Origin of the sequence: Acetivibrio saccincola (assembly GCF_002844395.1) — a bacterium.
Lineage (GTDB): Bacteria > Bacillota > Clostridia > Acetivibrionales > Acetivibrionaceae > Herbivorax > Herbivorax saccincola.
Genome location: NZ_CP025197.1, coordinates 2,595,221 through 2,652,891, shown reverse-complemented (window position 1 = coordinate 2,652,891; position 57,671 = coordinate 2,595,221). Strand labels below are relative to the sequence as shown.

Here is a 57,671-nt window from a genome sequence, read left to right as displayed (position 1 = left end):
ATGGGGGCATCTGTGAAAGTTGAAGATGGGAGTATCACAATAAAAGGCAATGGACTTAAGGGAAGGGAAATAGATATGAATGCAATTCCTGATGCTCTTCCGGCAATGGCTGTTGCAGCCTGTTTTGCAGAAGGCGTGACAAAGCTTGTAAATGTGCCCCAGGCAAGATTAAAGGAAACTGACAGGATTAAAGTTATGTGTGAAGAATTGAGTAAAATGGGAGCTGACATCAAGGAGTTAGAAGACGGGCTTGTTATTAAGAGAAGCAATCTTAAAGGCTGCAGATTAAAAGGATATGATGACCATAGGATTGTTATGGCTTTGAGTTTGGCAGGGCTAAACGCAGAAGGAGAAACAACTATAGATACTGCTGAAGCTATAAAAGTTACTTTTCCTGAATATGTAGAGTTAATGAAAAATTCAGGTGCAGACATGGATTTTGTCGCAGAATAATGAAAAAATAGTATTATTTTATTGAATTGTATATTATAATAGAATATAAATATTAGTACAAAAAGAAAATGTAAATACTATACATTCAGAAGGCGGAAGGGAAATGAAAGGTAAAATTACAGTTTTAATTGCAGACGATAATACAGAATTTGCAGAACTTTTAAAAGATTATATGAGTCAGCATGATGATATTAGTGTTGTTGGCATTGCAAAAGATGGCTTAAAGGCTATTGATATGATAGTTTCTTTAAAGCCGGAGGTTGTTATACTGGATGTTATAATGCCAAATTTAGACGGTTTGGCAGTATTAGAGCGGTTGTCAAATATGGATTTAGAACGTAAGCCCATATATATAATGCTTTCTGCAATAGGACAGGATGTATTTATACAAAAGGCCATTTCCCTTGGGGCAGAATACTACATAATTAAACCTTTTGACATAGATGTTTTGGTAACCAGGGTACGTCAGCTTTATGAAGAAAAATACATGACGGCATATTCCTACAGACCTGTTTCGAAAAATTCTCATTTCATATGTGCCAATGAAAATGACCGTACCTTTGATATTGAAGTTGAAGTAACAAACTTGATGCATGAAGTAGGCATTCCTCCTCATATGGCAGGATACCAGTATTTGAGAGAGGCTATTATTAATGCCGTTGAAAACCCCAAGTGTTTTGGATCCATCACCAAGACATTGTATCCGGCTGTTGCAAAGAAGTTTAACATTTCCCCGCAAAAAGTAGAAAGGGGAATAAGAAATGCAATTGAAAGTGCATGGGCAAGAGGTAATCCGGATGCAATGGACTCTTTGTTTGGCTATACCATTAACTACAATAAAGGCAAACCTACCAATTCTGAGTGTATAGCCATGATGGCGGATAAAATAAGAATTGCAATGAAAAAACATTAAAGACTTGCTTTTTAGGCAAGTCTTTAATATTTTGATTTTAACATCTTACTTATTAACAATTTCCTTTAATGCCTTACCTGCTCTAAATACGGGAGCTTTTGATGCGGGGATTGTGATTTCTTCTTTTGTCTGAGGATTTCTTCCTTTTCTGGCTGCCCTGTCTCTTACTTCAAATGTACCAAAGCCAACAAGAGCAACTTTTTCACCGGCTTTTAAAGCGTCCTGTACAGAAGAAATAAATGCATTTAAAGCGGCTTCACTGTTCTTTTTGCTTAAACCTGATTTAGCAGCAATTGAGTTTATCAAATCTGTTTTGTTCATATACACAACCTCCTAATTTTGGAATTCGACATTATTTTATAATGAAAATGTCATAAAGTCAAGGGTTTTAACCACTTTTTTAAAAAATAATATGTTCTTTTAACATAGAAAAAGAGAGTTTTTACACATAAAACAAAAAACAACATTTTTATTAAAAAAATACAATATAAACTAAAAATTTATTAAAGATAAACTTAAGGGATAACCAAAATTTCAACGCCGGGAAGTGATTGGCTAAGTTCCGTATGAAGATTGCTTTTACTGTGGTGGTTTGGGGATTCCCCCATTACAACATGAGTTATTTCATTTTCCTTTGCAAAATTAACCAATGTTTCAACTATATTGTCAGATTTTAAAACAGACAGGTTAGCTCCCACGGATTTTGAAATTTTAAACAGGTATTCTAAAGCCTCACTTTCTTTAGCATTGTCTAAAAAGTTCCATTCATTTTTAGCAACATGTATTACAAAAAGTTGACCTTCTAACTGGTTTCCTAAGTCAGAGGCTTTTAAAATTAACCTTTCACAGGTAATTTGCTGTGTAATACAAACCATTATATTTTGACAAGAATTTGACAACACCAAAACCCCTTTCTACATAATTGTAGAGTCTATTTATATGCAGAACCTGTTTGTTATATTAACATGAAGACTCAAAGGTAATGTTAACACATTTCATATCAATAGTAAATCCATAAATTTAAAAAGAGAAATAAAGATGTATAAGGGAAAAGCTTTTAGCTGTATTTGCAAAACCGGATTTGATATAATAAGATTATGTATTGCCAAAAAAATTGATGCAATTATAAGTATTAAAAAGGCTGGGAGATAAAATGAGAACTATTCATGTTAATGAAATTATTGAGACTGTAGAAAAATTATGCATGCATTCAAATTATTATTTAAATGATGATATTTTAGAAGGTTTTAAAAATGCTTTAGTTAATGAAGAGTCTCAAAGGGGTATAGATATATTAGAGAAACTTATTGAAAATGCCAAACTGGCAAGGGAAAAGGAAATGGCCATTTGTCAGGACACAGGAATGGCTGTGGTTTTTTTGGATATAGGCCAGGATGTCCGTATAGTTGGAGGAAATTTGGAGGAAGCAATAAATGAAGGGGTCAGGAGAGGATATGAAAAAGGTTTTTTAAGAAAATCAGTGGTAGAAGACCCCATTAAAAGAAACAACACCAATGACAATACTCCTGCTGTAATTCACTATAATATTATTGAAGGGGACAAAATAAAAATTTCCATAGCTCCTAAGGGGTTTGGAAGTGAAAATATGAGCAGGTTAAAAATGCTAAAACCTTCTGACGGGGAAGAGGGAATAAAAAAGTTTATAATTGATACTGTTGACAAAGCAGGACCAAACCCTTGCCCCCCTGTTGTTGTTGGTGTGGGTATTGGAGGTACTATGGAAAAAGCGGCTGTCTTGGCTAAAAAGGCATTGATTAGGCCAATTAATAAAAGAAGCCATTTGGAACATATCAGAAAAATTGAAGAAGAGGTTTTGGATAGAATTAATTTATTAGGGATTGGTCCGGCAGGTCTTGGAGGAACCGTTACTGCCTTAGCCGTTAATATAGAGGTTTTTCCAACTCATATTGCAGGACTTCCTGTGGCGGTAAATATCAGCTGTCATGCTACAAGGCATGGGGAAGCTGTAATATAAAGAGTTTTATATCAACTGCAACTACACAAAAATTACAAAAAAGTGTGATTTATAGAATCAAAAAAGTAATTTGTATAAATAAAAAAGTAATTTATAGAAGGTGAGGCAATGAATTATTCTATAGAAACCCCATTAACCATAGAGAAGGCAAAAAAATTAAAAGCAGGGGATATAGTTAGTATTAGCGGTATTATTTATACTGCAAGGGATGCTGCTCACAAAAAAATGATAGCTCTTTTAGGTGAGGGAAAGGAACTTCCTTTTGATATAGAAAACCAGGTTATATATTATGTAGGGCCTTGCCCGGCAAGACCCGGGGAAGTTATCGGCTCTGCCGGTCCTACAACCAGCGGCAGGATGGATGCATATACACCTGAATTGATAAAGCTTGGTCTAAAAGGGATGATTGGAAAAGGTTTGAGAAGCAAAGAGGTTATAGATGCCATGAAAAAGTACGGGGCGGTGTATTTTGGAGCAATAGGCGGGGCAGCAGCTTTAATTGCCCTGAGGATAGTTAAAGAAGAAATAATTGCTTTTCCTGAATTAGGGGCTGAAGCGATAAGAAAACTAACTGTAAAGGATTTTCCGGCAGTTGTTGTAATTGATAGTGAAGGCAATGATTTATATGAAATTGGGAAAATGAAATATAGAAAATAAGGGGTATATTTTTTCTACATATTAGTGTATAATAAACACTGTTGAAAGGTAATTCTGATAAATTAGCAACTGAGACAGCAAAAGCTCAAACAGACATGAAATTAAAATAAATTTGGAGGGATAATATATGAGCAAAATTACTAAAGATATGATAATATCAGATGTTTTAGAGATGGACAGAGGTACAGCTACTGTATTTATGAATAACGGAATGTTTTGCATAGGATGCCCGTCTGCTTCAGGTGAAAGTATTTCACAGGCATGTGCAGTTCATGGGATAGATGCTGACAAACTGGTTAAAGAGCTAAATGATTATTTTGCTCAAAAAGAACAATAATACCAAAAGACGTTTTTCAAAATAAGACATCTTGCCATTGACAGCAATAAGAAATATTGGTGTCTTATTTTGTTGCCAAAATTTTTTTGCTGTCTTTTATAGAATAGGGGGATTGGTAAAATGGCTACCAGGGTAGTAATAGGTACCCAGTGGGGGGATGAAGGAAAAGGCAAATATATTGATATGCTGGCTAAAAGCTCTGACATAGTAGTACGGTTTTCCGGAGGGAATAATGCAGGGCATACAATAGTAGCAAACGGCGTAAAGTATTCACTACACCTTATACCATCAGGGATATTGCATAAAGATAAAACTTGTATTATCGGGAATGGTGTAGTGGTTGACCCTAAAGTACTGTTAAATGAGATGAAGGATTTAAACAGCAAAGGGGTAAGTACTGATAAGCTTTTAATAAGTGACAGGGCTCATGTTATAATGCCTTATCACAGGCTGTTAGATGAATTGCAGGAAAAATTCAGGGGAAGCAACTGTATAGGAACAACTAAAAGAGGTATTGGTCCATGCTACTCTGATAAAACCGATAGATCAGGAATCAGGATGTGTGACCTTATTGATGAAGATGTATTTGTAGAAAAAGTAAAAGAGAATTTGGAAATTAAAAATTTAATTATTGAAAAAGTTTATCAAGGAGAAAAGCTCAATGAAGATGAGGTAATATCAGAGTATTTAGAGTATGGAAGGATTTTAAAAAAACATGTATGTGATGTAAACAGCCTGCTTTTTGATGCCATTACTGAGAAAAAGGATATACTGTTTGAAGGAGCCCAGGCTACATTTTTAGACTTGGATTTTGGAACTTATCCTTATGTTACATCTTCAAATCCCATTGCAGGAGGAGTTTGTACAGGTGCAGGAATCGGACCTGTTTATATTGATGAAATATATGGTGTGCTAAAAGCTTATACATCAAGGGTAGGAGCCGGACCATTTCCTACCGAACAGGATAATGAAATTGGTGATACAATAAGGGAACTTGGCGGCGAGTATGGTACAACAACAAGAAGACCAAGGCGTTGCGGATGGTTAGATACCGTTATGATAAGATATGCTGCCAGGGTAAACGGACTTACAGGGCTGGCAATTAACCATGTGGATACCATTGGTAAATTAAACAATATAAAACTTTGTGTGGCTTACGAAAAAGACGGTCGTACAATAAATAGTTTTCCGGCAAGCTTAAAAGAACTTGAAAAATGTACTCCTGTATATGAAGAGTTTGAAGGATGGCCGGATAGCGATATTTCAAATGCAAAAACTTTTGAAGACCTTCCTGCAAACGCAAAAAAGTACCTTAAAAGGATTGAAGAGATTGTAGGAGTAAAAATCAAGCTTATTGGCGTAGGAAAGGAAAGAGAGCAAACTATAGCGGTGTAAGACGTGTTTATATTAAAAATAAATGAAAGGGATGCTGTTTTTTAAAACAGCATCTTTTTTTGCTACCTGGGTGGATGTGGATTTTGCAGAATATTGTAAGAAAGTAGATAACCGGGCAGTTAAAAAGAATTGCACAATTCCGTACTGGCTTAATGTTAAAGCGGAAAAAGCAGGGATAAACTTTTCTAAGGTACTGCAGGAAGCATTACTGGAAGTTTTGGGAGCTTCAGAATAATATAAGAACCATAAATTTATGCTTTTCATATTAATATAATAGACTAAAAAATAGAGCCTTACAGCTCTTTTTAGGGAGTGGTACAAAAAAATAAAAAAAATTTAAAAAAAACTGTTGACAAAATGATATGTTTTATTGTACAATACGTAATTGTGTGACACAAAAATTATGTGAGCCATTAGCTCAGTCGGTAGAGCACTTGACTTTTAATCAAGGTGTCGAAGGTTCGATTCCTTCATGGCTCACCACAAAACTTTAAAACTCTTAATATTTTTTAGTTTATTGCTTGACTTTTTCGACAGATGCAGTTACAATATAGTTTGTCAGCAAAAACATTAAAATTATCAATGGCCCATTGGTCAAGCGGTTAAGACACCGCCCTTTCACGGCGGTAACAGGGGTTCGAGTCCCCTATGGGTCACCATGATAACCTGTATTAAGCGGCTGATTCGTCAGAAGTTGTTTATCGCTGACGAATCAGTTGGGCAGGTGCAAATGAGATACGGCCCGGTAGTTCAGTCGGTTAGAATGCCAGCCTGTCACGCTGGAGGTCGAGGGTTCGAGTCCCTTCCGGGTCGCCATTGAAAATTTAATAAGCTGGTGTAGCTCAGTTGGTAGAGCAGCTGACTTGTAATCAGCAGGTCGGGGGTTCAAATCCGTCCACCAGCTCCACATGGAGGGGTTCCCGAGGGGTCAAAGGGGGCAGACTGTAAATCTGTTGGCTCAGCCTTCGATGGTTCGAATCCGTCCCCCTCCACCAGAAATGGTCTTGTCAATTGTTTTTTGGTTGACAAGACTTTTGCCTTTTTATGATTTAAAACTTTTTACAATTAAAGTACCACGGGCTGTGCCCGTGGTTTCAAAATGTCTGTTTACTACTACCTTCCGTTTCTTACTGTTATTTTATCCTTTTTATCTTCAGAAAAGTTTTTAGTTTCTTTTATAATATACAATGGTCTGCCTTTAGCTTCATCATATATCCTTCCTATATACTCCCCGATTATTCCAAGAATTATAAGGGTAATGCCGTTAAAAAACAGGCTTACAGCTAAGGTAGAAGCCCATCCGGCTTGTACAAAGCTCTTTGAAAAAAGTTTGGTATAAAGAACAACCAGAAGGTATATAAAGCTGAAAAATGACAGGAAAAAGCCCATATATGACGCCAGTTTCAAAGGTTTATATGAAAATGAGGTTATAGCGTCAAAAGCGAATTTAAGCATCTTTTTTAAAGGATACTTGGTTTCACCGGCAAAGCGCTTATCCCTGTTAAATTCAACCCCTATTTGTTTAAATCCAAGCCAGCTTATTATTCCTCTTATATATCTGTTGCGCTCATTAACCAGTTTAAGAGCTTCTGCAACTTTCCTGTCGATTAACCTAAAGTCCCCGGTATCAACGGGGATATCTACATCTGTCATTTTTCTTAAAAAGCGGTAGAAAACTTTTGCCGTAAACTTTTTAAAGAAGGTTTCCCCTTCCCTTGCAAGTCTTTTTCCATATACAACATCATAGCCCTCTTTCCACTTTTCCAGCATTTTTGGAATTAATTCAGGAGGGTCTTGTAAATCAGCATCTATGACAACAATAGCCTGTCCTTCGGCATAGTCCATACCTGCAGTTATGGCAATTTGATGACCAAAGTTTCTTGCAAAGTTAATTAGTTTGATTTTAGGATCATTATTGCATATTTCATGAGCCATTTCTTCAGTTTTGTCCCTGCTGCCGTCGTTAACAAATATAATTTCATAGGATTCATTTGTAGAGTCCATAACTTTTTTTAGTCTTTTATATGTTTCCAAAATAACTTCTTCCTCATTATAAAGAGGCACTACTACTGAACAAACTATCTTATCAGACATATTTTTTCCCTCCAAAGATTATTTTAAAAATTCCAAAACCATCCTATTAATTTTAAATAAGAAGTATTTACATGCATACCTGAAACAACTGGATAGAATAGTATAAAAACTACCAGTACCAATGCCAGGTAAATATAAGCAAAATATTTGAAATCCTGCCACTTATCAATGACTTTCTTAATTACATATAAAATGCACAGTATTAAGAAAGGTATAATGGTAAAATAGTGGTATATAAATGTACATCTTGGAACGCCTACCCAAGGAACATATTGAAAAATCATAGCCAACACTATAGGGAAGAATTTCCGGTCAAATCTGAATATTCCCACCAACAAAATTATTATAGATGTTAGTAAAAATATCCACATTAAAGATTGTACGCTTGGATTTTTATAGTAGCTGTTATCGAAATTTACATAGTAGCTGTTGGTTTTTATAACATTATGAAAGCTAAATGCAATTACAGAAAATATTGCAGCAGAACCTACTGAAAAAGCAATGATTTTTTTATCAAAGTTAGAAGATATAAGTATTGTTAGTGTTAATAATATGAAAGATAGTATCCAAACCTCTGAAGGTATAAAATCTTTAGGTATGGAAATATAAGCAAAAGATGATGCTGCAAGGACGAATAATAGTGAAAACTGTTTTTTTACCTTTGTGAGTGCCATAGCTGCAATTGCCAAAAATGCAACTATTCCGGTCCACCATACTGCAGGGTTTCCCAATGTGTAAATTTTAGATGTAACTCCTGCAGGAAGATCGCTTCCAAAGTAAAAGGCCATAGGTCTTGACATAAAAGGCCATTCCCACCAGGCTGATTGATAAGGGTGTGTATCAGTAAGTTTAGAGTGATAGCTTAGCATATATTTAAAGTTGTCTACAACAGTTTTAAAAAGGCTTGTACCAGGTCTTTCAGGCCAGGACAGATATGATAGTACATATATTATTCCAGGTATTATAACAAAAAATATTACGCAAAGTCCCATGGTGCCAAACAGGTATAAACTTTCATAATCATGGAACCATGCAGGTTTCTTTTTGCTTCTCATGGCAATCTTCCTGTAGTCAGTATACTCTAAGTATTTGTTAAGGAAAAACAGAACTGCAAGTCCTGCGGCACCGTAAAAGGCAATCCACTTACTTGCTGCCCCGAACCCAAAGAACAGGCCGCTTAAAAACAGCGGTTTTAAAGATTGTTTGAATCCTAATACGTAGGACTTATTTACAAAGTAGTCATACATATAATAATACATGAGTATAACAAAAAGTGTAACATAGCTGTCTATAGTTGCTATTCTTGTCTGGGCAAAGTGCATTGAATCAAACATCATAAGAAAAGCAGCTGAAAATGCAAAGAACCTGTCGTGAAAAACTTTTTTACCAAAAGCATACATGGCAGGAACCATAGCCACTCCAAAAAGTGTACCCATTATTCTCCAGCCGAAAGGCACCATTCCAAAAATAAGTACACCCAGTGCCATAAATACTTTTCCTAAAGGCGGGTGGGTTGTTTCATATGGCTGTATCCCGTGTATATGCTCAAAAGCAGTTCTGGCATGGTATATTTCATCTAAATACATGCTGTTCATAAATGAAGGTCTGTATGCAAATTTATCATGTTCATCAAAAAGATTTTCTATATTTCCTTTATTATTAGAGCCAACATTTTTGTCTACTACTTTTATGCCTGTTAAAGGTACGGTACTTCCTTGTTCAACTATTGCTATTTCATTTATAGTCATATTGGTACTTTCAAAAGTAAACCGTAATTTGCTGGTGGTAACAGGTGATACAGCTTGGTACTTCCATTTAAAAATGTCAAGGACTTTGTCCTTTTGAAAAGTCATGAGATTAGAGAAATTTTGGTTTTCGTCAAGGTATTCTACACTAATAACGCCTCCACCTAAGCCTGTAAAAAAGTATACCCTTGACAGGGTTGCTTCTTTTCCAAGATCTACGGTAAAACTTTCTCCCGGTAAAACAGACTCCCAGGAAGTGGTTGGAACTTTAAAACTTCCGAGATTATACAATGCGATTACCAAATAAATCGCAGTCATGGCAATCATTATTATTATGTCTTTTTTATCAAAGCTTACCTTAAAAATCTGTTGATCTTCCGGTGGAAGGGTATTATTAGTATTTTTTTTAGTATTCTTAGTATTATCAGAAGGGGTATTCTTATTCTTATCATTGCCGGATGATTTTTTTGACTTGTATAATATAAAGAGCACATATATAAGTATTGCGAAGGGTATGAGAATCATAGATAAAATCTTTCCACTACTTTTGCTTTCTGCATCACCTGACTGGGATGAATTATCGGGCTCTAAGCTTTGAGCGGTTTCACCTACAGGAATTTCACTTACTTCTACAACTTCCACAGTGTCAAACCAGGCCTTACCTGAGCTTAACTTCCCATGTCCCCCTAAGGCCAGGGAAAGGGCGACCGTCTCCTGATTGGGACTGGTTTTTCCATAAAACTCAACATACTCCCAATTTTCAGTTGTACCTGTAACCCCGCGGGAAGTAGTTAGGGTATACAGTACTGAAATATTTGCCCCTAGGGTATCTTCAGGTACATTTTCTGTTTTTACCCAGCATGAAAACTTATAAAAAGTATCCCCTTTTACCGGAACATGCTGGACATATCTTGCGTCACTCATTGAATTACTTACAATATAAGCGCTTTTTGAACCGGTATGGCTTACCGTTTCATCAATACCAAATTCGCTTGCTTCAGACTCTTCGCTCCAATGGTATGTCTCCCAAAGTCTGGCGTATTCGTCAGACATTTCAAAGCCTGGATTTTGTACTAAGCTTTCTTCTTGTGCAAATCCACATACATTACATATGGAAAATATTAATATTATAAAAAAAATCCCCAAGACTTTTTTCGACATTTTATGAACACCCCCACTGTAATTGATAATAAATTTTTTTGCTTGCACATATAAAAAAATAATGCTTAAAAATTTAAGTATTGCTAAAAGTTTATGTATTTTTTGTTTTTATTATGGATTTAACCGGTTTTAATATGAAATGGTGTATACATTGAAATTTTTCACATTCCTTTCAAATTTAGTTTATTTTTTTAAGAATAAAAAATAAGCATTAAAACAGAAAATTAGCATGGTTTTGTCGTTTTTTATTATAGCAGTTATAGAGTAGAAATGCAATTTATAATTTGTTAAATATATAAATGATTTTTCAAGAAAAATTTAAATATTTAACTTATCCACCTATTTGTATTAAAAAACATAAAAAACATATACTAAATAATGTTTAAAGCCTGTCTTATTTACCTTTGGACAGAGTAATTGAAATAAACTAAAGCAGGTGGAAATATGAGTTTAAGAAAGAAAATATTTTATATTTGCATGGTGTTTTCTCTTGTTTTATTTGTAGAGGGATTGTTTACAATTTTAAATTATAGTGAAAAAAACAATTTAAATTTTATAGATGAAAAAGAGAAAAATTATGAAAAAAAACAAATAGTGCGCAACATTTATAAGAGAAAGGATTATCCAGAGTACATAAATTTACTTCTAATGGGTCTGGATGAGTCTGAAAAAAGAGCAGACGGAATCATGTTGGTAAATTTCCATCCTGAAAGTGGAAAAGTAAATATATTGTCAATAACAAGGGATACCATGGTTAAATCAGATAGCGGTAGGATATATAAAATAAACGCCCTTATAGGTCTGGGCGGGGAGGCGGAAATAATTGAAAAGGTAGAAAAACTTACTACTATGCCTGTTCACTACTATTTAACAGTAAATTTTAAAGGATTCAGGGAAATAATTGATTTGTTAGGGGGAGTGGAAATAGATGTACCATTTGATATGAAATACGACGATCCATACCAAAACCTTCACATATCACTAAATAAGGGTAGACAAATTTTAGATGGGGAAAAAGCAGAACAATACTTAAGATACAGAAAAGGAAACAAGACGGGAGAAGGGTATGAGGACGGGGATTTAGGAAGAATAAAAGCCCAGCAGCAGTTTTTAAAAGAATTTATAAAGCAGAAATTAAAACTTAAATATTTGTTTAAGGCAGACGATATCTTTTTTGTAATTAAAGATAATGTAACTACAAATATAGAAATAGGAGACGTTAACTATTACATTGACTGTATAAAAAAAATTGATGTAAATAAAGTGGATTTTTATACATTGCCCGGACATCCCGAATACATTGATAATCAGTATTACTATATATATGATGAAGAAAAGACAAAAGAGATGATAAACAATAATTTCAATTAATCAGCTAAAAGAAGCAAAAGTCCTATTCTGATAAATGGGAATATATTTCTCATGACTTTAGAAAGATATAGTGCTATAATTTTTGTATGCAAGGATACAGGTAGCATAAAGAAATATAATAAGACCATTTAAATGATAACACCATTTAAATGGTAACGGGAGGGTGGTTGATGGATCCGCTTACCCACGGGGTTATTGGTATTGCCTTAGCAAAGGCTACAGGCAATGAGGTATCTATAGCTGATGCAGCTACAGCAGCAGTGGTTGTTGGCGCAGTTTTTCCGGACATTGATATAGTATTTCAAAAATGGGGGGATTATGTCTATTTAAAAAACCATAGAGGCATTACCCATTCTGTATTAGGATTAGTGACTTCTTCAGTGTTTATAGCTTTTTTACTAAACTTTTTTTATCCGGGTTATGGTTTATTAAATCTTGCCTTTTGGGCTTTATTAGGAGGAATTTCCCATACTTTTTTTGATATATTTAATTCTTACGGTGCAAAATTACTGTGGCCATTTATCAACAAAAAGTTTTCCTTAAGTCTTCTTACTATATTTGATCCTATATTTTTAATTTCTATATTGGGATATATATTTACCACAGGGAAGTTTCAAAATGCATTTATTATTGGTTTTATGGTTTATCTTTTGTTTAGGGTTGCTATGAGACTGTGTGTTTTTAAACATTTAAAGAAGAATTTTGGGAAAACCTCTGAAAAGATATCTTTGTTGCCTTCAATGACGGGACTGTTTAGATGGCATTTTATACTTGAAAAAAAAGAATCCAGCATAGTTGGTGAAAAAAATATTTTCAAGAAAAATGTAAAGCTTATAAAAAAATTATATAAAATTCAAGATGACATTTTAGAAAAAGTTTCAAAGTCTAATGTAGGTAAATTTTTTGCTGATTTTACACCTATATTCCATGTGGACAGGGAATTAGCAGGAGGTATAACCCGATATGTATTTATTGATATGAGGTATTATATGCGCGATAAATTTCTTCACCACGCCATATTGGAAATGGATGAGGACGGTAAAATAATAACTTCAAGCTTTAATCCCTACTCTATAAAAAGAGTCAGCAAAATTCCTGAGGGTTTTGGGAGTAGAGGAAGTATATTTTCAAGAATTATTGGAGCTTAAAAAAGGTAGAGGACTTAAAAACACAGGACTTGAAAAAATAAAAAAGTTTATTAAAAATGTTTATTAAAAAAGTTTATAATAATTTAGGGGCTGCTGCATACTAAGGGAAACTTAAGTTTGCAGCAGCTTATTTTTTAAAAAAACTTTAAAGCTTTTTATTTGTGTATTATAATATGAAAAGACAAAAAATTTAGAATAGGAGTGTTTTTTTGAAAAAAGTAGGTTTTACAACAAGTATACCTGTGGAAGTGGTGTTTGCTGCAGGATATCAGCCGGTAGATATAAACAATATTTTTGTAAATGACGGTAGCCCTGAGAAACTTGTTGAGTATGCTGAAAGAGTTGGTTTTCCCAGGAATTCATGTGCCTGGATAAAAGGAATGTACTCATGTATAATGGATAAAATTGAATTAGATGTGATAATAGGTGTTGTTGAGGGGGATTGCTCTAACACCAGGGCTTTTAGGGAAGTACTTCAATTAGACGGGGTGGAAAGTATTCCTTTTTCCTATCCTAATTCCAGGGATTATAATTTGTTAAAGTCTGAAATATTGAATTTGTGCAAATTTTTTAATATAGATTTAGATGAGTGTATACAAATTAAAAAAAAGTTGGATAATATAAGAAAAAAGCTTGTTTATTTGGATGAACTGACATGGAAGTACAATAAGGCAAAAGGTGTGGAAAACCATTTATGGCAGGTTTCAAGCAGCGATTTTAATGGTGATTACGGGGTATTTGAATCAGAGTTGGATGAAAAAATACAAGAGATTGAAAAAAGAAATGAATTTAATGAAAAAGTGAGACTTGCTTATATCGGGGTTCCTCCTATAATTTTTGATTTATATGACTTTGTGGAGACGCTGAATGGAAGAGTGGTATATAATGAAGTCCAAAGGCAGTTTACAATGGCAGATTCCATAGGCATAGATGACATCGTTGAAACTTACAGAAACTTTACTTATCCCTATGATGTGTATGTACGCCTTGAAGATATAAAGAAGCAGGTTGAAAAAAGAAAAATTGACGGGGTTATACATTATACGCAGGCATTTTGTTTCAGAGGAATAGAAGATATTGTTATAAGGAGGCATTTAGATGTACCGGTGCTGACCTTAGAAGGTGACAGACCCGGCAAATTAGATTCAAGGACAAAGCTTAGAATAGAATCTTTTATAGATATGCTTACTTAACATTATTTTAATTATTAAAATGATTTTAAATATAATAATTAATAAAATATAATTAATAGTTATTTTGAAATAAATAATAGTTAATAGTTGCAATTAATATAGTTTGCATTGACCGTCTTAATACAATTGACAGATTATTTAATATTTTTTTATAAGCACATTTGGTGCATTTGTTTGATTGTCTTTGATTGAAAAAAATATACTAAGTTAAAAAGCTGTGCTTAGTCAGAAAACTATGATTAGTTGAAAAAGGTGAGGAAATGAAAATTATAGGAATAGATTTAGGCAGCAGGTCTGTTAAAATTGTTGTTTTTGAAAAAGATAACCTGGTAGAAAAAAAGGTGTTTAATACATCTTTTTTTTACAGGAACTACTGCACCATAGAAAATGGTAAAATTTCTATAGATTTTGACAAACTTAATTTAGGCAAATTTGAAAAAATTATTAGTACCGGATATGGAAGAAACAATGTGAATGTAGAAAATGCCGAAATTATTTTAGAATTAAAAGCTCATGCCTACGGTGCCATGTGGCAGACAAAATTAAAAGATTTTACACTGCTGGATATAGGCGGACAGGACAGTAAGGTTATGGCTGTAAAGGGCGGTAGGATGGTTGACATGATGTTAAATGACAAATGTGCTGCCTCCTGCGGAAGATATCTTGAGAATATGGCAGCTGTTATGGAAATAAGCATAGAAGAGCTGGTTAAACATTATAAAAACCCTGTACAGCTGAATTCAACATGTGCTGTTTTTGGGGAATCAGAGCTGATAGGTAAAATTTCAGAAGGTTGTTCTATAGAAGAATTGGCAGCAGGTGTCAACTACTCCCTTTTTAAAAGGATAAGCCCTTTAATAGAAAGGTTTCCGGGGGAGTATCTGGTCTTAACAGGAGGAGTTGCAAAGAATCAGGCCTTTGTTGAATATGTAAAATCAGAGCTTGATTTTAAAGAGGTGATTGTTCCTTTATATCCCCAGCTAAACGGGGCTATTGGCTGCTGCTACCACTATTTTAAAGACAAAATTTAAGGGACTCCTTTAATTGCAGCTGCTGTTTTGTTATGATATACTAAAAATAATTTAAATAAAATGAATCAAATTGAGATAATTTAAAATGTTTAATTTACTAGCTTAAATGAATGACAATTTATCTGATGTTTATTTTGTTATTTATGTAAAATAAGTATGATTTATATGAAATAAATATCATTTTTAAAATTAAGTATAATTTATTGTGAAACAAGTATGATAAAACAAATATGGGTGGGAGAAAATTATATGAGTAAAGCGGTGGTTTTGCTTTCTGGTGGATTAGATAGTACCACATGTTTGTCTATAGCAATAAAAGAAGGATATGATGTATATACCCTGTCTTTTGATTATGGACAAAAAAACAATAAAGAAATTTTATGCACTCAAGAAATAGTAAAGTATTACTCTATAAAGGAGCACAAAATAATAAAGGTTGGAAATGTGGGAGGAAGTGCACTGACAAATGACGATATAGAAGTACCTGATTATCAGGGATTGCCTAATATTCCTGTAACCTATGTTCCGGCCAGAAATATTATATTTTTAAGTTATGCAGTAGGTTATGCTGAAGTTATAGGGGCAGAAGCCATTTATATAGGCGTTAATGCAGTGGATTACAGCGGATATCCTGACTGCACGCCGGAATTTATAGAAGCCTTTCAAGAAGTGGTAAAAGTCGGGACAAAAGCCGGTATAAACGGAAGGCCTGTAAAAATTCTTACTCCTTTAATGAATCTTTCAAAGGCGGAAATAATAAAACTAGCTTGTGAAAATAATGCCCCCCTCCATTTGACATCCAGTTGCTACAGGGGCGGGGATAAAGCCTGCGGGGTTTGTGACAGTTGTGTTTTGAGACTGAAGGGATTTAAAGAAGCTGGAATTGTAGATCCTGTGGAATATGTTTAAAAATTTATCAAAAAGTGTATTCATTAATAATCTAACAGGATATTAAAAGATAAACCAACAATATAAAATTAACAGTACTAACAGTAAATCAAAAGATTTAAAGAAATATTTGAAAGGAATATGTTTATGAAAATTGGTAAGGTTGGCATCAGTAAAGTATTTACTTTTGACAGTGCCCATCATTTAAATGATTATCAGGGAAAGTGTAAGAATATTCACGGTCATACTTACAAATTGGAAGTTACATTAAAAGGGATACCTGATAAAAAGGGATTTGTAATTGATTTTCACGATTTAGATGATATTATAGAAAACCAGGTTCTTTCAAAAATAGATCACAAATATTTAAATGAGTTGTTTGATTTTAATCCGACTTGTGAAATGCTTGGACTTTGGTTGTGGGATGAAATATTGAAAAAAATATCAGATTTAGATTTAAGTCTTGAAAAGCTTGTTTTATGGGAAACACCCACATCCTATATAACAATTGATAAAAAAGATATGGAATAGCGGGAGTGGGAGATGTGAAAGTAAATGAAATTTTTTTAAGTGTTCAAGGGGAGGGTTTATCCTCTGGCTTTCCCACAATTTTTGTAAGATTTACAGGGTGCAATTTAAGATGCAGCTACTGTGATACAACATATTCATATAATGACGGGGTGGAGATGCCGCCGGAGGATATATTAAAAGAAATAAAAAAGCTTCATTACAAGAGAGTGTGTTTGACAGGGGGAGAGCCTCTTTTACAAGAAGATATAGAGAAGCTTTTAAAAATGCTGTATGATTATACAGTTACAATTGAAACAAACGGTTCTGTTAGGCTTGACAGTTTAGACCTTTCAAATAGAAAATACTCCTTTGTAATGGATATGAAAACTCCCTCTTCAGGCTGCAGCGGGGAAATGGTGCTGGAGAATTTTAAGCTTTTAGAGAGCAGGGATGAAATAAAATTTGTAATAGGGGACAGGGAAGATTATGAATGGTCTAAAAATATTATTTTAAATCACTATAAAAAAGGAACAATAACCTTTTCGCCTGTTTATAATAGAATTGACTATGCCAAAATGGTGAAATGGATACTTGATGACAGGTTGGATGTCAGATTCCAACTGCAACTTCATAAATTTATTTGGGGACCGGATGTGACAGGGGTTTAATGACTATGTATGACTGGGAAGAATTAACAAATACATGCAAAAATTGCAAAAAGTGCCGTCTAAGTAACATGAGAAAAAATGTAGTTATAGAAAGAGGAAACAGGAATGCTCCCCTAATGCTTATTGGGGAAGGACCAGGAGAGCAGGAGGATATTCAGGGACGGCCGTTTGTGGGGCGTGCAGGCAAGCTTTTGGATTTGCTGCTGGATGCACTAATGATAAAAGAGCATCAATACTATATTACAAATATAGTAAAATGCAGACCCCCCGGAAACAGGGTTCCTAGTGAAGATGAAGCCCAGACATGTTTACCTTATTTGAGAAACCAGGTTTTTTTGGTAAAACCCAAAATAATAGTTTGTCTGGGTGCCACTGCTATGAAATATGTCATAGACAGAGATGCTCGGATATCCCAGATAAGAGGTTGCTGGATTGAAAGAAAGGGGTACTGGATGATGCCTGTTTTTCATCCGGCGGCGCTTCTTAGGGACGAGTCTAAGAAAGTTTTAATGTGGGAAGATTTTAAAAAAGTTAAACAAAGGTTGGATACCATATGTCAAAGCTAGAAAAGTTAAATAATTTATATAATGAATACACTAAAGCGTTTGGTGACAGGGAAATTGTTTTGGGAGATGGAAATGTTGACTCTGATATTTTATTAATAGGTGAAGCACCTGGAAAAGATGAGGTTATTAAAAAAAAGCCCTTTGTAGGTGCGGCGGGAAAGAACTTAAGTGAGTTTTTGCATATATTGAATATTGATAGAAGGAATATATATATAACAAATGTAATAAAATATAGATTGTCAAAGGTAAATCCTAAGACAGGCAGGGTGTCTAACAGACCGCCTGCAAATAAAGATATAGAAGAAAACAGGGAATATCTATTAAAAGAAATAAGTATTATTACCCCTAAAATAATTGTTTCACTAGGGAATGTTCCTTTAAGGGCGGTTTTAAGTGATATGAATGTAAAAATAGGGGATTTTCACGGCAATATTAAAGAAGTTATAATTGGGGAATCAAAATATAATTTGTTTCCTCTTTACCACCCGGCAAGTATTATTTACAATAGAAAACTAAAAGATATTTATTATAAAGATTTGGAGAAGCTAAAAAATATATTGCAGTAAATAATAATATTAAACTAAATTTTGCAGTAAAATACAGCAATAAAAGTACAGTGAAAGAAGAATAACAAAGGGGCCATGGTGAAAAGAGCAGTAAAAGGGCAGTTTGTTATGAAAAACACAATAAAAAAACAAAAAATTTATAGAACAGGTGAATATCCAACAAAAACCTTTAAAAACTTTTAAAAAAGCTATTGACTTTTATTCATTTATGATGTTATAATCTAATCGCTGTCAACACGGGACATGACTTTGAAATGTGACACAAATAAAAAAATTAAAAAAAGTGTTGACAAAGAAAAAAACCTGTGGTAACATATAAAAGTCGCTCTCAGAGAAGGGCGCTTTTTAAAGCAAGGTTGGACTTTGAAAAGTGAACAGTGTAACATGGAAATGAAATCCGTTAATTCATTTGAGTACTCTTGCCAAGAAGCATGGAGTAATTCATGGATAAGAAGCGTAAGAGCTAGATAAATTTTCTAATGAAAATAGTGGAGTTAGCGCGAGCTGACTTTACGGATAAATTTTTATTAGAGGGTTTGATCCTGGCTCAGGATGAACGCTGGCGGCGTGCCTAACACATGCAAGTCGAGCGGGGTATACGGAGCAGCTTGCTGCACTGTAGACCTAGCGGCGGACGGGTGAGTAACGCGTGGGTAACCTGCCTTACACAGGGGGATAACACTGGGAAACCAGTGCTAATACCGCATAACATCATTTTATGGCATCATGAAATGATCAAAGGAGAAATCCGGTGTAAGATGGGCCCGCGTCCGATTAGCTAGTTGGTGAGGTAATGGCTCACCAAGGCAGCGATCGGTAGCCGGACTGAGAGGTTGGCCGGCCACATTGGGACTGAGACACGGCCCAGACTCCTACGGGAGGCAGCAGTGGGGAATATTGCGCAATGGGGGGAACCCTGACGCAGCGACGCCGCGTGAAGGAAGAAGGCCTTCGGGTTGTAAACTTCTTTGATTGGGGAAGAAAAATGACGGTACCCAAAGAACAAGCCACGGCTAACTACGTGCCAGCAGCCGCGGTAATACGTAGGTGGCGAGCGTTATCCGGAATTACTGGGTGTAAAGGGCGTGTAGGCGGGGATGCAAGTCAGATGTGAAATTCCGGGGCTCAACCTCGGCACTGCATCTGAAACTGTGTCTCTTGAGTGCTGGAGAGGAAAGTGGAATTCCTAGTGTAGCGGTGAAATGCGTAGAGATTAGGAGGAACACCAGTGGCGAAGGCGACTTTCTGGACAGCAACTGACGCTGAGGCGCGAGAGCGTGGGGAGCAAACAGGATTAGATACCCTGGTAGTCCACGCCGTAAACGATGGATACTAGGTGTAGGAGGTATCGACCCCTTCTGTGCCGTAGTTAACACAATAAGTATCCCACCTGGGGAGTACGGCCGCAAGGCTGAAACTCAAAGGAATTGACGGGGGCCCGCACAAGCAGTGGAGTATGTGGTTTAATTCGAAGCAACGCGAAGAACCTTACCAGGGCTTGACATCCCTTGACCGCTGTAGAAATACAGTTTCCCTTCGGGGCAAGGAGACAGGTGGTGCATGGTTGTCGTCAGCTCGTGTCGTGAGATGTTGGGTTAAGTCCCGCAACGAGCGCAACCCCTGTCGTTAGTTGCCAGCACGTAGAGGTGGGCACTCTAGCGAGACTGCCGGTGACAAATCGGAGGAAGGTGGGGACGACGTCAAATCATCATGCCCCTTATGTCCTGGGCTACACACGTACTACAATGGTTGCTACAGAGGGCAGCGAAGCCGCGAGGTGGAGCAAATCCCTAAAAGCAGCCCCAGTTCGGATTGCAGGCTGAAACTCGCCTGCATGAAGTCGGAATTGCTAGTAATGGCAGGTCAGCATACTGCCGTGAATACGTTCCCGGGCCTTGTACACACCGCCCGTCACACCATGAGAGTCGGCAACACCCGAAGTCAGTAGTCTAACCGCAAGGGGGACGCTGCCGAAGGTGGGGCTGATGATTGGGGTGAAGTCGTAACAAGGTAGCCGTATCGGAAGGTGCGGCTGGATCACCTCCTTTCTAAGGAGAACTTAGTTCTTCGGAAGAATAGAATTCCGGAGACAGTATCCTAGGTCGGTCTAGAAGCCAAGTGCTTTTAGTATAACGGGTTCATTCCAGAAGTTACACTGTTTAGTTTTCAAAGGTTTCCAACCTTTGAAAACCGGAAGCAGGATTAAAGAGTTATGGATTTAACTTCCAATCTCCAACCTCTAACATCTAATAATACGGGCTCATAGCTCAGACGGTTAGAGCGCACGCCTGATAAGCGTGAGGTCGATGGTTCGATTCCATTTGAGCCCACCAGTTTTAGATGTTAAGGATGGAAAATAGGAAGTGAGAGGTTAGAGGTAAGAGATTTAGCCTTTAGCTTCTGCCATCTAACATCTAGCTTCTGGTATATGTACCTTGAAAATTATATAATGTAAGTGAAGCGAAATGAGAAGCAAAAGGGTAAAGAGCATACTTTAAAGTATAAAACTTTAAGGGGTGCAAAAGACTCTTAGGAAACTCATTAAGATGGTAAGAGGCAAGAACTTTACGAGAACCGAATAGGTCAAGCTATTAAGAGCATAGGGTGAATGCCTAGGCACCAGAAGGCGAAGAAGGACGTGGTAAGCTGCGATAAGCTGCGGTTAGGCGCAAACAGCCATTGACCCGCAGATTTCCGAATGGGGGAACCCACCTGAGGTAAATGCTCAGGTACTATTGCATGAATCCATAGTGCAATAGGGCGATACGTGGGGAACTGAAACATCTAAGTACCCACAGGAAAAGAAATCAACAGAGATTCCGTGAGTAGTGGCGAGCGAAAGCGGAGGAGCCCAAACCATACTAGCTTGCTAGTATGGGGTTGTGGACTGGCATAATGATTCTCGGAGCTTAGCAGAATCAGGCTGGAAAGCCTGGACCATAGAGGGTAAAAGTCCCGTATGCGAAAAGTGAAGAGACAGGCCAGAATCCAGAGTACCACGAGGCACGTGAAACCTTGTGGGAAGCAGGGAGGACCACCTTCCAAGGCTAAATACTAACTGGTGACCGATAGTGGAGCAGTACCGTGAGGGAAAGGTGAAAAGAACCCCGGGAGGGGAGTGAAAGAGAACCTGAAACCCTATGTTTACAAGCAGTTGGAGAGCGTTAAGGCTCGACAGCGTACTTTTTGTAGAACGGTCCGGCGAGTTACTGTATGTAGCGAGGTTAAGTACTAAAGGTACGGAGCCGCAGGGAAACCGAGTCTTAATAGGGCGATTAAGTTACATGCAGTAGACCCGAAACCGGGTGATCTATCCATGGGCAGGTTGAAACGAGAGTAAAATCTCGCGGAGGACCGAACCCGGAACCGTTGAAAAGGTTTGGGATGACCTGTGGATAGGGGTGAAATGCCAATCGAACTCGGAGATAGCTGGTTCTCCTCGAAATAGCTTTAGGGCTAGCCTCAAGGTAGTCTAACGGAGGTAAAGCACTGATTGGGCTAGGGGCCTTACCGGGTTACCGAACCCTATCAAACTCTGAATGCCGTATAGATGTTCCTTGGGAGTCAGACTATGTGAGATAAGTTTCATAGTCGAGAGGGAAACAACCCAGACCACCAGCTAAGGTCCCAAAATCGCAGTTAAGTGGAAAAGGATGTGGGTTTGCTAAGACAACTAGGATGTTGGCTTAGAAGCAGCCATTCATTTAAAGAGTGCGTAATAGCTCACTAGTCGAGTGAACCTGCGCCGAAAATGTCCGGGGCTTAAACTGTGTACCGAAGCTGTGGCTTTGTGTGAGAGCACAAGGGGTAGGGGAGCGTACTGTACTGGCAGAAGCATGATCGGAAGGACATGTGGACGGTACAGTAGTGAGAATGCCGGAATGAGTAGCGAGAGTAAAGTGAGAATCTTTACCGTCGAAAGCCTAAGGTTTCCTGGGGAAGGTTCGTCCGCCCAGGGTAAGTCGGGACCTAAGCTGAGGCCGGAAGGCGTAGGCGATGGGGAACAGGTTGAAATTCCTGTACTACCGCTGTTCGTTAAGAGAAGTGGGGACGCAGGGGGATAGGTTAAGCGAGCGGCTGGAAGAGCTCGTCCAAGGGAGGTAGATAGGCCGGTAGGCAAATCCGCCGGTTGTTTCGAAGTCCTGATGGGGAGGGAAATATAAGTACCGAAGTAACTGATTCCGCACTGACAAGAAAAGCCACTATCGAGAGCAGAGGTACCCGTACCGCAAACCGACACAGGTAGGTGAGGAGAGAATCCTAAGACGAGCGGGAGAAGCGTTGTTAAGGAACTCGGCAAATTGACCCCGTAAGTTTGCGAGAAGGGGTGCCTGGTAAGACAGGCCGCAGAGAGTAGGCCCAAACAACTGTTTATCAAAAACACAGGTCTCTGCTAAATCGAAAGATGAAGTATAGGGGCTGACGCCTGCCCGGTGCTGGAAGGTTACGGGGATCTGTTAGCTTAGAGCGAAGCAGTGAACCTAAGCCCCAGTAAACGGCGGCCGTAACTATAACGGTCCTAAGGTAGCGAAATTCCTTGTCAGGTAAGTTCTGACCCGCACGAAAGGCGTAATGATTTGGGCGCTGTCTCGACAACGCACCCGGTGAAATTGTAGTACTCGTGAAGATGCGAGTTACCCGCGACAAGACGGAAAGACCCCATGGAGCTTTACTGTAGCCTGATACTGGGTTTTGGTATTCTTTGTACAGGATAGGTGGGAGGCATAGAAGTATGTACGCCAGTATATATGGAGCCGTCGTTGGGATACCACTCTAAGGATGCTGAAGCTCTAACCAGAGGCCGTGAATCCGGTCTTGGGACAATGTCAGGTGGGCAGTTTGACTGGGGCGGTCGCCTCCTAAAAGGTAACGGAGGCGTCCAAAGGTTACCTCAGCACGGTTGGAAATCGTGCATTGAGTGCAAAGGCATAAGGTAGCCTGACTGCGAGACAGACAGGTCGAGCAGGTACGAAAGTAGGGCTTAGTGATCCGGCGGTATGAGAGTGGAATTGCCGTCGCTCAACGGATAAAAGCTACCCTGGGGATAACAGGCTTATCTCCCCCAAGAGTCCACATCGACGGGGAGGTTTGGCACCTCGATGTCGGCTCATCGCATCCTGGAGCTGGAGTAGGTTCCAAGGGTTTGGCTGTTCGCCAATTAAAGCGGTACGCGAGCTGGGTTCAGAACGTCGTGAGACAGTTCGGTCCCTATCTGTCGTGGGCGTAGGATATTTGAAGGGAGCTGTCCTTAGTACGAGAGGACCGGGATGGACAAACCTCTGGTGCACCAGTTGTCACGCCAGTGGCACAGCTGGGTAGCTAAGTTTGGAAGGGATAAACGCTGAAGGCATCTAAGCGTGAAGCCCCCCCTAAGATGAGATATCCCACCGTTTACGGTTAAGACCCCATGAAGACTACATGGTAGATAGGCCAGGTGTGCAAGTGCAGTAATGCATTTAGCTGACTGGTACTAATAGGTCGAGGGCTTGATCAAGAAAAAGGAGAGTCTTTTACTGTAGCTTAGTGAGTGAAGAGCTTCTTAAAAGCTTCATTACATTATATAATTTTGAGGGTATATCCTTAAAAAGTTTACAATTTTCTGGTGGCTATAACGAGGAGGACACACCCGTTCCCATACCGAACACGGAAGTTAAGCTCCTCAGTGCCGATGATACTTGGATGGAGACGTCCTGGGAAAGTAGGTCGCTGCCAGATTTATAATCCTCAATAGCTCAGTCGGTAGAGCATGCGGCTGTTAACCGCAGGGTCGTAGGTTCGAGTCCTACTTGAGGAGCCAAAATAAAAGGGAAAGATAATTATCTTTCCCTTTTATTTATTTTTAATGAATTTTTTAAGTGTTTAAATACAATTGTTATTTGAACATAATAAAGAATATAAAAATAAAGTGCAAAAGAAACTTTAAATTACCCTTAAAAGAATGCTAAATGTCAAAAGAAAAGGGGAGTAGAATGCAAAACAGGAGAATTTTAAGGATATTATTTGCTTCATTTATTATTACATCCGGGATAATTATTATTAATATAAGCAGCGGTATACCTGGTGCTGATAAAGAGAATGATTATATCAGTCCGTCACCTGATATTGAAAAATTAGATATTTCATTAAAAGATAGTGAAGATAATAATGTAAAAAACGAAGATGAAACAAAAGAAGATGGTGAAAGTGAAAATGATAATTTAAAAAAGGAAAGGGTAAAGGTAAAGGCTGTATATATTACAGGGGCTTCTGCAGGGAATGATGCCTTTTTAGATAAAATTATTAATTTTACAAAAAACACAGAGCTTAATGCTGTGGTTTTAGATGTTAAAGAAGATGGTAAAGTAAACTATAAGTCGGATTTAAAGAGTGTAAGGGACATTAATGCATACACCGAACTCTATGATGTAGACAAAGTTATAAAAAAATTAAAAGATAATGGTGTTTATGTTATAGGAAGAGTGGTATGTTTCAGAGACGACCACTTAGCTATGAAAAGGGCGGATTTAGCTGTTAAAAAAACTGATGGTTCCATATGGAAGGAAAACAATGCTATAGCCTGGACAAATCCTTATAATCAGGAGGTTTGGGATTATAATATAGAAATTGCAAAAGAGGCAGTAGATAAGGGATTTGACGAAATACAATTTGATTATGTCAGGTTTCCTGCAGTAAGCAGTAAACAGGTGTATTATGGGGAAAATCTCCCGGAAAAAGCAGATGCTATTTGTGGCTTTTTGAAAAAAGCTGCTGAAGAACTAAATAAAAAAGGTGTTTTAGTATCGGCAGATATTTTTGCAATAGTATGTGAAACTCCGGGGGATACAGAAGGTATAGGACAGGTTCTTGAAAGAGTTGGTATGGATATTGACTATATATCCCCTATGATTTATCCTTCACATTACGCCAATTCATCAAGAGGAATGATGGGAAACGGGGTTGGACAGAGTATAAATGGGGTAGTTTTTACTGCACCTGATTTAAAGCCATATGAAGTTGTTTATAATGTTCTGGAGAAAACCAAAGACAGAATATCCAAGGTTGAAAATTATAAAGCAGATGTAAGACCTTATATTCAAGGATTTACCGCTTCCTATCTTCCAAAGGGATATTATCAGGTATATGGACCCGAACAGATAAAACAGCAAATAAAAGCAGTGTATGATGCAGGTTTTGAAGAATGGATTGTTTGGGATGCGGGGAACAACTATGTAGAAGAAGCTTTTACCAGATGAATTAAAATGATTATAATTGAAAATGTGTACAAAATAGTGTCGTTAGCGTAAAGTTATTGTAGGGAATGAGACATAAAATACCATATATAATTGAAAAGAAGATGACATCCTGTTAAGATATTAATTAAGCAAAAATAATAAATAGAAAGGATGACATCTTCTATGTATAATAGTATACAACATTTTAATGAATTTGGGGTAAAAAGAATTGAAAAAAAGATAAAAAATTTTATTGAAGAAGGAAAAGACTTAGCTGATCTTGTTCTTGGTCTAAAAGAAGATTTATTTAAACTTGGACGCGATATACTTAAAGAAGTGCTTGAAGATATGGATGAATATTTCCGTAACTGTGAAATAAGGAAACAGTATTGGGAAATTATAAGAAAAGATAAAACAGCTATTTTAACGACATTTGGAACACTAAGTTATAACAGGACATATTTTAAGCATAAGGAAAATGGTAATAGACAACACCTAGTCGACAGGATTGTAGGTGTAGAACCACATGACAGAGTAAGTGCCGATGTTGTAATTAATGCAATAGATGAAGCAGCTGACAGCAGCTACAGAAAGGCAGGAGAAAAGGCGACATATATTGATGAAATCAGCAAACAAGCAGTGATGAATAAAATACATAATATTGAAATAGTTGAGCCTGAAATAAAAGTAGATAAAAAGAGAGAAGTAAAAATATTGTATGTTGAGGCCGATGAGGACCATGTAGCATTACAACAAAAAAGTATATTGAGACAGAATGAGAAGGGCAAGAGAAATACAATTATGCCAAAACTTGTATATGTGCATGAGGGAATTGACTTTGAAAAAAGTAATAAGAAGAGAAAAGTATTAAAGAATGTTCGATATTTTGGGGGAGTGTATAAGAATTCAGAAGATTTGTGGCTTGAAGTATCGGAATACATATATAAACAATATGACGTTGATTTTTTAGAGACGGTGTATATATCAGGAGATGGGGCGTCATGGATAAGGCAAGGAGTTAACTGTCTTTCAAAAAGTAAATTTGTACTTGATAGATACCATCTTCAAAAATACGTAAGAGTTGCGACCACACATTTAAATGATGAAGCAATAAGCCAAGATTTACAGGAGGCTTTGAATTTATCTGATAAAAAAATGCTAACAAAGGTTTTTAAAAAGATAATTGAAAAGACAGGCGATAATGAAAATAAAATAAAGGCTATAAAAAATGCAAAGCGATATATTTTAAATAATTGGGATGGTATAGAAATAAGGTCAAACAGAGGAATAGTGGGTTGTAGTGCTGAAGGTCATGTGAGTCATGTATTTTCATCCCGTTTAAGTTCAAGACCTAAAGGCTGGTCGAGAAAAGGTGTAGAAAAGATGTCAAAGCTAATAATATACAAGAAGAATGGCGGTAAGGTATATGACATAGTTATGGCACAAAAACAAAAAAAGTTAGCATCTAGTAGGCAAGAAATTCAGGAAAAATTAATTAAGGAATTAAAGAAGTCATCAAACAGGTATGAGAGTGTATGGAATAGTAATTTAACTGTTATTCATAAGGGGTGTAAAACTGGTTTATATAAAGAATTAAGGCGTATTATAGGTATATGCGGATAGGGATGAGGTAATAATAAAGCAAAAATTACGGGAAAGTTTACAAGTAAGCCTATCCAATAGGAATTATACATATCTGGAAAAAAGACAAAGAAAAAGAAAAAACATAAAAAAAGAAAAAGAAAAGAAAAAAGCAAAACTTTAGTACCATGACCCGCGGAGCCCTACTACTTGTCAAGGCCGGGCTTTGCCCGCTTGTTTTAGCCTTGACAAAATGGAAAATGGTACAATAGAAATACTTTTTTCTTTTAAAAGTAGCGTTAAAATGTGAAGGAACATAGATAACAAAACGTACTAATTTGTCACAAGTATTGAGTAAAATGAATTCTTTATAGAAAGAAAGAGTTATATGGTATAATAGACAATAAGTTAGAGGAATTATAAAAGAAAATAAGGCTCAAAATGATGTAAAACACTTTCGTTACTAAGAGACCGTTATTTGAAATAGTTGCACAAATAAAAAATGGGATGCCATCTACTTTTCTTTTTCCTACAATAAATTGACGCTATCAATAGTGTCAATTTCCAATGACAAAAATAAAAAAAATGATATAATTTAATTTGTATAAAAATTTAAGAAAATGGGGGTCATTATGTAAATGAAAAACAAAAGAAAAATAACAAAATTTACAAGGGAGAAAATTATATTAATTTTATTATCAGTGATGTTGGTATTTGTACTTACTTCATGTGGTAATGATTCTATTATACCAACGGATAATTCAATTTCTACAGATGAAACAGAAGTTGGTGATGAAAAACAGGGGAATGAGCAGAATTTAGACGGTGAAAGTGAAGGAGAAAATGGTAACGAAGATGGTAATGAAGAAGGTAGTGAAGAAGGTAGTGAAGAAGAAACAGAGCAGGAGGAAAAGATAAAAGTAAAAGCTCTATACCTGACAGGGTGGACTGTGGGAATTCCTGAAAATGTTGATAAATTTATTGATATTGCAAAAGATACAGAAATAAATTCATATGTAATAGATATCAAAGATGATGATGGTTTTGTGGGCTATGAATCACAAATTCCTAAGGTAAGGGAACTAGGTACATGGAAATATAAATATGATGCAAAAAGCGTTTTGAAAAAGTTTAAGGATAATGGTATTCACTTAATAGGCAGACTAGTATGTTTTAAAGATCCCCAGTTTTCTTCAAAGCACCCTGAGTGGGCGGTAAAAATGGCGGATGGAAGTTTGTACCGGGAGATAAACGGTGCCACATGGATTGATCCATATAGAAGAGAGGCATGGCCATATATTATAGAAATAGCAAAAGAAGCAGTAGAACTTGGATTTGATGAAATTCAGTTTGACTACGTCAGGTTTCCTAACGATGGTAATAAGAGTGCAATGCGCTTTAATAATGATGGTTCAGAGAAATATGAAATAATCAATGAGTTTTTAGCATATGCCAAAAAAGAGTTACCGGATGTTGTTTTGTCTGCGGATGTATTTGGAATAATTCTTGAAAGTCCTGAAGATGTTGAAGATATAGGACAGTATTTAGAGCTTATCGGAAAAGATATTGAATATATTTCTCCAATGGTATATCCTTCCCACTATGCAGTTGGACAAAAAGTAAACGGTGTTCAGTTTATGAAACCGGACCTTGAGCCGTATGAAGTGGTGTACCAAAGTCTTGTAAAAGGTAAGGAGAGAATAGGAAAAGTTGAGGGATATAAAGCTGATATGAGACCTTATTTGCAGGCGTTTACAGCCAGCTGGCTGGAAAGTGGGTATTATCAAGTCTACGGGGTAAAACAGATAAAGGAACAAATAAAGGCTGTGTATGATGCAGGATATGAAGAGTGGATATTTTGGGACCCTGCCAACAAATATCAAAAAGAAGCCTTTTATAATGAATGATTACAATAATTTTAAAATTTACAAATACTCAATTTAGTTATAAACTTAATTATAAATCCAATTATTACACTAATTAAAAAACAATTATAAACCTAATCATAAACCTGGTGTAAGAATAATGAAAACAATAAAAACAAAAAACAGCAGAAATTTACAGAAGGGATAAAGAACAGGTTATAGAGTAAGTTTAAAAAAATAACGGCAGCCTTTAAAAAGGCTGCTTATTTATTATTTTCTGAAGAATTATATATAGTCGATAAATATAGTTGAAAATTATTTATATTGACTTAAAGAACACTAAAAGATACAATATAGTGTACTGGTAAATAATCAGTATACAAAATATAGTATTTTTCTTTAAGGGGGATTACAATGAATATAACTGAAAATGCCATTAGGGTCTTAGAAAAAAGGTATCTAGCTAAAGACGAAAATGGCAGTTGTATAGAAGACCCTGCAGGAATGTTTAGAAGAGTCGCAAAAGCTGTTGCTGCTGCAGATAAGGAATATGTATCTGAAGAGGAGCTAAAGGAAATTGAACAAGAATTTTACAATATGATGTCCAACTTAGAGTTTTTACCTAATTCTCCTACCCTTATGAATGCAGGAAGACCTTTAGGACAGTTAAGTGCGTGTTTTGTGCTTCCAATAGAAGACAGTATGGAAGGAATATTTGAAAGCATTAAAAATGCTGCACTTATACATAAAAGTGGTGGTGGCACAGGCTTTAGTTTTTCCAGATTAAGACCTAAAGGAGCTTCTGTAAACTCTACAGGAGGCGTTGCCAGCGGACCTGTAAGTTTTATGAAGGTTTTTAACGCTGCTACAGAAGCAGTGAAACAAGGTGGGACAAGACGCGGGGCAAACATGGGAATTTTAAGGGTGGATCATCCTGACATAATGGAATTTATAACATGTAAAAGAGATAACTCGGAAATTACCAATTTTAATATAAGTGTTGGTATAACAGAAGAGTTCATGAATGCTGTAGAGAATGATGAAGAATATAATTTAATAGACCCCAGGACAGGAGAAGTTGCAGGGACTTTAAATGCAAAGAAAGTTTTTGATGTTATTGTGGATATGGCCTGGAATAACGGGGAGCCAGGTATTATATTTTTGGACAGGTTAAATAAGGACAATGTTACTCCTGAATTGGGAGAAATAGAAAGTACTAACCCATGCGGGGAACAGCCGCTGCTACCTTATGAGGCCTGTAACTTAGGTTCTATAAATTTAAGCTCAATGGTAAAAGACATTGATAATTCACCTGAGGTGGACTATGATAAATTGAAAACCGTTGTTTGGAAAGCAGTGCATTTTCTCGACAATGTTATTGATGTGAATAAATATCCCTTGCCTGAAATAGATGAGATGACAAGGGGTACAAGAAAGATAGGACTGGGGGTTATGGGATGGGCTGATATGCTTTGTAAGCTTAATATACCGTACAACTCCCAGGAAGCTGTGGATTTGGCGGAAAAAGTGATGAGTTTCATTCAAAGCGAATCTAGAAAGGCTTCAATTAAACTGGCTGAGAAAAAAGGGGTTTTCCCATACTATGATAAAAGTATTTACAAGGACAAGGATATAAAGCTGAGAAATGCCACTACAACTACAATAGCCCCAACAGGTACTTTAAGTATTATTGCAGGAGTATCCAGCGGTATTGAGCCCTTGTTTGCCATTTCATATATAAGAAATGTAATGGATAACGATGAATTAATAGAAGTAAACCCTATATTTAAAAAAATTGCTTTAGAAGAAGGTTTTTATTCAGATGACCTTATGAAGAGGATTGCAAAAAAGGGAACAATAAAGGGATTTTCTGAAATACCTGAATCAGTTCAGAAGATTTTTGTTACTGCCCATGACATTACTCCTGATTGGCATGTTAAAATGCAGGCGGCTTTTCAAAAATACACGGATAATGCAGTATCAAAAACCGTTAATTTAGCTAATCAGGCAACCAGAGAAGACGTTTATGATGTTTTTTGGCATGCATATAAGACAAACTGTAAAGGGGTTACAATTTACAGGGACGGAAGCAGGGATATGCAGGTACTCAATATTGGAAAAGTAAAAGGAAAGGAAGAAAATGCGAATAAGGAAGAGAGCGCTGAATACAAAGTAAAAATTTCTGCGGTAAAGGGCATTGCTCCAAGACCAAGGCCAGAAATTGCCACAGGATTTACAGAAAAAGTAAAAATCGGCTGCGGAAATCTTTATATTACAGTAAATTATGACGAAGAAGGGATTTGTGAAGTATTTACCAATACAGGACGTGCAGGAGGATGTCCTTCCCAGTCAGAAGCAACGGCAAGGCTTGTTTCAATTGCCTTAAGATCAGGAATAAACCATGAACATATAATTGAACAGTTAAAGGGAATAAGGTGTCCTTCCACCACAAGACAAAAGGGTTTAAAAGTTTTGTCTTGTCCTGATGCAATAGGAAGGCTTATTGAAAAGGTGGCAAAGATACAAAACGGGGGTTCGGTCAGCAGTGAAGTAAGCATTACAGATGAACAGAAGTTTCAGCGGCCCATGGCTAAAATAGGTCACGGCTTAGAAGAAAAAGGTAAAGAAGAGTCAATTTGCCCTGAGTGCGGTGTAAAACTTGAACACGAAGGCGGATGTGTAGTTTGCAGAAACTGCGGCTATTCAAAATGCGGATAAAAGTTTTAAAACAGTTTTTCTGTTTGTTTAATGCAAATAGAAAAACTGTTTTTTTAAAAAAAACTATTGTAAAATAGAGTTAAAATATATTAATTTTAATATATAAGATAATATAAGACAGGGGGATTGGCTTATGCTTATTAAAAGGTTAATGAATGAAAGAGGGAAAATATAGGCAAAGATGTTGATAATTTAATTTTAAAAATGCAGGGAAGCATTTTTATTGAGGGAAAAGAATATGGACCTTACATAGCCCCATCTAAGGAAGGAAAAAGTATAGAGGATTATTATCCCTATTTTATATATTTATAATTTTTGCTTTAGCACTAATAAAATATTAGTTTTTTTTTCTTATTGACTAACGGGAGATAAAGCCGTAATATATGAGTTAGCACGTAGCAATAAATTTTATGTATTCATTTTAATTGTATTTTATTATAATTCCAAAACTATAAGATTAAATTACAATGGGGAAAAAATTTTGTGGGGGATAGTGTTAAAATGTTTATACAAAAGAGGTTTTTGAGTTTATTTTTTGTTTTTTTAATTCTTACTACAGTACTTCCGTTAAATTTATTTTCACAGTCAAAGCCATGGGCTCCGTATGAAAAGTATATACCAAGTGAAACACCTCTTGCCAAAAGGCATTTTAGAGGGGTATGGATTAGTACGGTTATAAACCTTGACTGGCCCACTGTTGAAACAAGGGATATAAAAAATGATGAAGAGAGAATCAGAAAGAGTAAAGAAGAACTTATTGAAATATTAGACAGAGCAGTTGAGCTCAACATAAATGCCGTGTTTTTTCAGGTAAGCCCGGAGGGGGATGCACTTTATAAATCAGATGTTGTTCCCTGGTCTCGCTATCTTACCGGGACTTTTGGCAAAGATCCCGGGTTTGACCCTCTGGCATTTATAATTGAAGAAGCACATAAGAGAAATCTTGAACTGCATGCATGGCTGAACCCTTACAGGGTGTCCATGTATACTTCAGAGTCTACAAAAAACTCTTTAAATATTCCAAAGAGCATTTACAAGGAAAGACCGGATTTAATAAAAACCGCAAATAACCGCTTTGTTGTAGACCCCGGAATTCCTGACTCAAGAAAGTGGGTGGCGGACAGGGTAAAGGAAATACTGGACAACTACGATGTGGACGGTATACACTTTGATGATTACTTTTATTATGAAAAGTATGAGGGTGAATTAAATGACGATGAAACTTATAGAAAATACAATAACGGACGGTTTTCAAACAAAGGTGACTGGAGAAGAAACAACACATATCTTCTTGTAAAAGAGATTTCAGAATTGGTAAGACAGTCAAAACCTCATGTGAAATTTGGGGTAAGCCCCGGGGGTGTGTGGGGAAATAAAAAAGACGGTCTTGTTGACGGTTCAAATACAGATTCCAGCTACACAAACTACTTCAGATGCTTTGCAGATACTAAAAAGTGGGTAGAAGAAGAGATTATAGATTATATTGCGCCGCAGATTTACTTTAGCTTTGGAAATCCAAGGGCTCCTTACGGGGAAGTGGCGTCCTGGTGGGCAAATGTGGTTAAAGGCAGGAATGTCCACCTTTATATAGGACAGGCCCTTTATAAGATAAATGATGACTCAGACGGGTATTTCGTAGGTGAAAATGCCATACCGGAGTTTACAAGGCAGTTGAAATTCAATGTAGTAAAACCTGAAATACAAGGTACCATTATGTTTAGATATAAAAATTTTGAAGATGAGAAAAAACAGCCAATGGTAAATGTAATTGAAAAGGATTTATGGTCATCTAAAGCATTAATTCCCCTTATGCCCTGGAAGGGTGGAAAGGCACCTTCAGCTCCTGAAGCAGGGAAGGTTGAAATGACCCCGGAGGGAGTTAAAGTTTCCTGGGACAAAAATGATGAAAATGCAGCTTACTATGCAGTGTACCGTTTTAATGTAAATGAAGGTGCGGATATTACCTCTGATAAAAGCGCAGCAAAACTAATTGGAACAGTGAGGAAAAAAGACGGTGTGGTTCAGGAGTTTTTGGACAGAGAATTAAAAAATACAGATAGTGTATTTTATGTTGTAACTGCCCTTGACAGGCTTCATAATGAAAGTACAGGTCTTTCATTAAACACTGAAACTTCAAAGTACTTTCCGGATGTAGGCTATAAGTATTTGTGGGCAATGGATGCCATTGACGGCTTTTATGAAAAGGGAATTATAAAAGGTGACCACCGTGGTATGTTTAACCCCGGAGCCAACACCAAAAGAGGGGATTTTATCATCATGGTTGTAAATGCCCTAGGTTTGGATGCTGAGTATGAAGGAAACTTTTCAGATGTTAAGAAAGATTCCTACTACTATGATGCTATAGCCATTGCAAAAGAGCTGGGAATTATAAAAGGCATCAGGGAAGGAATATTCAATCCTGACGGAAATATAACCAGGGAAGACATGATGGTGATAGTAACCAAAGCCCTTGAAGTGTCAGGAATAGAGCTTGAAAAGCCGGATTTAGACAGTCTTTTGGAATATAATGATGCCCATGACATAAGCGGATATGCCAAAGAAGCAGTGGCAACCCTGACGAGTGCAGGACTGGTTAAAGGTTTTGGTGGGGGAGTTCATCCAAAACGCATGGCAACCCGAGCAGAAATTGTGGTAATACTGAATTTGATTCTGGAAACAATATGAAAACATATTAGAAATCATGAATAATTATAAAACTTTTAAGAACTCCACTGATTAATTTTCTGGAGTTCTTACTTTTTTAATGCCTCTAGGGGAGATTTTTATGAGAAGAGGAGGATATTTTATGAAGAAAAAAATTATTGTATTGATAATATTTTTGCTGTTATTGACTTTAATATCATTAAATAAATCTTATGACACAGGTGCATCAGGACAGCACCACATTAGGCTGTCTGAAGAATATCATATGAAAGATATATCTGACCATTGGTCAAGGGAACATATAAATGAACTTGTCTATATGGGAATATTAAAAGGCTATAATTTAAAGGCACAGCCTGACAGCAGAATAACCAGGGCTGAGTTTATCACCCTTCTGGTAAATGCCATGAATCTTGATAACTACAAAGTAGACGGAAAAGAGCATTTTAAGGATGTAAAAAAAGACAAATGGTACTATGTTCCCATTGAAACGGCGTACGAAAACGGAATAGTAAGAGGATACGGCGACAATACATTTCTTCCTGACAGGTTTATTTCCAGGGAAGAAATAGTGATTACTGTGGTAAATGCCCTTAAATTGCCGCAAAACCATTTGGAATATTCCATAAGATTTAATGATATAGGTGATAACTATCCTTATAAATTTCACTTAAATGCGGCAGCCGGGGCAGGAATAATAACCGGCTATAGCGACAATACTTTCAGACCTAAAAACAATGCTTTAAGATCTGAAGCGGCGGTTATTATAAAAAAGATGTTGGAGACGCATATTGAACCTGGTTCTGAAACTAATTCTGATGCAGAAAAATTAAATGAAGAAAAAGAAGATATTGTAAATTTAGTGGATAGTTATATTAACCAATATATTAATAAAAAAAATAATTTGAAGTCCGATATAGTATTTAATATAGAGAATTCAACAGGGAAGGCAAAGGAAGACAACATAACTAAATCAGCAATAATCCATTATTTTAACCAAAAAGGATATAGGGTTTTGGAAAATATAAAAAACCTGGATATACAGGTGGATAAAATATCCGGACGTATTGCAAAGGCAACAGCGGTTTATGATGTAAATTACAAAAGGTTTTTAAACGGTTCCGGAAATTTGGGGGATTATTCAAAGGATTATAAAGGGAAAAAGGAATTTAGTTTGATAAAAGTAAATGACAAATGGAAAGTGTATAATGTTAAAGAGCAATTGTTTAAAGATGGCAAAATCAATATGGTGTGGGAACAAATAAGTGTAAAGACTCCGGATATGTCAGGTGTAGAGCCTATGGAAGGTTTAAACATAGTATCCCCTACATGGTTTGAACTAAGAAATGATGATAATGTGCTGGGGGTTAAAGAGTCTGACCCTGTTGTTTTTAGTAACAGGCAGGGAAAAATTCATATGGTTGACATGGGGGATATGGAGTATATGAAATGGGCCCGTCAAAACGGGTATGATGTTTGGGGGCTTTTTAGAAATGAATTTGATATAGAAATTGCAAATAAGGTTTTAAACAGCAAAGAATCCCGTGAAAAAATGACAAAGCTTCTATTGGACTACACCTGGAAATATGGATTAGACGGGATTAATGTTGATTTTGAAAATATATACTTTGATGACAGGTATGTTTTATCCCAGTTTGTAAGGGAGCTGGCTTTTGTTTTGAGGGAGCAGGGAGTGATAACATCGGTGGATGTTACAAAAATTGAGCCGGGAAGCTGGACATGGTCAATGTGCTATGACAGAAGAGCATTTGGGGAAGCAGTTGATTATGTAGTTCTTATGGCATATGACCAAAATGGCAGCTGGAGCAAAAAAAGCGGTTCTGTTGCCCAGATTACCTGGGTGGAAGGGTCTTTAAAGGGTGTGTTAGAACAGGTGGCACCGGAGAAAATACTCTTAGGTTTGCCCTTTTATACAGTACTTTGGGAAGAACAAAACGGGAAGGTTGTAAAAAGCTCAGTTATTTCAATGAAGACAACACAAGACCTTATAAGGGAAAATAACCCACAGCTTATATGGGATGATATGAGCGGGCAGTATATTGCCACATATAAAAAGGGCAGCAGCACATTTAAAATATGGGTTGAAGATGCAGCCTCAATCAGGCTTAAGGCTTCTTTGATTGATAAATACGGCATTTCAGGTGTGGCCGGCTGGAGGCGGGGTCTTGAAACACCTGACATCTGGAATGAATTGAATGACATGTTAAATTAAGCATGCAAAATTAAACTTGTAATAATATCTTCCAAATAAAAGATACCCATATTGTCTTTTGGTATTTTCTTTGGTATATTTAACTTGACTCTTTTTATAGACACTAAAGGTATGTATAATTTCGAATTAGTTTTTGAAGAGAGGGGAATGATTTTTTTGACTCTTCCAAAGATAAACGGCATTAAAGGGAAAAACAATTATGAGAAGCTGTCCTATGATGAGTTTATTTCGGCTATAAAGGAAATTAAAAGGGGTAATGACAGTTTAAGAAATGATTTTATTGCTAAATATACTCCTTTTATTATAAGAGTAACATCAAATACTTTGGGAAGATATATTGACATACAAAATAGTGATGAGTTTAGCGTAGCATTATCGGCATTTGATGAGGCAATAGACTCCTTTGATGTGACAAAAAAATATAATTTCTTTTTGTTTTCTGAACAGGTGATAAAAAGGCGCTTAATTGACTATTTGAGAAGAAACAGGCATTTAAATGAATTTCCCTTTTCTTACTTTGGTGAGAGTCATGAATTTAAAGAAGAAACCCTTGGTTTTGCTTTTGATGTTGGTTATGAGGATGTGGAGAATAAAGAAGAAATTGAGAAGTTTAAAAAAGACCTTTTGGAATTCGGGATAAGTCTTATGGATTTGGCTTTAAGTGTCCCAAAGCACAGGGACTCAAGGAGGTTGTGTATTAGGATTGCAAAAATTTTAGCAGAGGATGAATCCTTGTATGAAGAACTTGTAAATAGTAAAAGGCTGCCCAGAAAAGGATTGAAAAAGAAAATAAAAGTACACACAAGAACCCTTGGCAATAATAGAAAATACATTATTGCATTATGTTTAATTTTAAAAAGCAATCTTAACTTGTCAAAAAGATACCTTGAGCACGCAATGGAAGGAGGCTATGACATTGAATAGAATTGGCATAGTATATGAAATGGAAGAAAAAAAGGCATTAGTGCTAACACCGGATGGTGAATTTGTTGTTGTAAAAAGGCAAAATCATATGTTGAAAGGCCAGCAGGTGACATTTGACAACAAGGATATATACAGAGAGAAAAAATGGATTAATAAATATACGGCCATTGCGTCAGCGGCGGCAGCTGTTTTTATTGCAGTATTTTTACTCTTGGGTTCTTTTAACTTTAATGATGCATATTGCTTTATAAGCATTGATATAAACCCTGGTTTTGAATTTTCTTTAGACAGCGGGTATAGAATAATAGAAGCTAAGGCAATTAATAATGATGCTAAAATTTTGCTAGATAGTATAGAAACTGACAAAAAGCTTATGGAGGATGTGTTTTTAGATTTAATAAAAAAATCAATAGACTTTGGTTTTATAAACCCTGAAAAAAATGATGTAGTCCTTGTTTCTGCCGCTTTAAATGAAAAGGATTCCGGTGCAAAAAGAAACGAGGATGAGGAGAAGATTTCAGAGTTTATAAACAGTATGAATGACTTAATGGACGGATTTAATGAAGAGTTTAACATTTCACTAAAGACATTGAAAGTTACAGCCAGAGAAAGAGAAGAAGCATTGAATAATAACATTTCAATGGGAAAATATAGTTTATATCTTAAAATAAAAGAAATGAAAAGGGATATTAAAATAGAAGATGTGGAAAAGATGAGTGTATCTGAGCTTGTGGGGATATTAGATTACAGGGCAAAAGATGAAGAGAAAATGGAAACAGCAGAGCAGGAGGGAACCCTTCAACCAGAAAGAGAGCCTGATGCAGTCAGGACTCCGGAGCAGGTGGTAACCCCTGAAGTAAAAACCCCTGACCCAGTCACAACACATGAACCGGAGGTACCCCCTCACGTATCCGGTACGCCCAAATTGCCTGTAAGTCAGGTGCCGGATGGTGAAACAGAGGCTACAATAGAGCCGTCACCTGCAACCGGGAGTATAAATATACCTACAACTCCGTCAATTCAGGATGCAGCTTCTACACCTGACAGCAAATATGCGGCTAAAAACACTTTAAAGATTCAGTATTTTTGTGAAGATAGTAATATTGAGCCTCAAACAATTGATTATAGTTTCAGAATTTTAAACACCGGTGATAGTGTAATTAATCTTAGTGATGTTAAAGTGAGATATTACTTTAAAGATGATGCAAATGTGCCTTTAAATTTATTTGTATATTTCTTTAGCCATGGAAGTGAGTCAGAAATCCAGGGAGAATTTTATGATTTAAAGGGAAGAAAAAGTGCGGATAAATACCTGGAATTAAGGTTTATGACAGGGAAAATAGAACCCGGGGAATTTGTCTATGTCCAGGGAGCTTTTCATAGAGAAGATTGGAGCAGGTTTAATCAAAGGGACGACTACTCATTTAACGCTAATGCAAACTCTTATGTGGATTGGGAAAGGATGACGGCATATATTTCGGATGTCCTGGTATGGGGAATTGAGCCGGATTAACTTAAAGCATAAAAGCCCTAACTTCTAAAAAAGTTAGAGCTTTTTAAATCCAAGAAGTTCATATTCACTTATTTTAGTATAAACTCTCTTGTTTTCAATCTGTTCACTTTTAAAAAGATACAGGCGGTCTACCGGTATTTTTCCTATATCAGGAGCTCCTATTGCTTCTTTTATTATAGAAAAATCACACTTAAAAATAACATCCTGGGCAATTGTTATATGGGGTACAAATTTTCTTTTTTCCTTAGGAAAACCTAAGGTAATCAAGGATTTATCAATTTCTTTATACAGCGATTCAAGTTGTTCTACTCCCTCAGAAATTCCAAACCATAATGCCTTTATAGTATTTCTGCCGGCAAAAAAACCTAAATCCCCAAAAGAGATGTTAAAAGGTTCCTTGCTACGGCATAAGTCTTTTAATACATTGTCTATTTGTTCTGCTTTAAGTACGCTTATTTCGCCTAAAAATTTTAATGTTATGTGAAAATTATCGATATGCTTCCATCTACCTTTTTGTGCATATTTTTCAAATCTTTTTTGAAAAGTGTTTAGTTCTTTTTTTACTGCCTGGTTAAAATCAATTCCAATAAAAGCCCTAATGGAAATAACCTCCCTCTTTAAATTTAGTTTTAAATGCTATTGCTTCTTATAATTGTTTTTGGAAGTGTTGGTGAAGGAAAAAATAACTTACAAGTTTTTTAAAAATAATTATTTATATTATTCATTTTAACATTATTAGTGACTGCATACAACTATAAAATTCAAAAACCATATTTTCATAGAAATTAGAAAATTAGTTGATTTTTCTAAATTATAATTATATAATATGATTAATCTTTAACTAGGTATGAAAAAACACAGAAAATGTTTATTTAGCAAGATATCCCAAAATTAACTTTTTTAAATCAAACTCAAGAATTCTTTAGTTTTCCAAAGAAATGCATATCTATTATTTTGAAAAAATAATTTTATTAATTAAATTTTTTACATATAAACTTTAATTAAATAACTAACAAAGGGGGATACAAAGCTATGGGTAAATTTAGTAAAATAATTGCATTTGTTTTAGCTTTTCTTTTAGTATTTCAGGCAGGTCTGTCTGGCAATTTTTCCAAAATATATGCTGATGAATTGGAAGAAAGTTTTGAGGCGGCAGAGGAAATTGCAGAGGACAGGATATTAGAAAAAAATGAAGGTTTAGACATAGATGCAGAAGAACTGGAACCATATAAAGAAGAAAAAGAAACAGAAAAGACAGAAAAAGAAAAGGGAAAAAAAGAAGCAGACGGGATAGAAAAGATAGAGGAGTTAAAAGAAGCAGACGAGATAGAAAAAGCAGAGAAGATAAAAGAAACAGATGATATAATAAAAACGGAGACAGAAAATACAGAGGAAATTGAACCTAAAACTGTAATTGATTCAAATGTTACTTTACATAAAGACACAGTATATAAAGATTTGTACATTCAAAGTGGGTCTCTTAATTTAAATGGGTACAAACTTGAAGTTTCTGGAAACATTATTCATTCTGGCGGGGTACTAAACATTAACGGGGGAAAACTTTTTGTAAAAGGTGATTACCGTATACAGAGGGAAAGAGAAACTAATGATGGTGTAGTATACGAAAGAGGCTCCGGCTATCTTAACATGACTAATGATGAGGATTATGTATGTATTGATGGAAGTCTTATAATAGAAAGTAATTATACCAACAGATTAACAGACGGAGCTTTAGAAATAAAAGGAGACCTTATTCAAAAGGGAAGTTATAATACTTTTAGTCCAAGTGAAAACCACTGGGTTATTTTAAGCTGTAGATTTTCATTTTAATTTAGGTAAATCTACCCTTATTTTATCACATTAAAATAGGTGAAAAAAATTTTTAACCCTACCGCAATTTGAAAAAATATTTTCACTTTACAGTAGGATTATTTTTTATAATATATTGCGGAGGGTGATGTAAAAATGCAATATATCTTCAATGTTCATGAAGGAATTCATGAATATATTAAACTTGGGAGAAATTATCCTTTTCCACCGCCACCAACTAAAAGATGTCACAATCCAAAATGCAATAAATTAGTTAGTTTCCGCAAACATGGCTTCTATGAAAGATATTATTACTCAAAAGAATATAAAGGGAAAATAGTAATCAGACGCTATATATGTCCTCTATGTGGATGCACCATATCATATATTCCTAACTTTTGTTTACCCGGATTTATTAATGCAATAAATCATATTTTTGAATACATATATAATTTATTTTATCGTAAAGGTAGTATTAATTCAGTTATAAAACAACTAAATCTAAAAAACAACGTACAGTTTTCAAGGCAAATTCTATACTATTACAGAAAAAAATTCATTAAAAATCTCAATACAATACAAAATGGATTAAGACAAATAATACACAAAGTGAAATTACCGGATGAAACTCTTGGAAACACAGAAAAAGCAAGAAACGTTTTAGCAATAGTAGTAAGAGAATTTCCCAACATTCAACTATTCTCTCAAAAATACTATCAAGCTACCGCTAAAACATTTCTTGCAGCATGATTATAACATTAAAATAGGATTTTAAAAAGCGTCTTATGAAAAATTTTTAATGAAATCAACCGCAACACCATATTTTCCTTTACTTGGGCAAATAACTATGGTAACATCCGTGGTAAAGAACAGCCTGACCGGTCATGGCTTCCTAAAAATGCAACAGGAGGTCAGGAATATGTTAAGTGAAGAGGTAAGAAATGCCATTGCGTTAAAAAGATTTTCACTGATAAGTCCGATCCTAAATGGACAAGTGAATAATCGTAAGGACTATTATGCTCAAATTTCATCAAAACCCGTAGAAATGCCACACTATGGCATAAGAAAATATTCACCTAAAACAATAGAGTCCTGGTACTGTGATTACATGCGTGGAGGATTGGATGCATTAAAACCCGGATACCGGAAAGACAGGGGTAATTGTAGAAAAATAGATACAGAACTTGCTGAAAAAATCCTTGAGACGAAAAGAAAATATCCTAAAGCGCCTACTACAATCATCTATGATAAACTAATAAAAAAAGGCATATTAAAAGAAGGGCAAATATCACTTACCACACTATACAGGTTTTTAAAATTTTCAAATCATGAAAGCATTTATGAAACTGAAGAGAAAAAAGAAATTAAAAGATTTGCACATCAATATATAAATGAGTTGTGGTATGGGGATTTAATGTATGGACCTTACATACAGGAAGAGGCATACCTTCCCTGCTCTATACGGACAATGGGAAGATTTACCGTTCACAGCAGTTTGAATTTATGTGCGCGGACGTAGGATGCGCTCTTATACATTCGAAACCCTTTGTTGCACATAGCCGGGGAAAAATAGAAAGGTTCTTTTTAACAGTTAGAAAAAAATTTTTATCCCAACTTAATATGAATAAAATTGAGAGTTTGGAAGAGCCGGTATTCATATACTATGAAGGCAAGAAAATCGGTGAAGCCTTGCAGGTTAATTTTCATGACAATGCCCATATGAAACGAAGGGGCAGACCTAAAAATTCTGAGTTAATAGTGGATTTACAAAATAACGAAGTATCTGTAACACATGCTGACATGCCTAAATCAAAACAAACAATTTTATTTAAAACAATTATGGAAGGAGAGAAATAATTATGTTCAGACAGTTTTTTGGATTAAAATACAATCCTTTTGGAAAAGAAATTGATATTTCTGATGTTTATGAAAGTGAAGATATTAAGGAATTAAATTCAAGATTTAAATATATTCAAAACATCCGGGGAATGTTTCTTTTAGTCGGTGAACCGGGAATGGGAAAATCCACCGCCTTAAGAAAATTTTCAGCCGGGTTAAATCCGGGACTTTACAAACCCTGCTATTTTTCTCTCTCTACAGTTACCGTTATGGATTTTTACCGGGGTCTTTTAATATCTTTAGGAGAAGTGCCTTCACATAAGAAGGTTACAATGTTTCATCAGATACAACAAGCAATAATGTCTTTGTACTATAATCAAAAAATTACTCCGGTTATTATCCTTGACGAGGTACAGATGCTGTCAAACAGCATACTTGAAGAATTAAGGCTTTTATTTAACTTTAAAATGGACTCTGAAAATCCTTTTATATTAATATTGTCGGGGCAATCGCAAATCAGGAACAAATTACAGTTAGCGGTAAATGCACCTTTAAAGCAGCGTATAGCCGTAAAATACGTAATGCAGGGGTTAAAGCCTGAGGAACTTTCAGACTATATTTTTACAAGGCTAAAGTCTGCCGGTTTACATGAAAATATATTTACCCAGGCTGCAATTGAAGCTATTTATTCTGCATCAAAAGGCGTACCCCGCCTTGTTAACAGTCTTGCAACCTCAAGCCTTATGTATGCTTGTTCAATAAAGCAAAAGCATGTAGATGAAGAATTTGAAAATTTGATTATCGCGTTCCTATTTTAATTTGAAAATATTCACTAATTTGTGGTAAAATTGACCTAAAATAATTTGAAAATATTATCTAATTTAATTTGAAAATTTACACTGTGGAGCCTTTATCAGTCAATTAACTTGAGTATTGAAATGATCAACGGGGGAATGTCGCGAGAACAGGTAGCAAGGTATCTGGCAGTACTTACGGCAACGATAATACTGACTACATTAATAGGAAAGGTATGTTTCACTGAGGATACCCTGATTAAGACGAAGGACGGCTATAAAGAAATCAAAGATATAGAGGTAGGGGATTTAGTTTACTCAGAAGACCCGCTGACAGGAGAAAAAGGACTAAAGAGAGTAACCAATGTATTTGTAAATGAAACCAGCGTTATAGTAAAGATTTATGTAGGAGATGAAGAAATAGAGACAACACCCACCCATCCATTTTGGGTAATAGGAAAAGGCTGGGTAGCAGCAGGTGACATAGAAGCAGGAGATAAGGTATACTTATATTCAGGAGAAGGAAGAGAAGTAAAGGAAGTAAGGTTTGAGTATTTAGATACGCCAATAAAAGTATACAACTTTGAAGTTGAAGACTGGCATACATATTTTGTATCAGAACATGATGTATTTGTACATAATAGTTGCAAAGGGTATGATAAGCAAAAAAAAGGAACTCCACGTAATAATCAAGCTCAAAATAAACAATTTAGAGATATAGTAAAAAAATTAAAATTAAATAAAAATCAACAAAGATTATTACACGAAGAGATTACCGGGCAAAACTATTCATATCAAGAAATTTTATCTATAGCGAAAGATATGTTTTGGTAACAATATTTAGGAGTATGGGTATTTAAATATAAAAATCATAGATAATATATGCCATATAAGCAAATTTTAGCATATAGTGTTGTAAAAAACAGGTGTTAGGTTTATGAATTACATTAAAACCTAACACCTACAATAGGGAGGTTAAAATGATAAATTATACTGAAGTTAAAGATATAATTAAAAGAAAGCTTATAGGGATTCATATGACTAACATTGGCAGGGCTGCTGATATGTTATGGATTCAATATGGAAATTTTATAACCGCTAAAAACTATAAAGGAGAAGAAGTTAGAAAAAGCGAATATGCAATTCATGTCCAGGGTCCTTGGAGTTTTATGCAAAACGAAAATATTTTGTTATCGAGTAATGATATATTAGAATTAGGAAATAAGAAGGGTGAAAAACAATTAAAAGAAGATAATGTTTTATTTGATGATAAGTGTGAAGAATTCATAAAAAAGGTGTTACCAGTAACTGTTAGAGATGTTGATATAAGCGAAGATGGATCTTTAAATATATTGTTAAGCAAAAATTTGAGGTTCCAAGCAATTACGGATAAAAATAAAAAAAATGAATATTGGAGATTTATAGATAATAATAAAAAGGAGCATTTGGTAATATTTGAAGAGTTTTAATGAATTTGATTACTTTAATTGTATTAAGGTATATATTAATAAAATGGAAACTTTCACTTTGGAACTCTAATGTATTTTTTAAGAGAAAAGATTCATGGGGAGGTATTATAACTGACCTAATTACCCTGCATAAATATCTGTATGCAGGTTGTGATTTTGTAAACAAAATTGACCCGTCAGGACACTTTTCAATTTTAGGAGTAATGACGGCGATAACAGTTTCCGCCATAGTAGCTTCCATTGCAATACCTGTTTTCACGGGAATATACCTTGCAATAGTAAATAAAGTATCAGTGTTGGATTCCATTGCAGCATTGTGTTCGGAAGATGTCTGGATAGAGGCTGCTATGGGCATTGGAATGGGAACAATAGTAGGATTGGGATTAAAGCAATAGCCAAAAAACTGGCATGCGAAGTGGTGGTATTTATAGGAGTAATTATGTCCCTGTGGAGCCTTTACTAGTCAATTGATTTAAGTATTAATATGATAAAGGGAGGGGTATCACGGGAGCAGGTAGCCAGATACCTGGCAGTACTTACGGCAACGATAATACTGACTACATTAATAGGAAAGGTATGTTTCACTGAGGATACCCTGATTAAGACGGAGGACGGCTATAAAGAAATCAAAGATATAGAGGTAGGGGATTTAGTTTACTCAGAAGACCCGCTGACAGGAGAAAAAGGACTAAAGAGGGTAACTAATATATTTGTAAATGAAACCAGCGTTTTAGTAAGGATTTATGTAGGAGATGAAGAAATAGAGACAACACCCACCCATCCATTCTGGGTAATAGGAAAGGGATGGGTAGCAGCAGGTGACATAGAAGCAGGAGATAAGGTATACTTATATTCAGGAGAAGGAAAAGAAGTAAAGGAAGTAAGGCTTGAGTATTTAGATACACCAATAAAAGTATATAACTTTGAAGTTGAAGACTGGCATACATACTTTGTATCAGAGCAGGACGTATTTGTACATAATGAATGTAGCGAGCTACCAAAACAGAAAGTTGTTAAAGAGGGCGGAGTTACCATAGAACACTATTATCCGAATGACCATGGTAATCCTGTTCATCTGCATGTTAAAGGTGGTGGTTCAAACACAAAGATTGGTCCACAAGGTAAATCTCTTAAAGGACAACCGGAATTGTCAAGTAAACAAAAGAAAGTAGTTGAAGATAACATTAGTGAAATAAAAGCTATAATTAAGAAAATACAAAAATGGATAAGGAAACAATAAGATCTTAATTGTGCAATACTAAAAAATAATAAAGAAAAGGAGCCGGTTTATCATGATGTTTGAAAATATTAATAGTTGGCTTGAGTTTATTAAAAAGACTTCGCTGAAAGATTTAACCGGTGTAATTAATGAAGATTTTTATTTAGATGAATATGTTAAAAACATGGAATCAGATATAGTCAATCCAGAATTATTGGTAGATATAGAAGAAAAGATAAAAGGTTCTGAAATTGAGAAATTATTTTGGGAGAAAACATTGTTATTTATTAATGTTAAATGTTTAAAAGATGAATTATTAGACTACTTAATTGATAATAATATAGCCAATGAAATTTTAGGACATTTAAAATTACCTGATAAATATTTATGGAAACTTGTAGATAAAACTGAAGAAGCTGTTTTAACTTTAGGAAAGAGAATGTATATTGAAGAAAAATACAAATACGAAGAATTTCAAGACTTTTTAGCTAAGTTTCCAAATAAATATTGGCTTTGGAATAGCTTATTAAATGTCGAACCCATTTGTAATGAAAAGAAAAAAATTTTGATTAAGATGCTTTTTAAAATCACAAATTTCGATGATTTAAAGAAAAAGGTTATTACAATAACAGTGTCAAATAGGATAAAAAATACAAAAAGCATTATCGTTATAAAAAAATATTACAAAACAATGATACCAGAGTACTTATTAGCAATATCACAAAACCCCATAACACCCATTTATATGCTTGAAAATTTAGTTAATATAGAAAGAATAAAATATGCTAATCAGATTAGAAATTTTTCAAAAATTAACTTAAGTAGCAAAAAAGGATTTAAAGATTAGGAAGTCGTGTTAATATATGAAAATAAAGGTATTGAATATTTATTATTATCAGTAACTGAAGAAAGTGAGGGATTTATTTGCAAAATTATATTTAAACACTAAAATTTAAAAGAAAGAAAAATTTTATATGATTGTATACGAATATGATGAATTAAACAGGCTTTCAGAAGTAAAGGATCCGTTTGGAAATACTACAACTTATACCTATGACGTGGTTAGGAACAAATTAAGTATCAGTTATTCCAACGGCACAATAACAGAGTATACTTATGATAAACTCTACCGTTTAACGAAGATGGAGACCCGTAAGGCTAACGGGGATATAATATCATCCTACGAGTATACGCTGGGATTGGCGGGCAACAGGCTTAAGGTATCGGAGAATACAGGAAGAGTTGTAGAGAATAGTTATGATGATACATATAAGCTTATTGAAGAAAAGATTACTATGCATAAGTATTTTTATGCAAATGCAAACCCGATGACTTATTATGACCCCAGTGGTTATTTTAGCATTAGCTATGTGGTAATAGGCATTGCAATATCAAGTATATTAGCAGGTATTGTAAGCGGGGTTTTTGCATACTTAAGGACAGGAAGCTTAAAAGAAGCACTGTGGTCAGGGGTAAAATCAGTAGCATTTTCGGCGGTAATGTCAATTATCTGTTTGAAGTTTCCGGCTGTAGTGCCATACTTGTTGTCGTTTGGTATAGGTACGATTGCATATCAGATATCAACCGGTGAGTTTGATGGCATGGATGCTGCAGAGATAGCCACATAGTAGTTCAGACAATTTTCTGGAGTTTGTTTAGAAGCTATGCGCCTGGTCTGGGAAGTGGTGCAAAGAGTAATGTAAAGAAAAATCCTTTTGAAAATATTGAGATAGATACTAAACAATTAGGTAAGAAATGGGGTAAACATAAATATGACTATCCTCAGCTAAAAGACTTTAATGAATATGTAAATCTTATAGATGATGTATTTCATAATTATGACAGAATAATTTACGATTCTCTGAATAGGGAATACTACTACATAAAAGGTTCAGAGCTATTACGAGTAGGTGAAGCGGGGAATTTTATAAGTCTATATCCAGGTGCAGGGTCTCAGAGAGTAATAAATGCCATTAATAATATGATGTCACAGAAAGAGGTTGATTATTTCTATCTGGTTCCAATTCACATTTTACATGCTATTAGAAATATGTTTCAGAAAAGGGAGTGATGAATCAGTGGGGCGGTTATAGAATTAACAATTTATTATAAAGAGATAATTCATTTAAACAGAATTATTAAATACTTGGATAATGCTGGTTATAAGGTAATTGTGGATGGAATTGAGATACTTGATGATTGGTCATATACCAATCATCAAGTAATAAATTACTGTGAAGAAACGATAAACTTGAATGAAATGATATCTAACGGCAAAATAATAATTGCTAATTTAAAAGTAAATGGGTTAAGATCAGGATATTATATTTTGAAAGTTGATAATGGTATTTACGAGATAGGTATTTGGTTTGATACAGACAAGATGTCAAGCCTGGACAGTGATGCAATTACTGATGAGAATAAATTTATTTATAACAAGATTACAAATGCAGTAATTAACAATATTGACAACAAAAAATTATTACTGATTGGAATTGGTGTTGAAACAATAATAGAATACGACAGAATATTACAAAATATAGTTGATAATAGCAAAAATATATTGATATGGATATTACCTCGAGATAAAAAAATTAATATTCAACATTTTTACAAGAAAGAAGAAAAAGAATTTTTTAATATATACTTTAGGTAAAAATTACTTTAGGTAAAAATGGTACTATAATTCTAAGTAAAAGAAACTAGGCAAAGGGGATATAAAAATGAATAATGTCTTTCAGAAAGCAAAAGAATTCATATACAGGAATGCCAGGCCGCTGGATTTTGCTCGGTGGCTATATCATTTTGAAAACGGAAGCAAAGAGGCGGTTTTGAACATGCCCTTGAACCAGATTCATGGAATCCAAATTTTTCACCTATTCAGACCTGGCTTGCAACTGAAATATTGCGTGAAATCAAGTTTACTGACAAATCGCATCCGCCAATCAGGGGAATATTGGATTACCTCGGCAGCGGCAAAGATTTTAACGGACATTTCTGGTTAAACATCATAGACAGCAATGATAATTATCCCCATGCCTCATGGTGGAATACTAAAAGCAGGGGTGTTCATGATGACTACAATCCTACGGCTTGTCTGGCAGGTTTTATCATTAGGTAAGCGGATAAGGACAGTGAGCTTTATGCCCTTGGCTGCCGTATAGCAAAAGAAGCTGTGGATACTTATATGAATCAGGGGTTTCTTGGAAACATGCACACAGTGCTATGCTATATCCGCCTTATGCAATATGCTGAAGAAGTAGGCGCTGATGATATTTTTGACAATAATGCTTTAAAAGCCAAATTAATAAAGCAGGTTGAAAAAAGTATTACGAGGAATGCCGGTGAATGGGAAACATCATATGTTTGCAGGCCTTCGCAATTTTTTAACAGCAAAGAAAGCATATTTTATATTAATAATAAAGAGATTGCAGATTTTGAATGTGATTTTATAATTAAAACACAGCTGGATGACGGTTCGTGGAATATCACGTGGAACTGGGCGGATTATCCTGAAGAGTGGGCGGTAAGCAAAAACTGGTGGAAATCCAATGGCATAATTACAAATCTTCTTTATTTGAAGGGTTTTAAAAAAATTTAGTTTTAACGGAATTAATGTGAGATTAGATATAAACGCAGTTTATTATAGTGTACAAATTTTAAAAAATTCTATATAATATACCTTGATGGATACTAACAAATCAAGCATAAAAAACAATTTAATAAAGCTGGTTTTGTTTTTTTTGGTGGCACTATTGTCCATTTTTCTAATAATGACGGCAGTAAGTATGTTTAGTTTACCTGCTCCCGATGTTGCAGGAGTGGGTGGGAATAACAACTCAATGGATGATAATGGCGATACAGAAAACAGTAAGGATAGAGATGGGGAATATTTTGGACAACCTGATGATGACAAAAAAGAGGAGGAAGAAGAAACAGCTGGCTACGAGGAAGAAAATTTAAACAATCAGGACGGAGATATTGAGGATTTTAACCACTGGAAAGAACAAGCCAGGGAAAGAAAGGACGAGGTGTTTAACCCTTCCTTTGGAGAAAATTATGCACAGGAAGAAGAAAATAAAAGTCTTTTGCCTGATGCAGGTAACATTAATGATGACTTTTTTAATGGTACGCCAAATATTGATATTTCAGGAAATAGAAACGGGGATGGCATTCCATTTGGTGGAGACGGTTTAGGAAACAGCATAATAGCTGATGAAGAAAAATCAGGGCATATTCCTGTTCTTGAAGTTTTAGGGGAGCCAAATTTTCCTTTTTTAAAAGTAATGGTTATGGAAAACTATTATAAAAACCGCTGGTTGATTAATACAGAGGAAGAGCCTGAATTAAAATTAATGATTGGGGTAGAGATGGAGGAGAATTTCTCAAAAAACTCTGTAAAAATAAAGCCTGTCGAACCTGCCAGCGGGAATTTGCCTGTGCTGTCTGGAAATATTGAACTAAAGTATCGTCATGCCTTGTTAAAATACGAAAACACAGGAATATATGTTGCAGAAAACCCGGTGGAGACTTTTTATGAAATGGTTTATACTGTGCCCCCCACTGAAGAAAAACTAAGGAATGCAAAAGTAAGTAAGTCCCATTATGAAATTTCATATTCAAAAGAAATGGAAGCTTTACTTGACACTATAATAGAAAACTGCAATAGCGATTATGAAGCCATTAAGTTTGTAGAAGAATACCTTCTTAATAATTACATTTTGGACAATTCAGTTATAAATAACTACGGGGATAATGACGGGATACACTCTTTTCTTTTTGAAGGTGAAAAAATAGGAAACAGCCTGGATTTTTTATCTGCTTATGCATTTATTTTAAGGGCTATTGGAATTCCGTGCAGGCTGGCTATAGGGTACAGAATTGATGATACAAAGCCATACCAGATAGTATATGGTGATCAAAGGTATATTTATCCTGAAATTAAATTTGAGGAGTATGGATGGATACCTATGGATGTTTTCCCCAGCTATCCTTTTTATACCCCGCCGGAAAGCACCGTTACAGAAATAACCCATGCTGACCCTGTAGCAAAGCGGGGAACAAGCTTTAATGTCCGGGGAAGGGTAAGAGATTCCCATGGAAGGCTGTTAGACGGTATGCAAGTACTTATATATCTAAAGGAAGAAAAAGATGCACCGTGTCTTTCCTATACAAAGGCAAATGTTGAAAACGGGTATTTTGAAGTGGAATGTGATGTAAAAGAACAGACAGGTCCGGGTAAGTATCATGTAATTGCAGAACTTCTTGAAAATGATTTATACAGGACATCCTCCAGCGACCCGGAACTAAAAGTGGTAACAGATACCCATTTGGAGATATATTCAGAAAGCACAATAATAGGTACAACTTTTAAAATAGAAGGGAAAATCACAGATGTTTTTTCAGGGGAAGGCTTAGAAAATTTTCCTATAAACATAAAATTTGATGGAATTGATATTTTTGAAGAAGTTTACTCCGAGGAAGGAGGAAAGTTTAGCAAAAATATAAAAATCCAAATTCCTGATAATTTATCCCCTATAAAAAAAATGTTTTTTGCAAAAAAGTATTCACTTTCTTATAATGCAAACTTTTATGGTACAGAGTTTTACTATCCTTCTAATGTGAGTGTGAATTTAATTGTATGGAAACTTATGCCCCTGAGGATTTTATTGGCGATAATTTTATTGTTATTGTCAGTGGCAGCCATTGTATTTTTAATTATAAAAACAAAAAGCATGCAGCTTTTTAAGAAGCCTGAACTAGCTTTAGCAGATGGTGAGAATACTCATTTGCCGCTTTCAGATTTTAGTTATGTAGCGGACAGAAAAAGAGGAAGGATGAAGTTATTTGTAGAATTTCCCCTTATAAAGGAGAATTTCCCTGATGTCTGGGGAGTTGGAGATACCTTATTAGTAAGGTTTGTAGATGAAAGGGGGAATTTTTGTGAAAAACAGCTAACTTTTCACAAGAAAGGAAAATACACAATTAATGTTTCAGAAAAAAATACCCTGTTATCTTCAAGGCAATTAAAAATTGTTATATACAGGGAAGAAATTATATATTCAGGTCAAAAATTTTTAAAAGATATACTTGGAAAAGATATTAAAATTAGTGCTACAATGACTTTAAGGGAAATATGTCTTTCTTTAAAATCTAAGATTCCGGAGAGTAAATACAAAATTTTAGAAAAAATATTTGTTATTTTAGAAAAATCGGTGTATAGTTTAGATGTTATAGATAGAAATGATTATGAAATGTTTTTAAATGCCATTGAAAATTACAAAAACCAATTGTAACTATAAAACCGTATGTATAAAACACAAAGCATGCAGGATAAGAGGAAAGTATATTAGGAGGAACAGGATGCACCCAAAAGGTATACAGGAGAAAAACAATATTTTTAAAGAACTTTTAGTTTATCCGCTGATTTTTGTTGCACTTGTATTTTTGTCATGGTATTACTTTTTATTACCGGAAGGTCGTTGGTACCATGCAAAAGAACAAGTATACTTTTTGATTTTTTCCGTGTGTGCATTCTTTTTGGCAATTAGCATTAAGAAAATTTTTGTATTTTTTCTAAAGGGTAAAAACGCTGAATTCATAGAAAAATTAATTGTTATACTTGGGACCGGTGTGGCTTTGTTTTTGTTTTTTTATTATATTTCAGATTACCAAAATTTAAAAGACGCAAGTATAGGAATTCTCTTTTTTACCATAGCAGTTATTTTGCATAAAATAAGTGAGCTTTACAGAAGCGGTATATATTCAGAAAGCATTATCATTGCAGGTTCCTACATTTTAGCCGGGGTTACCGTGGAAATTGCCTACAGCTCTCTATGGCCTGAACCTGATAAAGAGCATTCCATTAATGTAATTTTAATGCTTTCTTTTATAATTCTCTCTGTTTTGCAGTTAATATCTCTGATAGATGTTACAGAAAAGCAGAGTTTAATTAAAATTTCCTCATGGCTTAAAAGAAATCATTTATTAAAATTTATAATTATAAGTATAGCACTTTTTATGCTAATTGATGTTAGGAGGGTTATTTTGCTTAAGGATGTAAAAACGGGATGGATTTTTGTTTTTGTTGTTTTGCTTGTGGTTTTTATTCTTCTTATAGCCAGCATCAGAAGGGTAATAAAGGAAGAGCCTGATGTAAGGCTGAAAAAACATTTACAGAGGATAACCTATGATAAGATAAGGGATATCTCCAGTATATCCAAATATGTTGATGACTTTGTAATGACAGGAAGAAAAAGCGGCTTAACCTCTTATCTCTTTTATATGGCATACAGGGTTGAGATTCCTGTAGTTACAGCAAGCAGAATAATAGCTCCTATTTTAGAGCATAAAGATATTGAAGTTACAGAAATAATGTCTGCAAAAAATTACAGGGTTATAGAGGAGAGAAACAAGCAAAACAGGATAAAAGTAGTAAAAGATGTTACTGATAATTTAGAACTATATGGAAGGGGAAGGTATTATGAATATAGAGGAAATTCAGCAATTAATACAAAAGACAATAGATGAGATAGGTAAGGTTTTTGTGACAGAAGACCAGTCGCTTATAAAGAAAATATTATGCGGTTTTTTAGCGGGAGGTCACATACTTTTTGAGGACAATCCAGGTCTTGGGAAAACCTTGCTGGTGAAAATTTTAGCAAAGACAACAGGGTGTGAATGGAAAAGAATCCAGTTTACTCCTGATTTAATGCCGTCGGATATTTTAGGTACAAAGATATGGAAGGGTACTTCTTTAGGGTTTGAACTTGAAAAAGGTCCAGTATTTACAAATTTTCTTCTTGCTGATGAAATAAACAGGGCGATGCCCAAAAGCCAGTCAGCACTTCTTGAGGCAATGGAAGAAAGACAGGTTTCCATTGAGGGGACAACCCATGTGTTAAAACCTCCTTTTATTGTAATGGCAACCCAAAACCCCATTGAAATGGAGGGGACTTACCCGCTGCCGGAGGCTCAAATGGACAGGTTTATGATGAAGCTGTCCTTAGGTTATTTAAAAAGTGAAGAAAAAGAGTGCCAGGTTTTAAAAAGGAGGATAATGTGGCAAAAAGATGACCCTACAGCGGATATACAGTCAGTTATTACCATGGAACAAATTTTAAAAATACAGGGGCAGGTTGAAAAGGTTTATGTGGATGACAATGTTTTAATGTACATAACCAGGATAATCAGAAAAACCAGGGAAGACTCCGGTGTAAAAATTGGTGCAAGTCCAAGGGGAGGACTGGCACTTTTAAAACTTTCCCGTGCAAAGGCCCTTATTGACGGAAGGGATTATGTTATTCCGGATGATGTTAAGTTTATTGCAGTTGATGCCTTAGCTCATAGGATAATACTCCATGTGGAACACATATTAGAGGGAAAAACTCCGGAGGCAATTGTAAAAAATATTCTCAAAAATGTGGAAGTGCCTAAAAGCTACAGAAGAGATAAGGCAGGAGGGTTTTAATAGTGCAGAGATATATTTTCATTTTAAGCTCTGTATTTTTAGCACTTTTAATATCCGGCTTTTTATTTGCCAACAATATACTTTTGATGATATCCTTTATTCCTCTGGCTTTTTTAGCTGTTGGGTACTTTATAGAAGGACCAAAAGATATAACTATTAAAAAAAACATTTCTAAAAAAAGAGCCACTGTGGGGGAAATATTGGATGTAGAGCTGGAAGTTAGTATACAATCAGGCATTGGCCCTATACAAATATCTGATTTTATCCCTCAGCATTTTGAATTGGTGGAAGGAAGTAATTTTTATACGGTGTGGAAGGGAAAGAAGCCTAGAAAATTAAATATTTCTTATAAAATTAAATGTACAACGTCGGGTATTTACCTTTTAAACGAGACAAGGTGGAAATCAGGACATGTTATTTGCAACTACTGGAAAAATGGAAGTTTTAAAAATGATATTTCCATAGAGATTACCCCAAGGCTTTTGGAACTTAAAAAAGTGAGGGGGGTATCGGTGACAAGTAAAATTCCCATGCCCCAAGGGGCACTGGCCAGCATGGGGATGACTACAAATGATTTTAAGGAAATACGTTCCTATTACCCGGGAGATCCTTTCAAGTCTATTAACTGGAAGGCCACTTCCAGAAACCTTGTAAGAGGGGAAATATGGCCTGTGGTAAATGAATTTGAAAAAGAGGGAAAAAAGACTGTCTGGATATTTTTGGATACTTCTAAAATAATGGGGTACGGTACCAATATAAAAAATGTTATGGAATATTCCATTGAAGCGGTAAATGGACTAGGGGATTATTATTTAAAGCAAAACTGCAATTTGGCACTTGTTACATATGGCGGGGAACATGAAGTGTTTGTCCCTCCAGGAACGGGTAAACAGCAGTATTTTAAAATATTAAAAGAATTAATAAATATAAAAAACAATTATTACAGGCTTGACGATTTTTATAAAGCAGTAAAGTCCCTTGACGATGTGGTGTATTCATATAAAAGTTATTTCCCGGGACTTAGACCTATGTTTATTATAATTACAAGATTTTGCAATAACAATTTTTATGAAATTCAAAGTGCAGTGGAGACTATGTCCCGTTATACAAGTAGAAACGGTCTTTTTCCAAGTATAATGGTATTAAATATTGTAGGCTATGAATTGATGGCGGAAAATGAATCAGAAAGAATTGCCTCAAGCATTCTCCAGTCAATGAATGTAATAATATCTAAAGATTTGAGAAAACAATGCATATGGATTGACTGGAATCCTGTGAAGGAAAGTTTGACAGGTGCACTTTTAAAACAGGTGGTGGGATATACATGAAGCATAGATTAAAAGCGGTATCAATATTTATGCTTACCTTTGCATATATAATTTCATATTATTTATTGTGCAGTACCCCTCCATATCAAAATATAGTAAAGGGAGAAATTTTAAGTACAAGAAGTATAATTTTAACAAACCTTGTTACTGCATCTTTTGTAGCTTTTGCATATTTTCACAAAAAAAGCATCTACAAAACTATAGCTATTGTATGTATACTTTTTTCTTCTTTTGCAGTACTGCCGCACTCAAAGTTTTTAATAGGTTCCGGAGAAATTGAAAAATTTATCCCTACAGAAATAACTGCTGTTATGATGCTGGGGGTTATTGTATTTTTGATGTTTGCACTAAGATTTAAAAAGTTTGAAGAGTATTTAAAAGAATGGCCTTTAGAAGGGGTGGAAGAGAGAGAAATACATAAAATATTAAAAGAAAAAATCAAGTTTTATTCAGTTTTTAATATTTTAATATCAGGTGTTTGTCTATTTTTAATAGCTACAGGATTTAAAACGTTTTATGAAAATGCTTCAGCTTCCTTTGTTGTATTTACTGCTTTTTTAGGTCTTGCTGTCATTACAGGATGTATTGCATTTATATCAAAAAGTATATTTTTTACAAAATAAAATGCTTTTAGGAGTGAAACTATGAGGCGAAAGACAATAGGGGTCATGCTTACCGGTATAAACGGGAGTTATTTGACTGATTTTTGGCTGATGATGAAAAAGGCTTCAGAGAAGCACAATTGCAATTTGTTTGTATATGACGGGAGGGCATTAAAGCATAGCAAGGACACAGATGGAAAACATTCCATTATATATAATTTTGTAAACAAAAACAGGATTGACGGGCTTGTTATATTTTCATCAACTATTGCAAATTTTATAGATGATTTGGAATTTGATTTGTTTTTAAAAAGATTTGAAGGGATACCCCTTGTATCTGTAGGAAGAAAAGTTCCTGATGCTATAAGTATATTAGTTGATAGCAAAGAGGGGATGAAAGAGCAGATAAGACATCTTATAAACCATCACGGATATAGGAAAATAGCCTTTGTAAAAGGACCTGAAACCAATTTAGAAGCTCTGGAGAGGTATGAGGCATATCTGGAAGTTTTAGAAGAGAACAATATAAAAAAGGATCCGGATATAATATTTCAGGGGGACTTTATTTTCCACACAGGCTATGAAATAATGAAAAATATTATTATAAAAAACACAGAGTACGATGCAATTGTTTTTTCTAATGATGATATGGCGCTAGGTGCTGCAAGTGCCATAGTGGATTTGTCTCAAAAATATAACTTTGACGCTGCTAAAAAAGGTATAATGTGCGGATTTGACGA

General features: G+C 35.3%; 50 protein-coding genes, 7 tRNA genes and 3 rRNA genes (2 of these 60 running past the window's edge). 55 read left to right on the top strand and 5 right to left on the bottom strand.

Going from position 1 to position 57,671, the window contains the following annotated elements; all coding sequences use genetic code 11:
- Positions 1 to 453, top strand: partial view of a 3-phosphoshikimate 1-carboxyvinyltransferase gene (aroA, locus tag HVS_RS11950; protein WP_101302664.1) — the 3' portion only. 822 nt of this gene lie to the left of the window's left edge; only the last 453 of its 1,275 coding nucleotides appear in the window; its start codon lies off the left edge, out of view; it ends in the stop codon at positions 451 to 453.
- A 103-nt stretch (positions 454 to 556) separates the two neighbouring features.
- A complete protein-coding gene (spo0A, locus tag HVS_RS11945) occupies positions 557 to 1,366 on the top strand; it encodes a sporulation transcription factor Spo0A (RefSeq protein ID WP_101302662.1) in 810 nt (269 codons plus the stop codon).
- A 45-nt stretch (positions 1,367 to 1,411) separates the two neighbouring features.
- Here the strand turns inward: spo0A and HVS_RS11940 are convergent, their stop codons facing one another.
- Both HVS_RS11940 and HVS_RS11935 read right to left on the bottom strand, forming a co-directional pair.
- The gene (locus HVS_RS11940) at positions 1,412 to 1,687 is read right to left on the bottom strand and encodes an HU family DNA-binding protein (protein ID WP_101302660.1); all 276 of its coding nucleotides are present in this window, start codon (positions 1,685 to 1,687) and stop codon (positions 1,412 to 1,414) included.
- A gap of 194 nt (positions 1,688 to 1,881) precedes the next feature.
- Positions 1,882 to 2,241 (bottom strand): adenine nucleotide alpha hydrolase family protein, encoded by a 360-nt coding sequence (locus HVS_RS11935; RefSeq protein WP_101304268.1) that lies wholly within the window; start codon positions 2,239 to 2,241, stop codon positions 1,882 to 1,884.
- Positions 2,242 to 2,519: 278 nt separating this feature from the next.
- On the opposite strand from HVS_RS11935, the gene HVS_RS11930 reads away from it, so the two are divergent.
- The 10 genes from HVS_RS11930 (at position 2,520) to HVS_RS11885 (ending at position 6,746) form a co-directional block, all read left to right on the top strand.
- Positions 2,520 to 3,362: a fumarate hydratase gene (locus HVS_RS11930; protein WP_101302657.1), complete on the top strand. Its 843-nt coding sequence runs from the start codon at positions 2,520 to 2,522 to the stop codon at positions 3,360 to 3,362.
- A 108-nt stretch (positions 3,363 to 3,470) separates the two neighbouring features.
- Complete coding sequence (locus HVS_RS11925; protein ID WP_101302654.1) at positions 3,471 to 4,019, top strand: Fe-S-containing hydro-lyase; 549 nt, start codon at positions 3,471 to 3,473, stop codon at positions 4,017 to 4,019.
- A 127-nt stretch (positions 4,020 to 4,146) separates the two neighbouring features.
- Complete coding sequence (locus HVS_RS11920) at positions 4,147 to 4,356, top strand: DUF1858 domain-containing protein (protein WP_101302652.1); 210 nt, start codon at positions 4,147 to 4,149, stop codon at positions 4,354 to 4,356.
- Positions 4,357 to 4,476: 120 nt separating this feature from the next.
- The gene (locus HVS_RS11915; RefSeq protein WP_101302650.1) at positions 4,477 to 5,751 is read left to right on the top strand and encodes an adenylosuccinate synthase; all 1,275 of its coding nucleotides are present in this window, start codon (positions 4,477 to 4,479) and stop codon (positions 5,749 to 5,751) included.
- Positions 5,752 to 5,782: 31 nt separating this feature from the next.
- Positions 5,783 to 5,986, top strand: a complete 204-nt coding sequence (locus HVS_RS11910) for a hypothetical protein (RefSeq protein ID WP_192876539.1) — start codon at positions 5,783 to 5,785, stop codon at positions 5,984 to 5,986.
- Positions 5,987 to 6,158: 172 nt separating this feature from the next.
- Positions 6,159 to 6,234: transfer RNA gene (locus HVS_RS11905), tRNA-Lys, on the top strand.
- A gap of 101 nt (positions 6,235 to 6,335) precedes the next feature.
- A tRNA-Glu gene (locus tag HVS_RS11900) sits at positions 6,336 to 6,410 on the top strand.
- Between the two features lie 80 nt (positions 6,411 to 6,490).
- Positions 6,491 to 6,567, top strand: a tRNA-Asp gene (locus tag HVS_RS11895).
- A gap of 15 nt (positions 6,568 to 6,582) precedes the next feature.
- Positions 6,583 to 6,658, top strand: a tRNA-Thr gene (locus tag HVS_RS11890).
- Between the two features lie 3 nt (positions 6,659 to 6,661).
- Positions 6,662 to 6,746 (top strand) — tRNA-Tyr (locus HVS_RS11885).
- A 118-nt stretch (positions 6,747 to 6,864) separates the two neighbouring features.
- Here HVS_RS11885 and HVS_RS11880 read toward each other — a convergent pair.
- The gene (locus tag HVS_RS11880; protein ID WP_101302648.1) at positions 6,865 to 7,845 is read right to left on the bottom strand and encodes a glycosyltransferase family 2 protein; all 981 of its coding nucleotides are present in this window, start codon (positions 7,843 to 7,845) and stop codon (positions 6,865 to 6,867) included.
- Between the two features lie 23 nt (positions 7,846 to 7,868).
- A complete protein-coding gene (locus HVS_RS11875) occupies positions 7,869 to 10,751 on the bottom strand; it encodes a glycosyltransferase family 39 protein (protein ID WP_101302646.1) in 2,883 nt (960 codons plus the stop codon).
- A gap of 444 nt (positions 10,752 to 11,195) precedes the next feature.
- Here HVS_RS11875 and HVS_RS11870 point away from each other — a divergent pair, with 444 nt between their 5' ends.
- The 22 genes from HVS_RS11870 (at position 11,196) to HVS_RS11765 (ending at position 39,401) form a co-directional block, all read left to right on the top strand.
- On the top strand, positions 11,196 to 12,122 hold the full coding sequence (locus HVS_RS11870) for an LCP family protein (RefSeq protein WP_101302644.1): 927 nt from the start codon (positions 11,196 to 11,198) through the stop codon (positions 12,120 to 12,122).
- A 170-nt stretch (positions 12,123 to 12,292) separates the two neighbouring features.
- Entirely contained in the window at positions 12,293 to 13,270 is a 978-nt protein-coding gene (locus tag HVS_RS11865) for a metal-dependent hydrolase (RefSeq protein WP_101302641.1), read from the top strand.
- A gap of 209 nt (positions 13,271 to 13,479) precedes the next feature.
- Complete coding sequence (locus HVS_RS11860) at positions 13,480 to 14,463, top strand: 2-hydroxyacyl-CoA dehydratase family protein (RefSeq protein WP_101302638.1); 984 nt, start codon at positions 13,480 to 13,482, stop codon at positions 14,461 to 14,463.
- Between the two features lie 260 nt (positions 14,464 to 14,723).
- Positions 14,724 to 15,494, top strand: coding sequence for an acyl-CoA dehydratase activase (locus HVS_RS11855; protein WP_101302636.1), 771 nt, complete (start codon positions 14,724 to 14,726; stop codon positions 15,492 to 15,494).
- 249 nt (positions 15,495 to 15,743) lie between these two features.
- Complete coding sequence (gene queC, locus HVS_RS11850) at positions 15,744 to 16,403, top strand: 7-cyano-7-deazaguanine synthase QueC (RefSeq protein ID WP_101302634.1); 660 nt, start codon at positions 15,744 to 15,746, stop codon at positions 16,401 to 16,403.
- 126 nt (positions 16,404 to 16,529) lie between these two features.
- Positions 16,530 to 16,913, top strand: a complete 384-nt coding sequence (gene queD, locus HVS_RS11845) for a 6-carboxytetrahydropterin synthase QueD (protein WP_101302632.1) — start codon at positions 16,530 to 16,532, stop codon at positions 16,911 to 16,913.
- 14 nt (positions 16,914 to 16,927) lie between these two features.
- On the top strand, positions 16,928 to 17,560 hold the full coding sequence (locus HVS_RS11840; protein ID WP_101302630.1) for a 7-carboxy-7-deazaguanine synthase QueE: 633 nt from the start codon (positions 16,928 to 16,930) through the stop codon (positions 17,558 to 17,560).
- A gap of 5 nt (positions 17,561 to 17,565) precedes the next feature.
- Entirely contained in the window at positions 17,566 to 18,126 is a 561-nt protein-coding gene (locus HVS_RS11835) for a uracil-DNA glycosylase (protein ID WP_101302628.1), read from the top strand.
- Positions 18,114 to 18,692 carry a uracil-DNA glycosylase gene (locus HVS_RS11830; RefSeq protein ID WP_101302626.1) on the top strand — a complete coding sequence of 193 codons (579 nt, stop codon included), beginning with the start codon at positions 18,114 to 18,116 and terminating at the stop codon, positions 18,690 to 18,692. Before HVS_RS11835 ends, HVS_RS11830 begins: the two co-directional genes overlap by 13 nt.
- A gap of 524 nt (positions 18,693 to 19,216) precedes the next feature.
- Positions 19,217 to 20,740 (top strand): 16S ribosomal RNA (locus tag HVS_RS11825).
- 208 nt (positions 20,741 to 20,948) lie between these two features.
- Positions 20,949 to 21,025: transfer RNA gene (locus HVS_RS11820), tRNA-Ile, on the top strand.
- A gap of 248 nt (positions 21,026 to 21,273) precedes the next feature.
- Positions 21,274 to 24,186: ribosomal RNA gene (locus HVS_RS11815) — 23S ribosomal RNA — on the top strand.
- 104 nt (positions 24,187 to 24,290) lie between these two features.
- Positions 24,291 to 24,407: ribosomal RNA gene (gene rrf / locus HVS_RS11810) — 5S ribosomal RNA — on the top strand.
- The 16S, 23S and 5S rRNA genes sit together here with 2 tRNA genes alongside, the layout of an rRNA operon.
- Positions 24,408 to 24,413: 6 nt before the next feature.
- Positions 24,414 to 24,489: transfer RNA gene (locus HVS_RS11805), tRNA-Asn, on the top strand.
- Between the two features lie 172 nt (positions 24,490 to 24,661).
- Positions 24,662 to 25,924: a putative glycoside hydrolase gene (locus HVS_RS11800; protein WP_101302623.1), complete on the top strand. Its 1,263-nt coding sequence runs from the start codon at positions 24,662 to 24,664 to the stop codon at positions 25,922 to 25,924.
- Between the two features lie 162 nt (positions 25,925 to 26,086).
- Positions 26,087 to 27,526, top strand: a complete 1,440-nt coding sequence (locus HVS_RS11795; protein WP_235827484.1) for an ISLre2 family transposase — start codon at positions 26,087 to 26,089, stop codon at positions 27,524 to 27,526.
- A gap of 596 nt (positions 27,527 to 28,122) precedes the next feature.
- The gene (locus HVS_RS11790; RefSeq protein ID WP_207654774.1) at positions 28,123 to 29,391 is read left to right on the top strand and encodes a putative glycoside hydrolase; all 1,269 of its coding nucleotides are present in this window, start codon (positions 28,123 to 28,125) and stop codon (positions 29,389 to 29,391) included.
- Between the two features lie 372 nt (positions 29,392 to 29,763).
- Positions 29,764 to 32,067 carry a vitamin B12-dependent ribonucleotide reductase gene (locus HVS_RS11785; protein ID WP_101302622.1) on the top strand — a complete coding sequence of 768 codons (2,304 nt, stop codon included), beginning with the start codon at positions 29,764 to 29,766 and terminating at the stop codon, positions 32,065 to 32,067.
- Between the two features lie 501 nt (positions 32,068 to 32,568).
- Complete coding sequence (locus tag HVS_RS11780; RefSeq protein ID WP_101302619.1) at positions 32,569 to 34,752, top strand: family 10 glycosylhydrolase; 2,184 nt, start codon at positions 32,569 to 32,571, stop codon at positions 34,750 to 34,752.
- A gap of 121 nt (positions 34,753 to 34,873) precedes the next feature.
- Positions 34,874 to 36,964 carry an S-layer homology domain-containing protein gene (locus HVS_RS11775; protein WP_159063452.1) on the top strand — a complete coding sequence of 697 codons (2,091 nt, stop codon included), beginning with the start codon at positions 34,874 to 34,876 and terminating at the stop codon, positions 36,962 to 36,964.
- Between the two features lie 111 nt (positions 36,965 to 37,075).
- The gene (gene sigI / locus HVS_RS11770) at positions 37,076 to 37,888 is read left to right on the top strand and encodes an RNA polymerase sigma-I factor (RefSeq protein WP_341456953.1); all 813 of its coding nucleotides are present in this window, start codon (positions 37,076 to 37,078) and stop codon (positions 37,886 to 37,888) included.
- A complete protein-coding gene (locus HVS_RS11765; protein WP_159063451.1) occupies positions 37,881 to 39,401 on the top strand; it encodes an anti-sigma-I factor RsgI family protein in 1,521 nt (506 codons plus the stop codon). The genes sigI and HVS_RS11765 overlap by 8 nt, the downstream gene beginning before the upstream one ends.
- A gap of 33 nt (positions 39,402 to 39,434) precedes the next feature.
- On the opposite strand, the gene thpR is transcribed toward HVS_RS11765, so the two are convergent.
- Positions 39,435 to 39,983 carry an RNA 2',3'-cyclic phosphodiesterase gene (gene thpR / locus HVS_RS11760; RefSeq protein ID WP_235827782.1) on the bottom strand — a complete coding sequence of 183 codons (549 nt, stop codon included), beginning with the start codon at positions 39,981 to 39,983 and terminating at the stop codon, positions 39,435 to 39,437.
- 450 nt (positions 39,984 to 40,433) lie between these two features.
- Here thpR and HVS_RS11755 point away from each other — a divergent pair, with 450 nt between their 5' ends.
- The 21 genes from HVS_RS11755 to HVS_RS11665 form a co-directional block, all read left to right on the top strand.
- On the top strand, positions 40,434 to 41,231 hold the full coding sequence (locus HVS_RS11755) for a hypothetical protein (RefSeq protein WP_101302608.1): 798 nt from the start codon (positions 40,434 to 40,436) through the stop codon (positions 41,229 to 41,231).
- Between the two features lie 135 nt (positions 41,232 to 41,366).
- Positions 41,367 to 41,960 (top strand): hypothetical protein, encoded by a 594-nt coding sequence (locus HVS_RS11750; RefSeq protein ID WP_101298571.1) that lies wholly within the window; start codon positions 41,367 to 41,369, stop codon positions 41,958 to 41,960.
- A gap of 49 nt (positions 41,961 to 42,009) precedes the next feature.
- The gene (locus HVS_RS17255) at positions 42,010 to 42,729 is read left to right on the top strand and encodes a hypothetical protein (RefSeq protein ID WP_242971557.1); all 720 of its coding nucleotides are present in this window, start codon (positions 42,010 to 42,012) and stop codon (positions 42,727 to 42,729) included.
- Between the two features lie 101 nt (positions 42,730 to 42,830).
- Positions 42,831 to 43,067: a hypothetical protein gene (locus HVS_RS17250; RefSeq protein ID WP_242971556.1), complete on the top strand. Its 237-nt coding sequence runs from the start codon at positions 42,831 to 42,833 to the stop codon at positions 43,065 to 43,067.
- 2 nt (positions 43,068 to 43,069) lie between these two features.
- A complete protein-coding gene (locus HVS_RS11740) occupies positions 43,070 to 43,867 on the top strand; it encodes an ExeA family protein (RefSeq protein WP_101302606.1) in 798 nt (265 codons plus the stop codon).
- Between the two features lie 108 nt (positions 43,868 to 43,975).
- Positions 43,976 to 44,677, top strand: a complete 702-nt coding sequence (locus HVS_RS11735; RefSeq protein ID WP_242971555.1) for a polymorphic toxin-type HINT domain-containing protein — start codon at positions 43,976 to 43,978, stop codon at positions 44,675 to 44,677.
- 146 nt (positions 44,678 to 44,823) lie between these two features.
- A complete protein-coding gene (locus tag HVS_RS11730) occupies positions 44,824 to 45,312 on the top strand; it encodes a hypothetical protein (RefSeq protein WP_101302601.1) in 489 nt (162 codons plus the stop codon).
- Complete coding sequence (locus HVS_RS11725; protein WP_101299436.1) at positions 45,312 to 45,707, top strand: RHS repeat-associated core domain-containing protein; 396 nt, start codon at positions 45,312 to 45,314, stop codon at positions 45,705 to 45,707. The genes HVS_RS11730 and HVS_RS11725 overlap by 1 nt, the downstream gene beginning before the upstream one ends.
- An 89-nt stretch (positions 45,708 to 45,796) precedes the next feature.
- Positions 45,797 to 46,552: a polymorphic toxin-type HINT domain-containing protein gene (locus HVS_RS11720; protein WP_101302599.1), complete on the top strand. Its 756-nt coding sequence runs from the start codon at positions 45,797 to 45,799 to the stop codon at positions 46,550 to 46,552.
- Between the two features lie 52 nt (positions 46,553 to 46,604).
- A complete protein-coding gene (locus HVS_RS11715; RefSeq protein ID WP_101302597.1) occupies positions 46,605 to 47,378 on the top strand; it encodes a hypothetical protein in 774 nt (257 codons plus the stop codon).
- A 127-nt stretch (positions 47,379 to 47,505) separates the two neighbouring features.
- Complete coding sequence (locus HVS_RS11710; RefSeq protein WP_101302595.1) at positions 47,506 to 48,159, top strand: RHS repeat domain-containing protein; 654 nt, start codon at positions 47,506 to 47,508, stop codon at positions 48,157 to 48,159.
- 23 nt (positions 48,160 to 48,182) lie between these two features.
- Entirely contained in the window at positions 48,183 to 48,602 is a 420-nt protein-coding gene (locus HVS_RS11705; protein ID WP_101302593.1) for a hypothetical protein, read from the top strand.
- A gap of 75 nt (positions 48,603 to 48,677) precedes the next feature.
- Entirely contained in the window at positions 48,678 to 49,187 is a 510-nt protein-coding gene (locus tag HVS_RS11700; protein WP_101302591.1) for a hypothetical protein, read from the top strand.
- 249 nt (positions 49,188 to 49,436) lie between these two features.
- Complete coding sequence (locus HVS_RS17245; protein WP_242971554.1) at positions 49,437 to 49,652, top strand: hypothetical protein; 216 nt, start codon at positions 49,437 to 49,439, stop codon at positions 49,650 to 49,652.
- Positions 49,653 to 49,706: 54 nt separating this feature from the next.
- Entirely contained in the window at positions 49,707 to 50,132 is a 426-nt protein-coding gene (locus HVS_RS17240) for a hypothetical protein (RefSeq protein WP_242971553.1), read from the top strand.
- Positions 50,133 to 50,217: 85 nt separating this feature from the next.
- Positions 50,218 to 52,827, top strand: a complete 2,610-nt coding sequence (locus HVS_RS11690; RefSeq protein ID WP_101302589.1) for a transglutaminase-like domain-containing protein — start codon at positions 50,218 to 50,220, stop codon at positions 52,825 to 52,827.
- A 67-nt stretch (positions 52,828 to 52,894) separates the two neighbouring features.
- A complete protein-coding gene (locus HVS_RS11685) occupies positions 52,895 to 54,061 on the top strand; it encodes a hypothetical protein (RefSeq protein WP_101302586.1) in 1,167 nt (388 codons plus the stop codon).
- Positions 54,015 to 55,001 (top strand): AAA family ATPase, encoded by a 987-nt coding sequence (locus HVS_RS11680; protein WP_101302583.1) that lies wholly within the window; start codon positions 54,015 to 54,017, stop codon positions 54,999 to 55,001. The genes HVS_RS11685 and HVS_RS11680 overlap by 47 nt, the downstream gene beginning before the upstream one ends.
- Before the next feature lie 2 nt (positions 55,002 to 55,003).
- Entirely contained in the window at positions 55,004 to 56,329 is a 1,326-nt protein-coding gene (locus tag HVS_RS11675) for a DUF58 domain-containing protein (RefSeq protein ID WP_242971552.1), read from the top strand.
- The gene (locus tag HVS_RS11670) at positions 56,326 to 56,952 is read left to right on the top strand and encodes a hypothetical protein (RefSeq protein WP_101302581.1); all 627 of its coding nucleotides are present in this window, start codon (positions 56,326 to 56,328) and stop codon (positions 56,950 to 56,952) included. Before HVS_RS11675 ends, HVS_RS11670 begins: the two co-directional genes overlap by 4 nt.
- A 21-nt stretch (positions 56,953 to 56,973) precedes the next feature.
- Positions 56,974 to 57,671: the 5' portion of a substrate-binding domain-containing protein gene (locus HVS_RS11665; protein ID WP_101302579.1), read on the top strand. The gene runs 1,000 nt beyond the window's last position; 698 of the gene's 1,698 nt are visible here — the first part of the coding sequence; its start codon is at positions 56,974 to 56,976; its stop codon lies off the right edge, out of view.

Excerpts from the sequence above, each read along its gene's own strand:
- HVS_RS11940 (WP_101302660.1), bottom strand. The coding sequence starts at position 1,687 with ATGAACAAAACAGATTTGATAAACTCAATTGCTGCTAAATCAGGTTTA.
- HVS_RS11855 (WP_101302636.1), top strand. The coding sequence starts at position 14,724 with ATGAAAATTATAGGAATAGATTTAGGCAGCAGGTCTGTTAAAATTGTT.
- HVS_RS11730 (WP_101302601.1), top strand. The coding sequence starts at position 44,824 with ATGATAAATTATACTGAAGTTAAAGATATAATTAAAAGAAAGCTTATA.
- HVS_RS11710 (WP_101302595.1), top strand. The coding sequence starts at position 47,506 with ATGATTGTATACGAATATGATGAATTAAACAGGCTTTCAGAAGTAAAG.
- HVS_RS11715 (WP_101302597.1), top strand. The coding sequence starts at position 46,605 with ATGATGTTTGAAAATATTAATAGTTGGCTTGAGTTTATTAAAAAGACT.
- HVS_RS11880 (WP_101302648.1), bottom strand. The coding sequence starts at position 7,845 with ATGTCTGATAAGATAGTTTGTTCAGTAGTAGTGCCTCTTTATAATGAG.
- HVS_RS11800 (WP_101302623.1), top strand. The coding sequence starts at position 24,662 with ATGCAAAACAGGAGAATTTTAAGGATATTATTTGCTTCATTTATTATT.
- HVS_RS17250 (WP_242971556.1), top strand. The coding sequence starts at position 42,831 with ATGAATAAAATTGAGAGTTTGGAAGAGCCGGTATTCATATACTATGAA.
- spo0A (WP_101302662.1), top strand. The coding sequence starts at position 557 with ATGAAAGGTAAAATTACAGTTTTAATTGCAGACGATAATACAGAATTT.
- HVS_RS11795 (WP_235827484.1), top strand. The coding sequence starts at position 26,087 with ATGTATAATAGTATACAACATTTTAATGAATTTGGGGTAAAAAGAATT.
- HVS_RS11930 (WP_101302657.1), top strand. The coding sequence starts at position 2,520 with ATGAGAACTATTCATGTTAATGAAATTATTGAGACTGTAGAAAAATTA.
- HVS_RS11870 (WP_101302644.1), top strand. The coding sequence starts at position 11,196 with ATGAGTTTAAGAAAGAAAATATTTTATATTTGCATGGTGTTTTCTCTT.
- HVS_RS11920 (WP_101302652.1), top strand. The coding sequence starts at position 4,147 with ATGAGCAAAATTACTAAAGATATGATAATATCAGATGTTTTAGAGATG.
- HVS_RS11685 (WP_101302586.1), top strand. The coding sequence starts at position 52,895 with ATGCACCCAAAAGGTATACAGGAGAAAAACAATATTTTTAAAGAACTT.
- HVS_RS11755 (WP_101302608.1), top strand. The coding sequence starts at position 40,434 with ATGGGTAAATTTAGTAAAATAATTGCATTTGTTTTAGCTTTTCTTTTA.
- HVS_RS11680 (WP_101302583.1), top strand. The coding sequence starts at position 54,015 with ATGAATATAGAGGAAATTCAGCAATTAATACAAAAGACAATAGATGAG.
- sigI (WP_341456953.1), top strand. The coding sequence starts at position 37,076 with ATGTATAATTTCGAATTAGTTTTTGAAGAGAGGGGAATGATTTTTTTG.
- HVS_RS11875 (WP_101302646.1), bottom strand. The coding sequence starts at position 10,751 with ATGTCGAAAAAAGTCTTGGGGATTTTTTTTATAATATTAATATTTTCC.
- queC (WP_101302634.1), top strand. The coding sequence starts at position 15,744 with ATGAGTAAAGCGGTGGTTTTGCTTTCTGGTGGATTAGATAGTACCACA.
- HVS_RS17255 (WP_242971557.1), top strand. The coding sequence starts at position 42,010 with ATGAAATCAACCGCAACACCATATTTTCCTTTACTTGGGCAAATAACT.
- HVS_RS11775 (WP_159063452.1), top strand. The coding sequence starts at position 34,874 with ATGAAGAAAAAAATTATTGTATTGATAATATTTTTGCTGTTATTGACT.
- HVS_RS11750 (WP_101298571.1), top strand. The coding sequence starts at position 41,367 with ATGCAATATATCTTCAATGTTCATGAAGGAATTCATGAATATATTAAA.
- HVS_RS11740 (WP_101302606.1), top strand. The coding sequence starts at position 43,070 with ATGTTCAGACAGTTTTTTGGATTAAAATACAATCCTTTTGGAAAAGAA.
- HVS_RS11780 (WP_101302619.1), top strand. The coding sequence starts at position 32,569 with ATGTTTATACAAAAGAGGTTTTTGAGTTTATTTTTTGTTTTTTTAATT.
- HVS_RS11915 (WP_101302650.1), top strand. The coding sequence starts at position 4,477 with ATGGCTACCAGGGTAGTAATAGGTACCCAGTGGGGGGATGAAGGAAAA.
- HVS_RS11790 (WP_207654774.1), top strand. The coding sequence starts at position 28,123 with ATGAAAAACAAAAGAAAAATAACAAAATTTACAAGGGAGAAAATTATA.
- queD (WP_101302632.1), top strand. The coding sequence starts at position 16,530 with ATGAAAATTGGTAAGGTTGGCATCAGTAAAGTATTTACTTTTGACAGT.
- HVS_RS11670 (WP_101302581.1), top strand. The coding sequence starts at position 56,326 with ATGAAGCATAGATTAAAAGCGGTATCAATATTTATGCTTACCTTTGCA.
- HVS_RS11720 (WP_101302599.1), top strand. The coding sequence starts at position 45,797 with ATGATAAAGGGAGGGGTATCACGGGAGCAGGTAGCCAGATACCTGGCA.
- HVS_RS11935 (WP_101304268.1), bottom strand. The coding sequence starts at position 2,241 with ATGGTTTGTATTACACAGCAAATTACCTGTGAAAGGTTAATTTTAAAA.
- HVS_RS11690 (WP_101302589.1), top strand. The coding sequence starts at position 50,218 with ATGGATACTAACAAATCAAGCATAAAAAACAATTTAATAAAGCTGGTT.
- HVS_RS11725 (WP_101299436.1), top strand. The coding sequence starts at position 45,312 with ATGAATTTGATTACTTTAATTGTATTAAGGTATATATTAATAAAATGG.
- HVS_RS11785 (WP_101302622.1), top strand. The coding sequence starts at position 29,764 with ATGAATATAACTGAAAATGCCATTAGGGTCTTAGAAAAAAGGTATCTA.
- HVS_RS11830 (WP_101302626.1), top strand. The coding sequence starts at position 18,114 with ATGTCAAAGCTAGAAAAGTTAAATAATTTATATAATGAATACACTAAA.
- HVS_RS11865 (WP_101302641.1), top strand. The coding sequence starts at position 12,293 with ATGGATCCGCTTACCCACGGGGTTATTGGTATTGCCTTAGCAAAGGCT.
- HVS_RS11835 (WP_101302628.1), top strand. The coding sequence starts at position 17,566 with ATGTATGACTGGGAAGAATTAACAAATACATGCAAAAATTGCAAAAAG.
- HVS_RS11925 (WP_101302654.1), top strand. The coding sequence starts at position 3,471 with ATGAATTATTCTATAGAAACCCCATTAACCATAGAGAAGGCAAAAAAA.
- HVS_RS11910 (WP_192876539.1), top strand. The coding sequence starts at position 5,783 with ATGCTGTTTTTTAAAACAGCATCTTTTTTTGCTACCTGGGTGGATGTG.